This is a genomic window from Acinetobacter sp. 1125_18A (assembly GCF_052824985.1).
The window spans coordinates 1-57,671 of sequence record NZ_VTDG01000014.1 but is presented as its reverse complement, the minus strand read 5'-3'; the positions used below and the strand labels follow the sequence as shown (position 1 = coordinate 57,671).

Annotated in this window: 57 protein-coding genes and 2 pseudogenes (1 of these 59 running past the window's edge); 36 read left to right on the top strand and 23 right to left on the bottom strand. The window is 38.1% G+C overall.

Features of this window, described 5'->3' with window-relative positions; translation table 11 throughout:
- The 4 genes from FY049_RS18745 to FY049_RS18730 all read left to right on the top strand — a co-directional run.
- Positions 1 to 776 carry the 3' portion of an MFS transporter gene (locus tag FY049_RS18745; protein WP_151956329.1) on the top strand. The gene continues 445 nt to the left of window position 1, outside the view, so the window shows 776 of its 1,221 coding nt (coding positions 446–1,221); the start codon falls outside the window, past its left edge; its stop codon occupies positions 774 to 776.
- A gap of 267 nt (positions 777 to 1,043) precedes the next feature.
- Complete coding sequence (locus tag FY049_RS18740) at positions 1,044 to 3,449, top strand: YgiQ family radical SAM protein (protein WP_446084163.1); 2,406 nt, start codon at positions 1,044 to 1,046, stop codon at positions 3,447 to 3,449.
- 73 nt (positions 3,450 to 3,522) lie between these two features.
- The gene (locus tag FY049_RS18735; RefSeq protein ID WP_262782584.1) at positions 3,523 to 4,656 is read left to right on the top strand and encodes a hypothetical protein; all 1,134 of its coding nucleotides are present in this window, start codon (positions 3,523 to 3,525) and stop codon (positions 4,654 to 4,656) included.
- A gap of 415 nt (positions 4,657 to 5,071) precedes the next feature.
- Entirely contained in the window at positions 5,072 to 5,596 is a 525-nt protein-coding gene (locus FY049_RS18730) for a DUF2726 domain-containing protein (RefSeq protein WP_056518323.1), read from the top strand.
- Between the two features lie 58 nt (positions 5,597 to 5,654).
- Here FY049_RS18730 and FY049_RS18725 read toward each other — a convergent pair whose 3' ends face one another.
- The 7 genes from FY049_RS18725 to argS all read right to left on the bottom strand — a co-directional run bounded on the left by FY049_RS18725 (position 5,655) and on the right by argS (position 13,053).
- Positions 5,655 to 6,011, bottom strand: a complete 357-nt coding sequence (locus tag FY049_RS18725; protein ID WP_056518324.1) for a RidA family protein — start codon at positions 6,009 to 6,011, stop codon at positions 5,655 to 5,657.
- A 59-nt stretch (positions 6,012 to 6,070) separates the two neighbouring features.
- Complete coding sequence (locus tag FY049_RS18720; protein ID WP_151802230.1) at positions 6,071 to 6,295, bottom strand: hypothetical protein; 225 nt, start codon at positions 6,293 to 6,295, stop codon at positions 6,071 to 6,073.
- A 69-nt stretch (positions 6,296 to 6,364) separates the two neighbouring features.
- Positions 6,365 to 7,777 carry a cell envelope integrity protein CreD gene (gene creD, locus FY049_RS18715; RefSeq protein WP_419280582.1) on the bottom strand — a complete coding sequence of 471 codons (1,413 nt, stop codon included), beginning with the start codon at positions 7,775 to 7,777 and terminating at the stop codon, positions 6,365 to 6,367.
- Positions 7,778 to 7,890: 113 nt separating this feature from the next.
- Positions 7,891 to 9,354 (bottom strand): two-component system sensor histidine kinase CreC, encoded by a 1,464-nt coding sequence (gene creC, locus FY049_RS18710; protein WP_224964434.1) that lies wholly within the window; start codon positions 9,352 to 9,354, stop codon positions 7,891 to 7,893.
- Positions 9,355 to 9,357: 3 nt separating this feature from the next.
- Positions 9,358 to 10,077: a two-component system response regulator CreB gene (gene creB, locus FY049_RS18705; protein WP_446084162.1), complete on the bottom strand. Its 720-nt coding sequence runs from the start codon at positions 10,075 to 10,077 to the stop codon at positions 9,358 to 9,360.
- 446 nt (positions 10,078 to 10,523) lie between these two features.
- Complete coding sequence (locus FY049_RS18700) at positions 10,524 to 11,117, bottom strand: SPOR domain-containing protein (protein WP_004723450.1); 594 nt, start codon at positions 11,115 to 11,117, stop codon at positions 10,524 to 10,526.
- A 145-nt stretch (positions 11,118 to 11,262) separates the two neighbouring features.
- Complete coding sequence (gene argS / locus FY049_RS18695; protein ID WP_224964433.1) at positions 11,263 to 13,053, bottom strand: arginine--tRNA ligase; 1,791 nt, start codon at positions 13,051 to 13,053, stop codon at positions 11,263 to 11,265.
- 222 nt (positions 13,054 to 13,275) lie between these two features.
- Here argS and FY049_RS18690 point away from each other — a divergent pair, with 222 nt between their 5' ends.
- Positions 13,276 to 13,545 carry a DUF2798 domain-containing protein gene (locus tag FY049_RS18690; protein ID WP_056518333.1) on the top strand — a complete coding sequence of 90 codons (270 nt, stop codon included), beginning with the start codon at positions 13,276 to 13,278 and terminating at the stop codon, positions 13,543 to 13,545.
- A 5-nt stretch (positions 13,546 to 13,550) separates the two neighbouring features.
- Here the strand turns inward: FY049_RS18690 and FY049_RS18685 are convergent, their stop codons facing one another.
- Complete coding sequence (locus tag FY049_RS18685) at positions 13,551 to 14,147, bottom strand: hypothetical protein (RefSeq protein WP_446084161.1); 597 nt, start codon at positions 14,145 to 14,147, stop codon at positions 13,551 to 13,553.
- 324 nt (positions 14,148 to 14,471) lie between these two features.
- On the opposite strand from FY049_RS18685, the gene FY049_RS18680 reads away from it, so the two are divergent.
- The 6 genes from FY049_RS18680 (at position 14,472) to FY049_RS18655 (ending at position 24,259) form a co-directional block, all read left to right on the top strand.
- Positions 14,472 to 16,169 (top strand): NAD-dependent malic enzyme, encoded by a 1,698-nt coding sequence (locus tag FY049_RS18680; RefSeq protein ID WP_034614981.1) that lies wholly within the window; start codon positions 14,472 to 14,474, stop codon positions 16,167 to 16,169.
- Positions 16,170 to 16,418: 249 nt separating this feature from the next.
- A complete protein-coding gene (locus FY049_RS18675) occupies positions 16,419 to 17,147 on the top strand; it encodes an RND transporter (protein ID WP_446084160.1) in 729 nt (242 codons plus the stop codon).
- 169 nt (positions 17,148 to 17,316) lie between these two features.
- Positions 17,317 to 20,709, top strand: coding sequence for a type VI secretion system Vgr family protein (locus FY049_RS18670; RefSeq protein ID WP_446084159.1), 3,393 nt, complete (start codon positions 17,317 to 17,319; stop codon positions 20,707 to 20,709).
- Between the two features lie 55 nt (positions 20,710 to 20,764).
- Positions 20,765 to 21,247 (top strand): hypothetical protein, encoded by a 483-nt coding sequence (locus FY049_RS18665; protein WP_446084158.1) that lies wholly within the window; start codon positions 20,765 to 20,767, stop codon positions 21,245 to 21,247.
- Positions 21,248 to 21,249: 2 nt separating this feature from the next.
- Complete coding sequence (locus FY049_RS18660; RefSeq protein ID WP_446084157.1) at positions 21,250 to 23,733, top strand: cell envelope integrity protein TolA; 2,484 nt, start codon at positions 21,250 to 21,252, stop codon at positions 23,731 to 23,733.
- Position 23,734: 1 nt separating this feature from the next.
- Positions 23,735 to 24,259 carry a hypothetical protein gene (locus FY049_RS18655; RefSeq protein ID WP_446084156.1) on the top strand — a complete coding sequence of 175 codons (525 nt, stop codon included), beginning with the start codon at positions 23,735 to 23,737 and terminating at the stop codon, positions 24,257 to 24,259.
- A gap of 78 nt (positions 24,260 to 24,337) precedes the next feature.
- Here FY049_RS18655 and FY049_RS18650 read toward each other — a convergent pair whose 3' ends face one another.
- A complete protein-coding gene (locus FY049_RS18650; protein ID WP_446084155.1) occupies positions 24,338 to 25,258 on the bottom strand; it encodes a Dyp-type peroxidase in 921 nt (306 codons plus the stop codon).
- A 162-nt stretch (positions 25,259 to 25,420) separates the two neighbouring features.
- On the opposite strand from FY049_RS18650, the gene FY049_RS18645 reads away from it, so the two are divergent.
- Both FY049_RS18645 and FY049_RS18640 read left to right on the top strand, forming a co-directional pair.
- Entirely contained in the window at positions 25,421 to 26,041 is a 621-nt protein-coding gene (locus tag FY049_RS18645) for a LysE family transporter (protein WP_446084154.1), read from the top strand.
- A gap of 75 nt (positions 26,042 to 26,116) precedes the next feature.
- The gene (locus FY049_RS18640) at positions 26,117 to 26,737 is read left to right on the top strand and encodes a LysE family translocator (RefSeq protein WP_105714225.1); all 621 of its coding nucleotides are present in this window, start codon (positions 26,117 to 26,119) and stop codon (positions 26,735 to 26,737) included.
- A gap of 33 nt (positions 26,738 to 26,770) precedes the next feature.
- On the opposite strand, the gene znuB is transcribed toward FY049_RS18640, so the two are convergent.
- From znuB to FY049_RS18625, 3 genes are read right to left on the bottom strand one after another with little or no spacing between them, the layout of a single operon-like run.
- The gene (gene znuB / locus FY049_RS18635; protein ID WP_056518353.1) at positions 26,771 to 27,571 is read right to left on the bottom strand and encodes a zinc ABC transporter permease subunit ZnuB; all 801 of its coding nucleotides are present in this window, start codon (positions 27,569 to 27,571) and stop codon (positions 26,771 to 26,773) included.
- A gap of 3 nt (positions 27,572 to 27,574) precedes the next feature.
- Entirely contained in the window at positions 27,575 to 28,375 is an 801-nt protein-coding gene (znuC, locus tag FY049_RS18630; RefSeq protein ID WP_004723434.1) for a zinc ABC transporter ATP-binding protein ZnuC, read from the bottom strand.
- Positions 28,348 to 28,845, bottom strand: coding sequence for a transcriptional repressor (locus FY049_RS18625; protein WP_004723431.1), 498 nt, complete (start codon positions 28,843 to 28,845; stop codon positions 28,348 to 28,350). The genes znuC and FY049_RS18625 overlap by 28 nt, the downstream gene beginning before the upstream one ends.
- Before the next feature lie 138 nt (positions 28,846 to 28,983).
- On the opposite strand from FY049_RS18625, the gene FY049_RS18620 reads away from it, so the two are divergent.
- The 13 genes and pseudogenes from FY049_RS18620 to FY049_RS18560 all read left to right on the top strand — a co-directional run.
- Positions 28,984 to 29,826 carry a metal ABC transporter solute-binding protein, Zn/Mn family gene (locus tag FY049_RS18620; protein WP_056518357.1) on the top strand — a complete coding sequence of 281 codons (843 nt, stop codon included), beginning with the start codon at positions 28,984 to 28,986 and terminating at the stop codon, positions 29,824 to 29,826.
- 171 nt (positions 29,827 to 29,997) lie between these two features.
- Entirely contained in the window at positions 29,998 to 30,396 is a 399-nt protein-coding gene (locus FY049_RS18615) for an ATP synthase subunit I (protein ID WP_004723429.1), read from the top strand.
- Between the two features lie 103 nt (positions 30,397 to 30,499).
- A complete protein-coding gene (gene atpB / locus FY049_RS18610; protein WP_004723427.1) occupies positions 30,500 to 31,375 on the top strand; it encodes a F0F1 ATP synthase subunit A in 876 nt (291 codons plus the stop codon).
- Positions 31,376 to 31,458: 83 nt separating this feature from the next.
- Positions 31,459 to 31,704, top strand: a complete 246-nt coding sequence (atpE, locus tag FY049_RS18605; protein ID WP_000424060.1) for a F0F1 ATP synthase subunit C — start codon at positions 31,459 to 31,461, stop codon at positions 31,702 to 31,704.
- A gap of 39 nt (positions 31,705 to 31,743) precedes the next feature.
- Entirely contained in the window at positions 31,744 to 32,214 is a 471-nt protein-coding gene (locus FY049_RS18600; RefSeq protein WP_004723424.1) for a F0F1 ATP synthase subunit B, read from the top strand.
- 11 nt (positions 32,215 to 32,225) lie between these two features.
- Complete coding sequence (locus FY049_RS18595) at positions 32,226 to 32,762, top strand: F0F1 ATP synthase subunit delta (protein ID WP_004823704.1); 537 nt, start codon at positions 32,226 to 32,228, stop codon at positions 32,760 to 32,762.
- 60 nt (positions 32,763 to 32,822) lie between these two features.
- Positions 32,823 to 34,367, top strand: a complete 1,545-nt coding sequence (gene atpA, locus FY049_RS18590; RefSeq protein WP_004723422.1) for a F0F1 ATP synthase subunit alpha — start codon at positions 32,823 to 32,825, stop codon at positions 34,365 to 34,367.
- Positions 34,368 to 34,455: 88 nt separating this feature from the next.
- On the top strand, positions 34,456 to 35,325 hold the full coding sequence (gene atpG, locus FY049_RS18585) for a F0F1 ATP synthase subunit gamma (RefSeq protein ID WP_004723421.1): 870 nt from the start codon (positions 34,456 to 34,458) through the stop codon (positions 35,323 to 35,325).
- A 26-nt stretch (positions 35,326 to 35,351) separates the two neighbouring features.
- Positions 35,352 to 36,746, top strand: coding sequence for a F0F1 ATP synthase subunit beta (atpD, locus tag FY049_RS18580; RefSeq protein ID WP_004723420.1), 1,395 nt, complete (start codon positions 35,352 to 35,354; stop codon positions 36,744 to 36,746).
- A gap of 27 nt (positions 36,747 to 36,773) precedes the next feature.
- Positions 36,774 to 37,193 (top strand): F0F1 ATP synthase subunit epsilon, encoded by a 420-nt coding sequence (locus FY049_RS18575; protein WP_056518359.1) that lies wholly within the window; start codon positions 36,774 to 36,776, stop codon positions 37,191 to 37,193.
- A gap of 72 nt (positions 37,194 to 37,265) precedes the next feature.
- Positions 37,266 to 37,580, top strand: a pseudogene (locus tag FY049_RS18570) (ATP synthase beta subunit C-terminal domain-containing protein); the annotation flags it as partial.
- Between the two features lie 27 nt (positions 37,581 to 37,607).
- Positions 37,608 to 38,027 carry a F0F1 ATP synthase subunit epsilon gene (locus FY049_RS18565; RefSeq protein WP_056518359.1) on the top strand — a complete coding sequence of 140 codons (420 nt, stop codon included), beginning with the start codon at positions 37,608 to 37,610 and terminating at the stop codon, positions 38,025 to 38,027.
- A gap of 180 nt (positions 38,028 to 38,207) precedes the next feature.
- A pseudogene (locus FY049_RS18560) lies at positions 38,208 to 38,477 on the top strand (PIN-like domain-containing protein); the annotation flags it as partial.
- Positions 38,478 to 38,543: 66 nt separating this feature from the next.
- Here the strand turns inward: FY049_RS18560 and FY049_RS18555 are convergent.
- Entirely contained in the window at positions 38,544 to 39,131 is a 588-nt protein-coding gene (locus FY049_RS18555) for a DUF4291 domain-containing protein (RefSeq protein WP_327857877.1), read from the bottom strand.
- 224 nt (positions 39,132 to 39,355) lie between these two features.
- Here FY049_RS18555 and FY049_RS18550 point away from each other — a divergent pair, with 224 nt between their 5' ends.
- On the top strand, positions 39,356 to 39,655 hold the full coding sequence (locus FY049_RS18550; RefSeq protein ID WP_446084153.1) for a hypothetical protein: 300 nt from the start codon (positions 39,356 to 39,358) through the stop codon (positions 39,653 to 39,655).
- Between the two features lie 5 nt (positions 39,656 to 39,660).
- Here the strand turns inward: FY049_RS18550 and FY049_RS18545 are convergent, their stop codons facing one another.
- Positions 39,661 to 40,104: an ATP-binding protein gene (locus tag FY049_RS18545; RefSeq protein WP_056518365.1), complete on the bottom strand. Its 444-nt coding sequence runs from the start codon at positions 40,102 to 40,104 to the stop codon at positions 39,661 to 39,663.
- A 95-nt stretch (positions 40,105 to 40,199) separates the two neighbouring features.
- Between FY049_RS18545 and FY049_RS18540 the strand changes: the two genes are divergently transcribed.
- Complete coding sequence (locus FY049_RS18540; protein ID WP_224964421.1) at positions 40,200 to 40,664, top strand: hypothetical protein; 465 nt, start codon at positions 40,200 to 40,202, stop codon at positions 40,662 to 40,664.
- A gap of 21 nt (positions 40,665 to 40,685) precedes the next feature.
- On the opposite strand, the gene FY049_RS18535 is transcribed toward FY049_RS18540, so the two are convergent.
- The 5 genes from FY049_RS18535 to FY049_RS18515 all read right to left on the bottom strand — a co-directional run bounded on the left by FY049_RS18535 (position 40,686) and on the right by FY049_RS18515 (position 44,989).
- Positions 40,686 to 41,300, bottom strand: coding sequence for a hypothetical protein (locus FY049_RS18535; protein ID WP_224964420.1), 615 nt, complete (start codon positions 41,298 to 41,300; stop codon positions 40,686 to 40,688).
- A 278-nt stretch (positions 41,301 to 41,578) separates the two neighbouring features.
- Entirely contained in the window at positions 41,579 to 42,124 is a 546-nt protein-coding gene (locus FY049_RS18530; protein ID WP_004723411.1) for a glutathione peroxidase, read from the bottom strand.
- Between the two features lie 154 nt (positions 42,125 to 42,278).
- Positions 42,279 to 42,803 carry a hypothetical protein gene (locus tag FY049_RS18525; protein WP_004823717.1) on the bottom strand — a complete coding sequence of 175 codons (525 nt, stop codon included), beginning with the start codon at positions 42,801 to 42,803 and terminating at the stop codon, positions 42,279 to 42,281.
- A 188-nt stretch (positions 42,804 to 42,991) separates the two neighbouring features.
- A complete protein-coding gene (locus tag FY049_RS18520) occupies positions 42,992 to 43,738 on the bottom strand; it encodes a helix-turn-helix domain-containing protein (protein WP_224964419.1) in 747 nt (248 codons plus the stop codon).
- 12 nt (positions 43,739 to 43,750) lie between these two features.
- The gene (locus FY049_RS18515; RefSeq protein ID WP_227515188.1) at positions 43,751 to 44,989 is read right to left on the bottom strand and encodes an MFS transporter; all 1,239 of its coding nucleotides are present in this window, start codon (positions 44,987 to 44,989) and stop codon (positions 43,751 to 43,753) included.
- 149 nt (positions 44,990 to 45,138) lie between these two features.
- On the opposite strand from FY049_RS18515, the gene FY049_RS18510 reads away from it, so the two are divergent.
- Both FY049_RS18510 and FY049_RS18505 read left to right on the top strand, forming a co-directional pair.
- The gene (locus FY049_RS18510; protein ID WP_004723407.1) at positions 45,139 to 45,783 is read left to right on the top strand and encodes a TetR/AcrR family transcriptional regulator; all 645 of its coding nucleotides are present in this window, start codon (positions 45,139 to 45,141) and stop codon (positions 45,781 to 45,783) included.
- A gap of 141 nt (positions 45,784 to 45,924) precedes the next feature.
- Entirely contained in the window at positions 45,925 to 46,818 is an 894-nt protein-coding gene (locus tag FY049_RS18505; protein ID WP_004823721.1) for a DMT family transporter, read from the top strand.
- A gap of 634 nt (positions 46,819 to 47,452) precedes the next feature.
- Here the strand turns inward: FY049_RS18505 and FY049_RS18500 are convergent.
- The 3 genes from FY049_RS18500 to FY049_RS18490 are packed head-to-tail and all read right to left on the bottom strand — an operon-like array spanning position 47,453 to position 50,371.
- On the bottom strand, positions 47,453 to 48,022 hold the full coding sequence (locus tag FY049_RS18500) for an L-threonylcarbamoyladenylate synthase (protein ID WP_096735350.1): 570 nt from the start codon (positions 48,020 to 48,022) through the stop codon (positions 47,453 to 47,455).
- 46 nt (positions 48,023 to 48,068) lie between these two features.
- Positions 48,069 to 49,196: a DNA-processing protein DprA gene (dprA, locus tag FY049_RS18495; RefSeq protein WP_446084152.1), complete on the bottom strand. Its 1,128-nt coding sequence runs from the start codon at positions 49,194 to 49,196 to the stop codon at positions 48,069 to 48,071.
- Between the two features lie 23 nt (positions 49,197 to 49,219).
- Positions 49,220 to 50,371: a LysM peptidoglycan-binding domain-containing protein gene (locus FY049_RS18490; RefSeq protein WP_034618195.1), complete on the bottom strand. Its 1,152-nt coding sequence runs from the start codon at positions 50,369 to 50,371 to the stop codon at positions 49,220 to 49,222.
- Positions 50,372 to 50,494: 123 nt separating this feature from the next.
- Here FY049_RS18490 and def point away from each other — a divergent pair, with 123 nt between their 5' ends.
- From def to FY049_RS18465, 5 genes are all read left to right on the top strand, one after another.
- Positions 50,495 to 51,025 carry a peptide deformylase gene (gene def, locus FY049_RS18485; RefSeq protein ID WP_004723400.1) on the top strand — a complete coding sequence of 177 codons (531 nt, stop codon included), beginning with the start codon at positions 50,495 to 50,497 and terminating at the stop codon, positions 51,023 to 51,025.
- Between the two features lie 98 nt (positions 51,026 to 51,123).
- Entirely contained in the window at positions 51,124 to 51,591 is a 468-nt protein-coding gene (locus FY049_RS18480; RefSeq protein WP_224964417.1) for a DUF2946 family protein, read from the top strand.
- Between the two features lie 70 nt (positions 51,592 to 51,661).
- Entirely contained in the window at positions 51,662 to 53,734 is a 2,073-nt protein-coding gene (locus tag FY049_RS18475) for a TonB-dependent copper receptor (protein ID WP_446084151.1), read from the top strand.
- A 42-nt stretch (positions 53,735 to 53,776) separates the two neighbouring features.
- On the top strand, positions 53,777 to 54,025 hold the full coding sequence (locus tag FY049_RS18470) for a hypothetical protein (RefSeq protein WP_096735345.1): 249 nt from the start codon (positions 53,777 to 53,779) through the stop codon (positions 54,023 to 54,025).
- 93 nt (positions 54,026 to 54,118) lie between these two features.
- Positions 54,119 to 55,288 carry a hypothetical protein gene (locus FY049_RS18465; protein WP_335954294.1) on the top strand — a complete coding sequence of 390 codons (1,170 nt, stop codon included), beginning with the start codon at positions 54,119 to 54,121 and terminating at the stop codon, positions 55,286 to 55,288.
- A 26-nt stretch (positions 55,289 to 55,314) separates the two neighbouring features.
- Here the strand turns inward: FY049_RS18465 and FY049_RS18460 are convergent, their stop codons facing one another.
- Complete coding sequence (locus tag FY049_RS18460) at positions 55,315 to 56,523, bottom strand: oxygenase MpaB family protein (RefSeq protein WP_446084150.1); 1,209 nt, start codon at positions 56,521 to 56,523, stop codon at positions 55,315 to 55,317.
- Between the two features lie 86 nt (positions 56,524 to 56,609).
- Here FY049_RS18460 and FY049_RS18455 point away from each other — a divergent pair, with 86 nt between their 5' ends.
- Positions 56,610 to 57,224 carry a TetR/AcrR family transcriptional regulator gene (locus tag FY049_RS18455; protein WP_056518385.1) on the top strand — a complete coding sequence of 205 codons (615 nt, stop codon included), beginning with the start codon at positions 56,610 to 56,612 and terminating at the stop codon, positions 57,222 to 57,224.
- The last annotated feature ends 447 nt before the right edge of the window (positions 57,225 to 57,671 follow it).

Here is a 57,671-nt window from a genome sequence, read left to right as displayed (position 1 = left end):
ATATTTCAGGGACAGCAATAGGGGGAATGGGCGGGCGTTTGATTGCAGGGGTATTGCTGGATTATATCTCTTGGCAAACTGCGACGATGATTATTGGTCTACTTAATTTATTGATCGCGATTACATTTTACATAGCCTTACCTGCCTCTAAACACTTTAAATCTTATCCCATTCAATTCACACGTTTTATCGAATCCTTTAAAAAAAATCTTTCTGACCCAAAGCTGAGACTATTGTTTGTCGAAGGTTTTATTCTGATGGGATGCTTTGTGACCGTGTTTAATTACATGAGTTATCATCTGTTAGAAAAACCTTTTGAATTGTCACAAACATGGATTGGTTTAATCTCGATAGCCTATTTATCTGGCATTTATAGTTCGCCTCGTGCAGCCAGTTGGAGTCGTCAATTTGGACGAGGTAAAGTGCTGATTGTGATGTTCTCAAGCATGATTCTGGGGTTATGGATGATGCTGATTCCATCATTATGGGGGATTTTGATTGGCCTATTGATTTTTACTTTCTCATTTTTTGCCGCCCATTCCACATCAAGCAGTTGGGTATCAGTACAATCCTTACAATATCGTGCAGTCGGCTCTTCGCTTTATCTATTTTGTTATTATCTTGGTTCAAGTTTCTTGGGCAGCAGTAGTGGTTTAGTCTGGGAAAAATATGGATGGTTTGGCCTAACGGTTACGATGACTTGTGTACTTTGTATCGGGCTATTGGTGGCTTTAAAATTAAATCAAACACAGCATAAAGATCAGGTAAAAGTATGAGCAGCTGCATCTACATAGCGTTAAATAAGCTTTTCTATTCAATTTCTCTGCGCTTTTAAACAATGCATCCTGATGGGTAAATTTTCCTTTTATAACGGATGACGAATACATTTAACATCTTAAAAAGCTATCAATAACAGACTAAATAGAAGATCAAGAAGAAATGTTTACTTTTTAATCAAACAACATGAGTAAAATTCATGGTAAAATGATCAACTTTCATTTTAGATCTCTCCCGATCGCCAACTGCCAATCGAGAAACTCATCATGTCGACCGCTTATACTGCTCAGACAGCGCCTACTGCGTTGTTTGATTATGACAAATATTGGGCATCGTGCTTTGAACCAGCACCATTTTTGCCAATGTCACGTGAGGAGATGGATCAACTCGGTTGGGATAGTTGTGACTTTATCCTAGTATGTGGTGACGCTTATATCGATCATCCATCGTTCTGTTCAGGAATTATTGGCCGAACGCTTGAAGCACAGGGTTTCCGTGTAGGGATTATTGCACAACCAGATTGGACTTCTGCTGAAGCATTTAAAGTGCTAGGTAAACCGAATATTGCATGGGGTGTGACCGCGGGTAATATGGATTCTATGATCAACCGCTATACGGCTGACCGTAAAATCCGTTCTGATGATGCATATTCACCAGATAATCTACCCAATAAACGTCCTGACCGTGCTGCAACTGTATATTGTCAGCGTTGCCGTGAAGCATTTCCTGATGTACCCGTATTATTGGGCGGTATCGAAGCATCATTACGCCGTATTGCACATTATGATTACTGGTCAGACAAAGTTCGTCGTTCAGTGCTGATGGATTCAAAAGCGGATTTATTGATGTATGGCAATGGTGAACGGTCTGTTGTTGAAGTCATGCATCGTCTTGCCAAAGGCGAAAAAATTCATGAAATCACCGATGTTCGTGGTACTGCATTCATCGTCAATAAAATTAATCGTGTTTCTAAAGCCAAGTTTGTTGAAATTGCATCGAATGATGTTGATGCGATTGGTCGTGTTGACCCAATCATCAATCCATATGTAATGACTGAAGATTTAGATGGTTGTGAAATTGAACAAGGCAAAGGAAATTCTTTAACCCAATATCAAAATTTCCAAAAAGAATTGGTGGCAAATCCTGTTGTTCGTGAAGGTGATCAACTGGATGAGAATACCCAGATTGTACGTTTACTGCCAACATCCAAAGCGATTAAACATAAATTACCGCCGCGTGAATTGGCTGTGATTCGTTTGCCTGCTTTTGAAGAAGTGGCAACGGATCCTGTACTTTATGCACATACCAACCGCATCTTGCATCTTGAAACCAATCCGGGGAATGCTCGTGCATTGGTACAAAAGCATGGTGAACGTGATGTATGGTTAAATGCACCACCGATTCCATTGACCACCGAAGAAATGGATTATGTGTTTGACTTGCCTTATGCGCGTCTACCACATCCAGCTTATGGTGAAGCGCGTTTCCCTGCATTTGATATGATCAAATTCTCTGTAAATATCATGCGTGGTTGTTTTGGTGGTTGTACATTCTGTTCGATTACCGAACATGAAGGTCGTATTATTCAAAACCGTTCAGAAGAATCAATTTTACGTGAAGTAGAAAAAATTCGTGATACAGCCCCAGGTTTTACAGGCATCATTTCAGATTTAGGTGGTCCAACTGCAAACATGTATCGCTTGCAGTGTAAAGATCCTGAGATTGAAAAGAACTGTCGTAAACCTTCTTGTGTGTATCCAGGTGTATGTCAAAATTTACATACCGACCATGCACCACTTACTCAACTTTATCGCAAAGCACGTTCATTAAAAGGCATCAAAAAGATTCTGATTGGTTCAGGCTTACGTTATGACCTTGCGGTATTGAACCCTGAATATGTCAAAGAACTGGTTCAACACCATGTTGGCGGTTATTTAAAAATTGCACCAGAACATACCGAGAAAGGTCCATTATCGAAGATGATGAAACCGGGAATCGGGACCTATGATCGCTTTAAACAGATGTTTGATCGTTTTAGTAAGGAAGCGGGTAAAGAACAGTATTTAATCCCGTACTTTATCGCTGCGCATCCGGGAACGACTGATTATGACATGATGAATCTTGCGATCTGGCTTAAGAAAAATGGCTTCCGTGCCGATCAGGTGCAAACCTTTTATCCATCACCAATGGCGACCGCGACCACGATGTATCACACGGGGAAAAACCCGTTGGCCAAAGTGGCTCGTTATACCGAAAGTGTGGATATTGTAAAAGGTGAAAAGCGTCGTCGTTTACACAAAGCCTTCTTGCGTTACCATGATCCAAACAACTGGCCATTACTACGTGATGCATTATGTGAAATGGGCCGGGTAGATTTGATTGGTAACTCTAAGCATCATCTGATTCCAACATATCAACCGCAAGGAACTGAAGGGCAATACCAATCTGCGCGTAAGAAAAATTCGACTGTTGACGGTGATTCGCAAAAGCGTACTGGGGATAGCCGTAATTCAAAGGCGAAAACTCAATCGCGCCCTTCCAATACCAAAAAGCGTCCTGAACGTGGTCAAATATTGACACAACATACAGGTTTACCGCCGCGCGAAACAGGTGATAAAAAACCATTTTCTGGAAATGGCAAAGCAAAGTCTAAGCCAAAAAGTAGAGCTTAGGTTCTATTTGATGTGGTAAGAAAGGATGCGTAAGTATCCTTTTTTATTGATTTAAATTTAGACAAAAGATATAGTGAAGATTCCTTTCAAGGACGTTTATGTCCTTAATTTTTTAAAAATGTTCAAAAATAAGATTACTCGTCAATTCACTCAAATTGAAGTTGATAAATTAACAAATAATTGTTACCCACTTTCACCACAGATGAATTCTGGAGATATTTTTCAGTGGCGTATGCGTGAAGATTTTTCACCTTATCAAATCAGATGTCACTTGCAAGAAATGGGCTATACAATCAAACAGCCAATTTGGACATTTTTATTGAGAATGGGGCAATCAGTTACTGAGTTACCTGATGGAACGAAAGTAAGTATTGCTGGTGAATATGAAGATTATTATGATCCCGATTTCAAGATTTATAACGATGTCATGATTCAAAAAATGAATGGAGAAATACAATTATGGCATTATCCTATTGAACAATTTCCCCCTACAGATTTTCATACAGCATATTATGATCAAGTAACTCACTCTATCTTCCTTATTGGAAATTTAGGTTATCCAGAAAATAGAAAAGAAGATAGTACACAAGTTTTAAGATTGAATCTAAATACATTAGAGATAGAAAAATTAGAGTGTTTTGGAAACATTCCATCTTGGTTACATCATCATGAAATGAAGGTGATAAATCAACATGAGCTTGAATTCAGTAACGGCCATGTGATTAAAAATAAAAAGTATTTAAGAAATCTATATACATGGCGGCTAAATATTCGAACTTTAGAATGGTCTCTTCCTAAACAAACGATATTTGATCACTGGACATTAAAATCTGAACATTATTATGGCTTTCCATTCTTTGAATGCCATCAACTCTTATGGGATGAGGAAAACATTACAGCGGAAGAGTTTGAGCAAAGTAAACAGAAAATAATAAATCATTTAGGTTATTTACCTAATTATAAAGCCTATAGATGGCTTTATATTCCTTTAGATGATGCAATAATTACACAAGATGAGCATGAGTATAGTAAGTATATTTCAAATTTGTACGGGTATACCCTTTTGTATTTTGAAAATGATGACCTAATGCAAGCCGTATTTCCAGATCACATTCCGTATGACTTCCAAAAATTTCTATTAAATGATTTAGTCTATCGCTTAAAGCAAATCACAGGGCATGATGTCATTGTAGAAAAAGTTGTTTAATAAAATACAAGGATGCCTAAGCATCCTTTCTTAAATCAGCAATTGAATAATAAAAATACGCAACTGTGGATAAGTCTTTGTAAACTGTTGAAAACTTTAGTGTACTAAAAACACACAATTCTCGAATATCCTTGTCCTACAATAGTACTCAAGATTCATTAAATTCAGTTGTATTCGCATTCAATACGCGATATATATGAGGTGTAATTCAATTCATTTGGTTGAAATACTAAGTGAATAAAACAAATAATAGTTCAATAAATAAGTTAAAAATGTGATTTATTTGATTATTTTGAAAAAGCAAATATGAGAATGCGTCTGGCATATTACAAAATTGAACTGATTAAAAATAGTATCTTTGATACACAAGAACTGGTCGTAGACCAAATTATAATAAAGAATTAGGAAATGAAAAATGGACATGATAATCGTTGCGAGTTTGATATTACTTGCTGTCGTGATTGCCGCTGCTTATAAAGGATTGAAAAATAAGCAACAAGCAGATAGTGCTTTACGAAGAAGAGCAGTATTTAACTCACATGAACAAATTACGTTTACGCGTTTAAAAGAAATTTTACCTGAAGCCAATATCTTGGCTCATGTATCTTTTGATGCCTTATTAACGACAAAATATTTACATACACGTCGTAAGTATCAGCAAATGTTTGCAGACTTTGTTGTGCTGGACAAAGATTATAAAGTTTTAGCTGTGATTGCTTTAGATGATATCAATGCGATTAAGCGTTCGAATCAAAATACCTATGAAGATGCTTTGTTACAGTCGGCAGGTTATCGCGTGATTCGCTATATGGGAATTCCAGAATATCAGGATTTGCGAGAAGATTTTTTAACAGAATTTTCAGAAATGAGCCATTCGCAAACGTTGGAGGAACATGTACTGGGGAAGTTTGATCTGTACTCAAATCGCGCATATAGCTAAGCAAAAAATGCATGTTTAAACATGCATTTTTTAGTTCATTCAAAATTTAGTATTGAGCTTATTCTGGTTTGACCGCAACAACCGTCATTTCAACTAAAACATCAGGTCGATAAAGCTTTGCTTCTACACAAGTTCTCGGCAGAGCTTGCATATCTGAACACCATGCATCCCAGATTTCGTTCATTCCTGCATAATCATTTTCGATGTCTTTTAAAAAAATCATCACAGACATAATGTGCTTTTTATCTGTGCCCGCATCTGCAAGAAAACGATCAATGATATCTAAGGTCTGTTGAGTTTGCCCTTTGATATCCAAACTTAAATCCGTAGCCAATTGACCCGCCAAGTGAACTAAATTTCCCGAAATTGCAATTTCAGAAAAGCGTTTTTCTACGTGCAAACGTTGTACAGTCATGATCATTCTCAAAGTTTGTTTATGTTTTAAATTTTACGTCATCATTTACAATCTGCAAATTAACTTTGTTGCTTGTTGGTGAATCTATCTATACGAATGAGAATTTTATACTTAAAAATAATCAAACAGTTATATTCTGGGCAAATAATGAAACTGCCTAAATTTAAAAATTGAATCTGCGCACCCCGCAACTGATTTAAACAAAATGCAATTGAACATTGCAGAGGACAAAGTTGTTGCAACTGCTTAAAGTGTTGTTGCTCCTGTAGTATGGAAATATTCATTGAAATACCTATTATTTAGAATTTATTTTTAAAACAGTGAATCGCTTTGAGCTATTCACTGTGCCGTTATCAAGCTTGAGGCGGCGTATAGGATTTAAGTTTTTGCTCAGGCTTATTGTTGATTTGATACCAGTCGATATGCCGTGTAATAAACATCACCACAGCAAGTAAAACAAATGAAATGATAGAGCCAATTAGGAAGGTTTTGCCTGAAGATTGCAATAGCATATACATCACGGCATAAAGTGAACTCAGGATGATACTGAATAGGCCAGCGGCTTTAAAACCTTTCATCACATAGTATAAGTACCAACTCATGAGCCCGACACAGGCAATTCCAGCAACGAAATAAGCCCATGCAAAGGCATAGTATTCACTGATTGAAAGTAGTAAAACAAAGAACACCACTTGAGCCATCGCCACCAAAGAATATTGAATGGGGTGAATCCGTAAGCTTTTAAGCACTTCGAAGAGAAAGAAACAAGCAAAGGTGATGATGATAATCACGATACCGTATTTAATCGCACGATCTGTTTGTGTATAGACATTGACTGATTCTAGGAATTCTGTTGATAAACCAATACTTTGACTAGGTTCACCCATATAAGCCGGCTCTTGTGCAAAATAGCCATTACTAAACTGGCGAATACACTCATTGTTGTCGCAATCAATCAATTTACTGATGTTTTGATGACCTAGAGCAATATTTTTCCATTGTGCGGTGAATTGTTGCGGTGTACTGGTTTTTGCAAAGGGTAAGTTTTGTCCTGAATATTTGGTATCCGCCCAATTGCCTTTGGCCTGATAAGTGACACTACGACTGGTTGGGATCAGGGTGAATTTTCCCAGACCCGTAATATTGGCGGTTAAATCAAAAGTGAAACCATTTTGAATGGCATTGATTAATTCAGGATATTTTTTTGCAGAAACATACATAAAGTCAAAACCAGAACTGTTACTGCCTTGAGCACTCATTTCAAAAGCATAAGTTTTGTTGAGCATGTTTAAGCTCGGTTGGGTATCCAAACCGCGAGGATCATGTACAGGGAAGATAATTTCAGCTCGGTCCCATTGGTAATCTTTCTTTTCAAGTGTTGGTTTTTGGAATACGCCTTTGGCCATGAGATTGGCGGTGTAGCTAATTGCTCGATAGATGGTGCGTTTATAAGTGTTGTCCGAAACATTAAAGTTGGATGACCATTGCGTGCTGTCAGCACTGATATATAGCCATTGTTCCTCAGTACACAAGTAGGCCACCTTCTTTTCATCGAGGCAGTTTTTTTGCTCATTGTAGGGCACACGGATATACGGTGAAATCACGGTTTGAGGGCTAATATTGTTTTGTGCAATTTCTTTCAGAAATGCCCGTTGATAATCTTGTCGTTCTGAGACCAGACTGGTAATAAAGAGTAAGCCTATCCCAAATAAGGCAACTAAAATTGCGATTGCAATAATTTTGAATGTAATAAAGTTGGATCGCATCACTGTTTTCCTTCGCCGTTGTTTGTTGTCAGTGTTGAGTGTGCGAAACAGCAATGTGCTTTGTTTGAGGCGTATAGGTTTTTTATATGAATTTTAAGTGAAGTTTGGTCGCGCTAAGGCAATTGAATTTTTACCAATACACCCTTTTGGTGGGGTTGTAAGATGGTGATTTCATTTCCTTGAATATTGCCAATGTGAATCTGTCCATGGTGTTGTTCAATGACTTGTTTAACAATGCTCAGTCCAATACCAGAACTGCGTTGTTGGCTAATCGGACGAGGCAAGGAAAAATAAGTATCAAACACTTGCGTGAGTGCATAATCTGGAATCCATTCGCCCTCATTAAAAACCTGTAATTCTATCTGCTGGTGTGTTTGACGATGAAGCCGAATCAGGATTTTTGCTGAATCTGTGGAAAAATCCAGCGCATTATCTAAAATATTGGCAAGGGTTTGTTGAATCCAAAATCGATCTGCACGAAGCATACAATTGGCTTCAATATCCAGTAAACACTGGATTTTTTTGGCTTGAATTTGACTGGCATGCTGGTCTAAAGTCTGTTGAATCAGTTCAGATAAATTGAAATCTTGCATTTCAATTTGATGTTTAGATTTTTCCAGACGGGTCAATAAGAGCATTCGATCAATCAGGCTACGCAAGCGCTGGCTTTGTTCATGAATATGCGTGGCAAATTGTTGTTGATCATTTAGTGGTAAATCTTCTTTGAGTAGTTCTGCACTGGCTTGAATTGCGGTAAGCGGACTTTTGAGTTCATGGGTCAGTGTATTGACATAGTGTTCCACATAAGCACGATCTTCGAGTTTTTCTCGCATATTTTCAACTGCTTGAGCAACTTGATTGAGTTCTTTTGCCGAATGAAAATAGGGGGTTTGATTGACAGGTGCAAGTGCCTGCGCGTATTTACGGACACGGTCAATACTGTGTTTTAGCCAATAGGCCACCAAACTGGCAAGAAACAGACTGAGTAATGTAATCCAAGCGGCTTGTCGGATCAGCTGATTTTCAGCACGCTGAATATAAGGTTGTACTGAAATATTGGGCTTTCCAATACTGACAACGCCAATCAATTGCTGTTGTTGACCAACTTGATAATAGATTGGCGCTGCAATAAACATAGTGCTGCTATTGCTGTCCTTTTCATAACTGCGTGTAGAGCGAACGCCGTATTTTCCCTTTAAGGTCAGGTAAACATCATTCCATCGTGAGTAATCTTGTCCTGTAGCGATACCTTGTGAGTCATAAATGACGATACCTTTGTTGTCGGTAATATAGATTTGTTGATTGATTTCATTTTTATTATGTTTCCAGATCGTGGCATTGAGTTTTCGATTCAGCGCTTTTTGAATTTTTTCATCAAACTGAATGGTACTGACTTTATTTTCATAGACATCTTCAGCCACTAACATCGCGATAATATTGGCATTTTCCGCAAGAGTATCTTCTACGACCTGTCGTACATTGGGCTTTACTTGTTGATTGAAGGTATAAGACATAAACCATAAACCCAGCAAGATGATCAATCCAAAGAAGAACCAAATACGAATAAAAATGGACATGGTTTATCCTTGCCTTTTTAAACTATAGCCAAAGCCTCGGTGGGTTTCGATCGGGTCTTGCTCAGGAGAGATCTGCTTGAGTTTATTGCGAATACTTTTGATATGGGTATCGACTGTTCTTTCTAAACTATGCTCAGGGTGCTCCCATACATGATCCATCAATTGTTGACGGCTAAACACCTGTTCAGGGCGTTGAATCAATAATTTAAGTAAGCGATATTCATAGCGAGTCAGCTGCAGTATTGTGCCTAAGTAATGAATTTGCAAAGCCTCATCATTGCATTGCCAAACTTTAGCTGGCGTTGTAGAAAGCTGTGTATTTGTCTGTGAGGTGTGCTGTAACTGATTTTGTATCTCCATTCTGCGCCAAATGGCTTTAATCCGAGACACAATTTCACGCGAACTAAATGGCTTGGTACAGTAGTCATCTGCGCCAATTTCTAAACCCACAATACGATCTATTTCATCATCTCTTGCGGTTAAAAATAGCAAGGGTGTGTGATTAAAGAGACGAATTTTTTTGCAGACATCAAAACCATTTAAATCAGGTAATCCAACATCTAAAATAATAAAATCAAATGGTTTTTGTTGAATAAAATCAATGGCTTGCAGGCCTGAATTGGCCCAAGTCACTTGCCAGTCTTCTCGTTCAAGTGCGTAACGTAACGGCATAAGAATAGCAGCATCATCTTCTACACATAAAATCTGTTTTTTATTATTCATTGCATTTAAAAACTCATAATCTCAATAGGAGTGTACTCAAATTGAAATACTTAGGCGAATGAATTTTCAGTGAAGTTTAGATGAACTGTTTTATTGTTTGAAATTGGCTGAATGCTTGTTGGGGTGGGCTTTTACCCATGTGAATTTCTGAGCGCCCTGTAATCTTCGGATTTGATCGTCACGCCAATCACAGGACAGCAAATCAAAAGTATTGGTGACTTTTGATATCTCGGCAACGACATGGGTAATGTATTGCGGAAAATAGATTACTCTAATTTTGATCAATTTGGGTAAATTTTTATCGAATTATATTTCTTTTGAGTAAAAAATATTCAATTTGTCCACATATCTAAGCAAGATTAAAAAAACGATTTTGAAGAAGAAAACAGGATGCCAAAGCATCCTGTTTTAACGATTGATTAATCAGGTCATGCCTGAAAATTGGATCAGCGTTTAACCACGATAGAGTCAATACCGCTATGTTGTAAGGTTTGTTGGGCAATCACTGCTGCATTTTGTGATTCATAAGGGCCTGAAATCACACGATACCAAGTTTTCCCCGCTTCTGTGCTTTGAACCACATCGGCAGATAAACCATTTAAGATAATTTCAGCACGACGTGCATCGGCAGCATCAGGATCATCATAACTACGAACTTGAAGGATATATTCAGGTTGAACAGGTGTTGTACGTTCAGCATTTACACCGACATCCACATTTTCAGATTGAGAGGGCGCTTCAACAATTACAGGTTGTTGTTGATTTCTGCTTTCAGGAACAGCTTGTTCAGGAATAGGGGTAACCTGTTGTTGGGGTAACAGATCATAAAAACGATAGTCTTTGTTGGTATCTTCTTGATAATGCTCAGACGTGATTTCGTTTTTGGGTTGGACGGGCGCCCACGGTTTCCAGAGCATCAGTGCGACACCAAAACTTAACACGATTAAAATGACGACAAGCATCCCTAACCATTTAGGAATCAATGGTTGTTTAGGTTTGGTTGGCCTTTCTGAAACACCGCGTTGCGTTTTTCCAAACACGTGGAACCCTCTTATTATGTATTGCTTAGATCGTGTTCAAGCATAGTTTTGCTTGAACACGATGTAAAGTAATGATTTATTACACACTTCAATGCTTACGTTGAGCCAGACCTTGGTCTTGGGAACATGTAAAGCAATTCTTGACTTACATACTTTCAGGTGCAGAGACACCCAATAATTCAAGACCATTATGTAAGACTTGTTTGATATTTGCTGAAAGCAATAAACGGGCTTGAGTCAATTCTGCATCATCACCCAATACTTTATTCTCGTTGTACCAACCATGGAATAAAGCAGCAAGTTCTTTCAAATAATTACCAACTTGATGTGGTTCATAATTATTTGCAGCGCGAATAAGCACTTCAGGATAAGCCGCGAGTTTCGCTAAAATTTCAGTTTCAGCATCAAGTTCTAATTTTGCAGCAAATTGACGTGCATTTTCAGTATCAAATTGAATGTTTGTTGTTGCTGCTTTTTCTAACATACGGCAAATACGAGCATGTGCATATTGAATATAATACACAGCATTGTCTTTGCTTTGAGATACTGCTAAATCTAAATCGAAATCAATGTGCTGTTCAGATTTACGCATTACATAATAAAAACGTGCTGCATCATTGCCGACTTCTTTACGAAGATCGCGTAATGTCACGAATTGACCTGAACGAGATGACATTTGTACCATCTCACCACCACGCCATAAGCTGACGAACTGTACTAAAAGTACCGTCAATTTAGATGAGTCATAGCCCATCGCATCAATTGCAGCTTTAACACGTGCAATATAGCCATGGTGGTCTGAACCCCAAATATCAACAAGGTCAGTAAAGCCACGTTGTAATTTATTTAAATGATAGGCAATGTCAGAGGCAAAGTACGTGGTTTGTCCATTACGACGTTTGACTACACGGTCTTTTTCATCACCAAATTCAGTTGATTTAAACCAAATGTTGCCATCTTTTTCATAAAGAAAACCACGTTGATCTAATGTTTGTAAGGCTTCATCAATTTTTTCAGCCAAAGATGCTTCACTAAACCAGTGATTAAATGTTACGCCAAACTCACCAAGGTCATCTTTAATGTCATCTAAAATGGCATGTAAAGCTGCTTGATGGAATACACGATAACCTTCACCCACTAAAGCTTGTGCGTTGTGAATTAAGCCATCAATGTGCTTTTCTTTATCGCCTGAAACAACCACTTTATTGCCATCGGCATCAAGCTCTTCAGCATATTGCACATCTTCAGGAACATCTTTGTAAACATCAGCCACACTACGTACATATGCATCAGCATGTTTGTCGATGATACCTTGGGCGATTTCTTTAACGTAATCACCTTGATAAGCATTTTTAGGAAAAACTAAAGTTTGGCCGCTTAATTCTAAATAACGTAAATAAGTTGATGTGGCGAGGATGTCCATTTGACGGCCAGCATCATTGACATAATATTCACGTTCAACTTTGGCACCTGTTGCTTCAAGTAAGTTTGCAACAGTCATACCATATGCAGCACCACGACCATGACCTACATGCAGGCTAGAGGTTGGGTTGGCAGAAACGAATTCAACCTGAATTTTCTTGGCTGCATTTGCTTGGGTTTTACCAAATTGTTCTTTTTGTGCTTGGATTTGATCCAACACAGTAAAGCGCTGATCGGCATTTAAAAAGAAGTTGATAAAACCAGGACCCGCAATTTCAGCTTTTGCAATATCGACCACTTCGGGTAAATTTGCCAAAATTTTCTCTGCAAGATCACGTGGTTTCATACCAGCAACTTTAGCGCCCATCATGGCAATGTTTGATGCGAAATCACCGTGGCTTCGGTCTTTAGTTCGCGTTAAAACACTCGTGTTTTTCCAGTCAGATGGAAGAGTCCCTTCAGCTTGTAGGGATTGCACTGCATGATCAAGAGCTGCTTGTATGGCCGTATTCATAATCTATAGAGAAATAAATGTCGCAGAAAAACGCTAAATATAGCAAATTTTGCGCCTTTTAGGTGAATGCATTTGTATAGAATAAAACTTATTCGATAAGAAAAATGGCAGTATGCTCGATTTCACTCTTTATAAATGTGGTTAAGGTTACGTGGAAGGATTAATTGTTTCAGGTTCATTAAAAGAATAAAATGTGTCCTGTTGGTAAATTTAGAGCGATATATGTCAAATACTCCTCCCACAATTATTGGCAATATCCCAAAACTCCCTGCAAAATTTGCAGCATGGATTATGCCGTTGTTCTTATCTTGTTTAATGAGTGGCATGGTGTCATTGATTAATATGTTGATCAATGTGGGATTGATTAGCGGATTCTGGATCAAGTGGCTTGCTGCATGGATGGTATCATGGGCTGTGGCATATCCTGTGGTTTTGATTGTTTTACCCTTAGTACGACGTTTAACCGCCGTATTTGTGGATATGCCTAAATAATGGATCTACTCTTTACATGTGACAGGCTTGCTGAGTAACTCAGCATGGCCATTTGTAAAGGTATAAAGTTTGGAATTGTTAAAGATTTTAATCACTTTGGCTTTACTCAGTGCCGTTTTAAATGTCGGCATTTTTTTCGCATTGACTAAGTCAAATGGATTGCCATAGTTGTTATTGTCGATTAAGAATTGAACCTGACCGGTTTGCGCATCATGTGCTTTAAGCAGCTCTTTACCATCTTTATCTTCAATCGTAAAACCAGACTTCTGCGAAGGAATCTTACAATTCAAACGCAAATATAGGACGTTTCCATCACTGGATTTGTTTTGTAAGGTGTAAATACCTTGAAGATCATTTTCAATATAGACCCATTGTCCAGTGGGCATATTGATCTTCATTTGTTCTAGTTTTTCGAGGGTGGCTTTACTGACATCAACCACGCCTTGTTGATCAACTTCTGGGATTTTGGCTTCGCCTAAGCCCACCATGCTTTTGACTTTTTCAGTGGTTTTAGAAACACCAGAAGAGACCTTTTTTGCAGTTTGGCAGCCAGTACATGCAATGACTGTGCTAAGAAGGAGTAGAGAGATCTTTGTGTTCATTGTTATTGGTTTAGCTTCATCGTATTTTAAACAAAATAAATCTAATCAGAAAAAAAATCAATCATTGGTCAAAATTGTGCATAAATATGCAGTTTTAATGGCGGGATTATGGCTCATTATTTTAGGGCAAAATATGAAATTAGATAAAAACCAGAATTTGATCAGTAAAACTGAGAATAATTTATCATTCTGTAAAATACTTTGAATATCATTATCACGTATCTAAATACCCATTTAGTCAAAAATAGGCTTAAGCTTGTATCAGACCAAAGTCGTAGCTTAGCAAAAGATAGAAGCAGGCAGTCTGCTTCAATGAGAATGGAAATGCCAACGGAAACCCTGAAAAAATATCCTCTATATATTCATTATGCAGGTAATGCCTTATTAGAGCTGCCTTTATTAAATAAAGGTTCAGCCTTCACAGAAGAAGAACGAACTCAATTTAACTTACACGGTTTAATTCCTCATGTGATCGAAAGTATCGAGGAACAAAGTCAACGTTCATACCAACAGTTCTGTTCTTTCAGTGAAGCGATCAATAAGCATATTTATTTACGAAATATTCAAGACACCAATGAAACGCTTTTTTACCACCTGATTGAAAACCACTTAAGTGAGATGATGCCGATTATCTATACACCGACAGTGGGTGAAGCATGTCAGCGTTTCTCCGATATTTATCGCCGTCATCGTGGAGTATTTCTTTCCTATCCTGACCGTAAATACATTGATGAAATCATTCACAACGTAAACCGTAAAAATGTCAAAGTGATTGTGATCACAGATGGTGAGCGTATTCTTGGTTTAGGCGACCAAGGTATTGGCGGTATGGGCATTCCAATTGGAAAACTGTCTCTTTACACTGCATGTGGTGGTATTAGTCCAGCCTATACATTGCCGATTACCATAGATGTGGGAACCAATAATCAACAATTATTGAATGACCCGATTTATATGGGATGGTCGCAACCTCGTGTCAGTGGGGATGAATATTATGAATTTGTCGATGAAGTGATTGCAGCGGTTAAACGTCGTTGGCCAAAAGCATTGATTCAATTCGAAGATTTTGCGCAAAAAAATGCCATGCCTTTACTTGAAAAATACCGTGATAAGATTTGTTGTTTTAATGACGATATTCAAGGAACAGCGGCAGTTTGTGTCGGTACTTTAATTGCTGCGAGTAGAGCCGCAGGTAAACAGCTCAAAGACCAGAAAATTACCTTCTTAGGGGCTGGTTCAGCAGGTTGTGGTATTGCAGAACAAATTATTGCACAGATGGTTGCTGAAGGCCTGACGGATGCTGAAGCGCGTGCCAAAGTATTTATGGTGGATCGTTTTGGTTTAATCACTGAAAATCAGCCAAACTTATTAGATTTCCAACGTAAACTTGCGCAGAAACCTGAAGATGTTGCACATTGGGGCAATGCTGAGGAAATCATTTCACTGCTTGATGTTGTGAAAAATGCCAAACCAACCGTATTGATTGGGGTATCGGGTCAACCTGGTTTATTTACAGAAGAAATCATTAAAACGATGGCTGAAAACTGTGAATATCCGATTGTATTGCCTTTATCCAACCCGACTTCACGAGTTGAAGCCGTGCCTGCTGATATTATTCAATGGACAGATGGTAAAGCATTGATTGCGACAGGCAGCCCGTTTACCCCTGTGAATTATCATGGTGAAACCTATCAGATTTCACAGTGCAATAACTCTTATATTTTCCCTGGTATTGGTTTGGGTGTAGTAGCAGTTCAAGCAACCCGTGTTACAGACAATATGCTGATGGCTTCAAGTTCAGCTTTGGCTGATTGTTCACCGAAGTTGCAAGATATCCACGCAGACCTATTGCCTGATTTAAATGAATTACAGCAAGTGTCTAAAATTATCGCGTTTAAAGTTGCCAAAGCCGCTATTCAAGATGGTGTAGCACCGATGATCAGTGATGAGCAATTGCTAGAAAGTATTGAACAGAACTTCTGGAAACCAGAATATCGTGATTATAAACGTGTACCGTTCTAGAAATTTTTGGATGTTGTAAAGAAGGGGCTATACGCCCCTTTTTTATTTAAGATAAAATGATACAAGAGAATTTAATTTTGACGTAATTTTAAATAAATAATATTCAGAGTGGTTTTACTATGCTCTTAATAAGGATTTAAGAATTATTGTTGATGGAAAGTTCACACTATTTACTTTTAATAAAATCTTCAGTACTGAGATACTAAGTTGAATGTAATTTGGAATTAAGAAATTTAAAGTGATTAAACTATGTATTTAAGAAGAATATTTTTACTATTAATATTATTAGTACCCACTGTTTTATTAGCAAATAGTGTCGTTCTTTATGATGACTCTAGTCGTCACCTTTATCAAGATTATAAGAGTATTAGTATATTAGGGCAGTCAATAAAGATAGATAAAGACTATACGATCCTAACAGAAGAAAATACTTCAAGTGAGGGGGATAAAGGTCAAAAATCGTATAGTATTATTTTGAAAAAAGGTGATGAGTTATATCGTTTAGATGGAAATAAACTATCAGAGCTAAATCGATATATTATTTCACCTTATTTTTCTGATCGAAATTTTATAGGCTTTGTACAATATACAGAAAATATCTTAAGAGGTGATTTTTATGTCTTAAAGAAATTTTATATTTTTAATAAGGTAACAAAAGAAGTTGCTATAGTAAGGCTAAATTATACGAGCATCTCTAATAATACTAATGGTGAATATGATTATAAATTATTGGATCAAAACTATATAAAAAGAATTATTAGAGATGATTCTTTAAATTTGTATACGGTTGAGTCTATATATGAACAGAATAATCCTGCTATTTGGGGTGTTTCATCAAAAGGATTTAAATCAGGGCATCAAGTGAGCAATAGTTTTAAATTTAAGTTATTAAAAAACAACAAGATAGAGTGTGAGAATTTGAAGAATTCTATTTTAGATTGCACTGAAGGTTTTATGCAAATGCAATACCTAAAATAAATGAAAAAATCACTGGTAGCTTTTAAAATTTAATTTTAACCTTATATTCTACATAATTAAGTAATATTTTTTATTGTACTTGTGGAATAAAATTTAACAATTTATGGGTGTCTTTTTCTAAGTTTTTAATTAAAATGACGATACTTGTAATTAAATATCAATAACTAAAATGCTGAAAAATATTACGACCTTACTTGAAAGCTTTGGCTTGGGACTACAAACACGAGCGATCCACGTTCAATTCTCAAATCAAGCCTTAAACAGCAGTGTATTCTTGCAATGCATTCAGGGGCAACAACAGATTAATCAAGGCTTAAAGGCAGAATTACTCTGCCTTTCAACCAATGCGCATATTGCTTTAAAACAGTTTATCGGGTGTCAGGTTGCAGTTGATCAAGTCACCGATTTTGGTGAATTGTACCGAACCACTGGAATTATAACAGGGGCAAGCCAAGGGCAGAGTGATGGGGCGTTAAGCGTTTATAAATTAACGCTTGAAGATGCAACCAGTCTTTGGCATAAGCGTCGTAATAGCCGTGTTTTTATGAACAAAAGTGTTCTGGAAATATCGGAAATCTTATTTAAAGAGTGGCAAGCGAAAAGTGCCTTATTTTCTGCCAGTTTAAGTCTGGACAGTAGTGGTTTAAAAAAACAATACGATATCCGTCCTTTTGTAATGCAAGCCAATGAAACGGATTATGAGTTTTTAACTCGCTTGTGGCGCAGTGAAGGTATTAACTGGTTAGTTGATGAATCTGTACGAATTGTGCCTATTTCGGCAACGCAGATTCAGGCACAGAAATTACGTCTCATTGATGACAATACGCAATATGAGGCAATGCCTAGACGAAGTATTCGTTTCCATCGCAGTCATGCAACAGAACGCTTTGACACGATCACCAGCCTCATTGCCCAGCGCTCAATTCAATCAACAGCAATACAAGTACAACGTTGGCAAGCGGATAACCTTTTACAAGATCAGGGCGATAGCCAGTTAAGTAATCACCAACATAGTGATCAACAAGACAATGAAACTTTAAGTTTAGAGCAGGCTTGGACAATTAGCCCAGCTTGGACCAGTGATCTCAATGGCGAAGACCAAACCACAGTTTCCAGTTCAGCCCAAGTTGATAAATTAAATACCCAACTAACACAATACCAAGAATTACAGTCCAAATATTTTACCGCAACCAGTTCAGTGCGTGATGCGCAAGTTGGCTATTGGTTTGAATTAAGAGAACACCCTGAAATTGATCAACATGATGGTTCGGATCGTGAGTTCTTAATCTTAGGTAAGACTTTTTACAATCAAAATAACTTACCCAAAGAGTTACAAGATCAGTTATCCAAGCTGCTTAATTTAAATTACTGGAATCATTTAATTAAAGACCAGCGTCAAGCCAATGAGTTGTCCTTGGTGCGCCGTAGAATTCCGATCGTTCCTGAGTATAACCCTTTAGCACATAGACCTTCTGCATTTCCACAACGTGCCAAAGTGGTTGGCCCGCAAGGCGAAACGATTTATGTCGATCAATGGGGGCGGATTAAAGTTCGTTTCCTCTTCACCCGTACCGATGACAATAGTCATGATGGTGGTGCAGGCTCCAATGACAATGATACAGACTCAGCTTGGGTTGATGTATTGACCTCTTGGGCCGGAGAAGGTTATGGCACAAGATTCCACCCACGAATTGGTGAAATCGTAGTTATTGATTTCTTTGATGGCAATGTCGACCGTCCATTTGTGATGGGACGTTTACATGAAGCAGAACGTCATCAAACCATGTTTGATATCAAAGGCCAGTTGCCTGATACCAAAAAATTAAGCGGTATTCGCTCATCGGAAGTGGGTGGATCAGGTTTTAACCAGCTACGATTTGATGACACCACAGGCCAAATCAGCACACAGCTACAAAGTAGTCATGCAGCGACACAACTTAATCTCGGGAACTTAAGTCACCCGAAAGATAAGGAAACCAGCAATGGGCGTGGCGAAGGTTTTGAGTTAAGAACCGATGCTTATGGTGCCATGCGTGCAGGCAAAGGCATGCTTATCACGACGTATGCCCAAGAAAATGCGATTGCAGACCACTTAGAAGCAGCACAAGCGCAGTCCTTGTTAAATCAAGGTGCAGAAAGTATGAAAGTGCTGAGTGAAATAGCAGTCAAACAACAAACGGATGCCTTGAATGTTGTCAATCGTTTGCCGAAACTGATTAATTCTTTAGAACTAAAAGGTGCAAATCAGGCTTTACAGGCAACCGTGGGTTTATTTAAAAATGCTGTGGGTAGTGATCCAATTTCAGCACTGAAAAACAGTGGTGATTTTATTGAGGACATCCAGAAATTTGGTAAAGATACCAAGAATATTGTAGATGAATTTAAAGACTTTTTTAATGATTCCAAAGAGTCGATTGAGAACTTAAAGAGTTTTATTGAAAATATTGAAGAACATGGTTCGGATGTTTTAAAAGGAAAATTAACCAGTTTAAAGGACAAGTTTGATTCAGAACCGTTATCCGCTTTAAAAGACGTGGGTAAGGTAATTGCCAATGTTGAAATTAAGGATTTTGATTTAACCAGTGTTTGTGGAACTTTTAATAAAGGCAGTAAATTGGATGTGAATCCGATGCAGGCTTTAGGCTCCTTACAGGGCTTTATGGAGAGTTATACAAAAGACTTAGAAAATAGTGGTGATAGTGCCAAACAAGAGCAAGGTAAGATCTTTCGTCAGGCATTGATGTTACTGGCTTCACCCAATGGGATTGCACTGACAACCCCAGAAGACATTGTCTTACAAGCTTCACAAGATATTGCTGAAAGTGCGCAAGGCTCAATTAATTTGAGTGCACAGAAGAATATTGTCGGTCATGCACAAGATAAGATCAGCTTGTTTGCAGCACAGAAAGGTTTAAGTGCATTTGCTGCAAAGGGTCCGATCAAAGTTCAGGCGCAGGATGACTTGATTGAAATCATTGCGAAGAAAGTGATTAAACTGATCGCGACTGAAGATAAGATTGAGCTGACCAGTTCTAAAGAAATTGACTTAAAAGCAGGTGGGACTCAGCTTGTGGTTAATGGTAGTGGTGTCTTTATTAAAACTGGTGGAAAGTTTGAAGTGAAATCGGGGCAACAGTTGTTTACCAGTGGGGCAACTGTAAATGCGCAGTTACCTAAAATGCCTGAGAGTGGAATATTTAGTCGACGTTTTGATTTTAAAGATTTGATTTCTTCCGAGCTTTTAAAAGAAGGGTTTAAATATAAAGTTATTAATCACGCTAAAAAAACAGAATACGTTGGTTTCTTAGATGAGAACGCTCGAACTGAAAGAATATTTAGTGAAAATCCTGATGAAGTTGAAGTAATGCTATTAGGTTTAAACAATGATGATACAGATAAATTGCTACTGATTGAAGAAAAGATTATTGATGGGCCAGGTTCAGAAGAGGCGTGTTGTGGAGGTGATGATGAACATAGTCATAGCCACAGTCATGATGCTGAAGAGTGCAATGAAGACAGTGATTTAAAAACAGATTTTGAAAGTTTTGGGTGTAAGGGTTGATTTAATAATGAAGATAGTAAAGATAATGATAGGTTCATATATTCTGCTTAATAGCATGAATTTATATGCTGAAAGTGCTAAAGAGTGTATGAAGTACTGGCAAGAGCCTACTGCATCTATCAAGGTTTTAGGTGAGGTTGAGTGTGAGAATATTTGGGATTTCGGCAAAAACAATGCCACTAAAAACCGCTTACAACTATTGGATCAATTAAGTTTAAAGCCTAAAAATAGTCAGTGGATGTCAACTGGAAACTGCTCTAAAGTATCATACAATAAAAAAAATTATTATATTTATCAAGCTTATTATAAACAAGATAAGGATGATATATGGATTGCATATAATGATAAAAGTGCATTCTCCTATTTTAGAAAAGTGATATCTCCTTTAAGAGACGGAGAAACTGCAGGAGTAAGTTTAAAATGTGCAAAAACTGGGGCGTATGAAGAAGCAAAAACTGTTTTAAACAGTTATTTGAAAAATAATACATCAGTGAGTATGAGTACTTATAAATCGGATGATTGGTATAAAGAGGATTGATTGTGAGAAAAACAATTAGCTTTAAAGAAGGAAATAAAACTTTTGATACTAATTTAGCCGGTTTTATCGAGGCTGTTAGTTTTTTGGAATCTTCATCAAACCTTTTGTTGCCTTTAAACCATCCGATAAATATAAAGGCTGCTGGTATTGTGAATGGCCCTGGTTTTTTGGGGTTGTTTCAATGGGGAGAAGAAGGGCTATATGATTTAGGGTATTATTTAGGAGACAAAGGAATATCTTACGCAGATATCAAAGGTGTTGATAAAAAATCAACTATATATAAAAATTGGAAAAATCAATTTTCTTCGAATAATTGGGTTGGTAAATGGTCAGGGAAAAGAAATATAAATTCAAAATCTGATTTTTTAAAGAATCCTCAAGCCCAATATGAAATAATTAAAGAATGGATTAAATATTTATGTAATCAACTTAGAAATAATAATTTTAATGAGCATTTTGGTAGAACTATTCAAGGTGTAGAAATTACAGAATCTGGTGCAATCGCTGGCATGCACCTTGTTGGAATAGGTGGATTAGGTGCATTTTTAGAAATTCCAAAGTTTAAGGGACAAAAACAAATTGACGGGAACAAAACGCATATTAAGAGATATATTGAAGACTTCGGGAGTTTTGATTTAGAACAATGCTGTAATAGAAAAATTTATGTCAGTTTAACAGATAAGAATAAAAATATATTAGCAAATAAAGAGGTTACTATTGTTTCCAATTACACAGGAAAAGGTTTTTCTGGTGAAACAAAGGTTAAGCTTAAGAGTGATGAAAATGGTAACTTACCTGTTATTGTTAGGCATCCAAATACGGAAATAAAAATCATCGCTGATGGAAAAGAATCAAATAGTATTATTCAAAAAGCCAATGAGAAGCAAAAAGCTATTTTAAGTGATTTTAACATTACAAACCATCCAGCAACTCTAGAGAAAGATAATACGCCTCAACCAAGACCGCAAGTTAATAAAACACCTCAAGACATAAGAAACGAACAGGCGCAATCTTCTAATGCCTCAGAAACTGAATCAACGATAGCATCAAAAGATGTTAACTTTAGTATTCAAATTGTAGAAGGTGATTCAGGTAAACCAATTTCAAATATGAATTTTTTTCTTACTTATAAAGGTAATATTAAAAAACATACAGCTGATGGTGGTGGTGTAAAGCAAGGAGTTGTAGCCGAGGAAGGGCAAGATATTGAAGTCTCTGTAGAAGGGAGTGGGCAAAAACAGGTAATACATCATTTTAGGGTTAGTGGTGAATTAAAGAATAAAACTGTTAAAGTAAATCTTCCTGTATACGCTTTTAATATTTTAGTGATGCAAGATGGCAAGCCTGTTCCAAATACACTATTTAGTATTTTTTATAGAGGAAGAGAAATTCCTAAAAGAACCAATAACCAAGGAATAATTAATGTTCGAATGTTAACAGGCTTCGTTTTTGGTTTTGGTATAAAAGGAAAAAGCTTGGTCTTAAGTAGGGTCGAAAAAGCAAGCCCAACAACAACTTTCACTGTTAATGGGAATGCTGTTCAGGCATCAAAATTATATGAAATTGCTGATGCAAAACAAAAGCAAGCTGAAGATTTGAAAAATAAGCAAAAACAGAAAGAAATTCAGGAAAATAAGGCTAAGCAAGAAGCAGAGAAAGCAAAGACTGAGGCTAGTCAAAAGATCCAAGCCAAACAAAACAATACTTATACTGAAAATGGAGGAAAACCATTAACGACTGTAAGTGATCAAGCTGCTACTACAAGTGATACTACGAATTATGTAATTTATTCGAATGGAACAATTGATCGTACAAACAAGGCTGCTTCAGGTTATGCTGCCTATTATTATGTAGTGAATAATCAGCCTGTTTTAATTGGAAAAAGTAAAATTTATAAAGCAGATAGATGGTCGAAAAAAGGAAAAAAAGGTTCTGGGACAAGTTATTTAGTGAACATTAGGGAGATTTTTGGTGATACTGCTTCTAAACCTAATAATACATGGGAAAAGAAAATAGGAAATTTAAATATTTCAATTCGTAATGACTCTCAAGAGCAGCATAGATTTTGGTTATCAACAGAAGCATTTGCTGCATATATTGGAGCAGTTTGTAACTTTGGAGAAAAAGTTCGGTTTAGTGGATTTAGTGATAAAAATGGTTCACCTGGAAAAAGTAGTTCTCATTTGAATGGGGAAGTCGGTGATATTGGTTACATCAGAGTGGATAGAAATAATGCAGTAGGTGTTAACTTTGAAATGGCGCAATATGATCATGATGCATCATTACGGTTTGTTAATATTTTGATATCATTTGGTTGGGGCAAGACAAAAAACATGTTGAGTGAATATTATCCTAATCATTTGGTTAATAAGTATAAGCTTAATAAAGGATATATATTACCAAGATGTTCTGAATGGACTAATCCAAGGCATAATAACCATCTCCATTTACAAGGCTTAGCCGTCACATTTAATAAGGATGAATAATATGAGGTTTGTTTGTATTGTTTTATTGGCTTTTTTAAGCTCTTGTAGTCATGTTAATAAAAGCCAAGATGTGAAGAATTTTTTGGATTTTAATTCGTTAAATTTCCAAGGTAAAGCTTATTCAATTGGTAGTGCATATTCTGAGACTGATTTTTCTTCAAATAAATTTTTAAAAAATACTTTAGGAAGCTGTTTAACTTTTTTTAATCCAGATGATGCTGTTTCATATGTTTTTCATGATGGAAAGCTGGTTAGCATATTAGTCAAATATGATAATAAAAGTATCTATACAACAAAAAATATTAGTAATGGAATGAAGGCTGATAATATAGTGAGCAATTTTAAAGACTTTGAAATAAAAAAAGTAAATAGTGAAGGATCGGGTGATTCTCAACAAGATTTTACGTATACAATTTTTGATAAAGACCAGAAAAATCATATTTTGATTTTTGATGTAATAAATGGCGAAATACAAGGGATTCATTTAGAACGGAAAGGATTTAATATGTCTGATTGTGATGAGTAATCATGAGTAGCTAGATTTAAATTCGCTTGCAAACTTCGTTTGCAAGCGAATTTAAGGTAGTGATTTAAAATAGAAAAATCACTCTTCCAAAATCTCTTCCAACACTTCTTCATTCGGTGCAAAGAAATAAGCACCATCCATAGGTGTTACAAAGTGCAGTAAACGGTCATGAATCCCATCGCCTTGAGTACCAAACATATTGACTAGCATACGATCAATACGGGTTAAGTCTTTGGTATAGGCAATAAAAAATAGACCTTGCTCGCCTTGACCATCGCCATAAGGAAGAGAGTGGCGTAGGATTTCTAATTCTTCGCCTTCATTATCTTCAATGACAACACGAGCAATATGGGCATTTTTAGGTTTGTGTTCATCGTCCATCTCTATACTTTCTAATTTAGAACGACCAATCACATTTTCCTGTGCATCAACTTTTAAACGTTTCCACTTTTCAAGCTCGTGTACATAACGTTGTGCAAAAATAAAAGAACCATCTTCAAAAATACCTGAATCTTCACCTAATAACGCAGTCTCCGCACGATCATCAGGGAATTGAGGATTTTCAGTACCATCAATAAAACCAGTCAAGTCACGACCGTCGAGATAACGGAAGCACACCCGTTCATCCAGAACCTCAACTTGATTTTGGATACCATCAAAAAAGGATTGGCTAAGCGCAAAGCAAATATCTGTACGTGCAGACGCAATATGAATGAGTACATCAGCAGGAACCACTGGCATCTTAAATGCGCCTTGAATCGGTTCTAACTGCTTAAACCCTTCAGGAGTTGTATGATAAAGTTTTGCCCAAAGTTCAGGACCAAAAGCAATAGATGTTTTAATTTCAGCATCAGGATGTTGAGTGATTAGGCGATCACGTGTACTTAACAACGCATTGAGTTGTTCTTTTAAACCATCAATAGACAGATTTTTTAAATTTAAAACAATGAAACGAGCATGATTAGAAGGTAAAGGTAGAATTACAGATTGGGCTGTCATATGGTGATGGCTCCTCAATTTTTATTTATCAATCCTCTTATTGTGCATGATCAAGCAACAGCTGAATAGTAAAGTCTTATACTTTTTACCAATTAAATTAATCGAAATGTATTGTTTTAAAACCGCTATAATAGCGTGTTAAAAGTTTTCTATCCTTTTGTTATGTCGTATCAAGTCTGGTTTGCCTATATGTTGGCGTGCTGGGTGATCAGTATTTCACCTGGTGCGGGTGCGATCGCGTCTATGTCGAGCGGTCTAAATTATGGTTTTCGCCGTGGTTATTGGAATGCAATCGGTTTACAACTGGCATTGTTGGTTCAAATTGCGATTGTCGCAGCAGGGGTTGGGGTGTTGTTTGCAACCACACCGCTGGCGTTTTTCGTGGTGAAATGGTTTGGGATTTTATATTTATTGTATTTAGCCTACATACAATGGACAACGAAAACACAGTCGATAGATATCCCAACTGAGCAACCGACAAAATCTATTCCCAAGCTGATCTTATATGGCTTTATTGTCAATATCAGTAATCCAAAAGCCATCGTCTTTTTACTTGCTGTTTTGCCACAGTTTCTAGACTTGTCTAAACCACAATGGATTCAGTATTTGATTATGGCAGCGACCATGATCACCATTGATTTGATTGTCATGGCTGGTTATACGGGATTGGCAGCCAAAGTGTTAAGACTATTAAAATCACCAAAACAACAAAAATATATGAACCGTACCTTTGCTGTATTGTTTAGTTGTGCTGCTGGCTTATTAAGCCTGGTTCACCAATAACAACATAGGCGATTAACTGAGTCATATAATATTAGAGATTTGACCCTATAAATAAGCCATTGTTTCGAGGTTACTTTGAATTATTTAGAATTTTATCTGTATGCCATTAGTGTGATTATCATGATTGCAACGCCTGGTCCAGTCATGATCTTGGTTGCAAGTGCAGGTTTAAAAGGTGGCTACCGACAGTCTTTACTGACCATTATTGGGACAAATTTGGCTTCTTTGGTACTTATCACAGCCTCTATTTTAATTTTAAAAGGTATGTTTAGTGTCAATGAAACCCTTTTCTTGATTATTAAAGTTTTAGGATGTCTTTATATTGCCTATCTAGGTTATGGAATTCTAAAAGAAGTGTTATCCCAACAGGAGCATCAACTCAATACGATGTTGTCGCCTGTGGATGGTGGTCTCAGCAAAGGCTTTTTAGTGGGTATCTCAAATCCTAAAGATATCATTTTCTTTTCATCATTTTTTCCGCAGTTTATTCATATTCATGCTGATATAAATACCAGTCTGGTTATCTTAGTCGTGACATGGATTATTTTAGATTTTCTCACGTTATCTTTGGTCTATCTGTCGTTTAATAAGCTTTCTAAAAGTCAAATTTATCCAAAAATATTAGGGCTTTGCGGGTTAATTCTGATTGTCATTGCTGTATATGGGTTATATGTTTCGTTAAAAAGCATAGTTTAAATATTGAGTGCGGCTAAAGATGGAATTGATCCATCAAGCCATCTTTCTTACTTTCATTACACAGAAAATCACAGCAAACAGCAAAGACATGGTTAATACGATGCTTAGCCCTGTAGAGATGTTCAGGGCTGCACTTGACCATAACCCCACAGTCACACCAATTTGAGCAATCACAAACGCGCCAATCACCATTTGTTTCGGTGAATGAGAAATAAGACGCGAAGCCAGTGCAGGAATAACCAATAACGCACCCATCAATAACGAACCAACGGCACGTAAAGCGAGTACGGTGAATAAAGCCAATAACAACATAAAAATTAAGCGCTGCCATTTGGCGTTTACGCCTTCACTTACTGCAATATCTGGATCAATCGCAATTTGAATTTGTGCTTGCCAGTAACGGTAGAGGACAGCTAAAGCAACAATAATCACAGTTGCAAAAATCGGTAGGTCTGACCACTCAATTGTTAATAAATCGCCAAATAAATAACTTAATAATTCAGGACGTAATGCAGGTAAATGTTGAATTAACAGTAGACCAGAACAAAGTAAGGTCGCAGCACATAATGCAAGTAAGGCATCATTGGGTAAACGCGGGTCATGTAAAACCCAAAGTACAGCCACCAAGAGGATCGCAGTAAAGGTAACACCGACCCAAAGCGGTAAAGTTAAAACAGCAGCTAACGCAACACCAAGCAAGGTACCATGAGCCATCGTGTCAGCAAAAAAAGACATTCTGCGCCAAAGCATCAAACAACCTAGCGGAGCTGTTAGAAACACTAAAAGTGTTCCCATAATCCATGCAGGTAACAGTAATTCTAACCATTCCATCATGGTTTAAGCTTCCGGTTCTGGGTGAATGTGTGGATGTGGGCCATGTTCACAAGTTTTGGCAGAGTCACCATGTGCACAATGGTCATGATGGTGTTGGTAAAAAGCGTGGTATTTTCCAAAAGTATCACCAAACAAAGCTTGATACTCTGGATGCTGCTGAATACTGTCAGGTAAACCACTACAGCAAATGTGCTTATTTAAACAGACAACTCGCTGAGTGCCTTGCATTACCCATTGTAAATCATGAGACACAATTAAAATGGCGCAACCATAGCGTTGTGGCAGACTACGCACATATTCATACAGTTCAGCTTCAGATTGGATATCTAAACCTTGCATAGGTTCATCTAAAACTAAAATATCGGGTTGGCGTAATAAAGCACGCGCCAACAAAACCCGCTGACGCTCACCACCTGAAAGTTGTTGTACTTTGGCATACTCTAATTTGGCAATACCAGTATCTCGAATGATTTCAGCTTTAATCGCCTTATCACATTTCTCAAGATCAAGCAGATCTTTAACTCTTAAAGGCAGACTATGAGAGGGATTAAATTTTTGTGGTACATACGCCAGTTTAATTTTTTTTGAGCTGATAATTTTGCCCGCATTGGGTTTTAAAATACCCAATAATACTTTGATCAGGGTTGATTTGCCTGCGCCATTGGGACCAATAAGCGTGACAATTTCTTTTTCTTGTAATGAAAAATCTATATTTTTTAGAATGTCACGATCATCAATTCGGACATTAATTTGTTGCAGTTGAACGAGAGGGGAGTTTACGCTTTGTTCGAGCACTGCTGACATATTCCTGAAATCTCAATAATACTGTGATGTGCATTGAAGTGATCTGACGCGGCTAAGTGGTTTAATTCTTGAATTAAACCTTTTGCTGAAGCTTCTTTCACTGTATGACATTCAGTGCAAATTAAAAATGCGGCTTGATGTCCTTCACGTGGGTGACAACAAGGGATATAAGCATTAATAGAGGTTAAACGATGAATAAAACCTTTTTCTAAGAGAAAATCTAAGGTTCTATACACGGTAGGCGGTGCAGCTGGACGTTCTGCAGCACCTTTCATCTTGGCTAAAAGATCATAAGCACCTACAGGACCTGAGGCATTCAAAATTAATTCAAGTACTTCTTTACGCAAAGGGGTAAGGCGGGCACCTGAGGTTGCACAAAGGCTTTCTGCTTCTGATAAACGAGCTTCTACATTGAGATGATCGTGTACACCATGCAAAGTATCATGCTGCTCGTGTGAACATAAGCTCATATCAGACCTCAAAACTTGTTATTTGAATGGAAGAGAATCGCAAATATTAACATGAAGCTCTATCAACTTACGAATGGCGTAGGTATTTTTTAACTTCTGTTATACTATAACATAAATTTTTTTTGGTAATACACTCCCATGAATCGCATTATCGCCTTTTGCTTATGTGCATTATTTATTAGTGTCACTTGGGCTCAAGCGCCTTTAGTGGTATCAACTCATCCTATTTATTTGATTGCAAAAGAAATAACTGAAGGCATAGAAGAGCCTGTTTTGCTTTTGGGAAATCAAACGGGGCATGATGTGCAACTTACACCAGATAATCGCAAAACGATTATGGACGCTTCATTGGTGATTTGGCTGGGAAAAGAACATGAAGCGCCTTTGGAAAAGGTTTTAGGCGAGAATGCGAAAGCGATTTCAATACTCAATTCAGGTATTATTCAAGCACTTCCTTTAAGAAGTCCAAAAGGTGTTGCACTGAAAGATACGATTGATACACATGTGTGGTTAGATCCAAATAATGCTGTACGTATCGGTTTCTTTATTGCAGCCTTACGTTCACAACAACATCCAGAAAATAAAGCAGCATATTGGAATAATGCGAAGAAGTTTGCCAGTGAAATGCTGCGCGTTTCACAGAAAAGTATCAGTGCTGGTAGCGCACGTCCATACTGGGCTTATCATGATGCTTACCAATATTTAGAACGTTCATTAAACTTAAAATTTGCAGGTGCGATGACAGATGATCCGCATGTTGCGCCGACTGTGACTCAAATCAAGTTTTTAAATGACACGAGACCTTACAAAAAAATGTGCTTGCTAGCAGAAGGCAGCGCAAGTCCAAGTCAGTACCGAAAATTGGGTGAAATTTCATTTCAAGCGGTAGACGAAACTTTGGCTAAACAACAAGATTTTGTGGTTGCATGGCAGACTTTGGCTCAACAAACACAAGCTTGCGTACTTAATGCACGGAAATGATGCAAAAATTAATCAACAATTGTTCATATGCAAAGCAACCTGTATATCGAAAAAAACACGACTAAGGTCGGGAAAAGATTGCATGTTCAGGGGTGTAACTCTATAATGCCTGCGATTAAAAACGATCATCAGCTAAACTTGTCAAGCATTTATGCTGTGAGTGGATAAAAAATGAGCCAAACTAGTCGCTTGATTGACCGACGATTAGCAAAAGCTTTGGTCTATTTGCAAGCGTTTATGATTCCTGTTTCAGCCTTGGTAGCGTGGGTCTTGAAAGACTCGACTGCGGCTCTGAGTGCAGCGTTAGGTGCACTGATATGTTGGCTTGCCAGTTGTTATTTTTCTTGGCAGTCGTTTCGAGCAGCAGGGGCGCGTGCTTCAAAACAGGTTCTTTCGAACATGTATAGAGGCTTAATGGGCAAATTTGCAATTGTGATCGTTGGTTTCATTTTAATTTTATGCAATGTCAAACCGTTATCTCCGGTGGCATTGTTTTGTGGTTTTATTCTCGTTCAAGCGATGTCGTGGATTGCACCTTTTTGGGTAGCACGACAACAAAAACGAGTATAAGCGCAGCAGAAATTGAAAATTTTTTTGGGGATTAACGAGATATCATGCAGCACGCGATATTCGTTAACTCTATTTATTATTTGACATTGACCAGGTGTGATTTATGGCTGCTGAAGAACATGCCCTGACTTCGACCGAGTATATCAAGCATCACTTGACCAATATGACCTATGGCAAAATGCCAGATGGTACTTGGAAATTGGCTGAAAGTGGTGCAGAAGCTCAACAGATGGGGTTCACTGCTATCCACTTGGATTCAATGGGTTGGTCAATTGGCCTTGGTGTGATTTTCTGTTTGATATTCTGGTGCGTAGCGAAAGCTGCAAACTCTGGTGTTCCTACCAAGTTCCAGTCTGCAATCGAAATGATTATCGAGTTTGTTGACTCAAGTGTTCGTGATACGTTTCATGGTAAATCACGTTTAATTGCACCTTTAGCCTTGACCATTTTCGTGTGGATTTTCCTCATGAATGCGATGGACTTAATTCCTGTTGACTGGATTCCGTATACAGCTCAATTGATTGGTGCAAACGTATTTGGTATGGACCCTCACCACGTTTACTTCAAGGTTGTTCCATCTACAGACCCTAACATTACCCTTGGTATGTCTTTGTCTGTATTTGCGTTGATCTTGTTCTATAGTATTCGTGAAAAAGGCATCGGCGGTTTCGTTGGTGAATTGGCACTTAACCCATTTAATCCAAGTAACCCAGTTGCAAAAGCGTTATTGATTCCAGTGAACTTAATTCTAGAATTAGTAACATTCCTTGCACGTCCAATTTCATTGGCACTCCGATTATTCGGTAACATGTATGCGGGTGAGTTAATCTTCATTCTTATCGCGTTGTTACCTTTCTGGATCCAGTGGGCGTTGTCTGTGCCTTGGGCTATCTTCCACATTCTTGTTATTACATTGCAAGCCTTCATTTTCATGATGCTAACAATCGTATACTTGAGCATGGCAAGCGAAAAACATTAATGGTATTGCCTAACTGTCATCCGGTGGTTAGGTATAATTTTTTTACTTTAATTTGGTATAAACCTAACCTCTGAGGAATTATCATGGAACTCACTTTAGGTCTAGTTGCAATTGCATCTGCTATCTTGATCGCTTTTGGTGCTTTAGGTACTGCGATTGGTTTTGGTCTTTTAGGCGGCCGTTTCCTTGAAGCTGTTGCTCGTCAACCAGAATTGGCTCCACAACTTCAAACTCGTATGTTCTTAATCGCAGGTCTTCTTGATGCTGTGCCTATGATCGGTGTTGGTATTGGCTTGTTCTTCATCTTCGCTAATCCATTTGTAGGTTAATCAGCTTAATTCCGAAATTCACTATTTGAGGAATTTGCAATGAATATCAACCTCACATTGTTTGGCCAAGCGATTGCATTTGCGATATTTGTCGCATTCTGCATGAAGTTTGTATGGCCACCACTAATCAATGCGATTAGTGAGCGTCAGCGTAAAATCGCTGATGGCTTAAATGCTGCAGAGAAAGCGAAAGCTGATCTTGCTGATGCACAAGCACAAGTTAAGCAAGAAATTGATGCGGCGAAAGCACAAGCGGCTCAATTGATCGAACAAGCGAACCGTCGTGCGGCACAATTGGTCGAAGAAGCGCGTACTCAAGCATCTGCTGAAGGTGAGCGTATTCGTCAACAAGCGAAAGATGCTGTTGACCAAGACATCAATTCTGCTCGTGAAGAATTACGTCAACAAGTTGCTGCTCTTGCAGTTGCTGGTGCAGAGAAAATTCTGAACCAACAAGTTGACGCAGAAGCTCATAATGCCATGCTGAATCAGCTGGCTGCTAAACTTTAAGAGAGGCGAATATGGCTGAATTCTTGACGTTGGCACGCCCATACGCTAAAGCAGCATTTGCTTATGCATCTGAGCAAAATGCAACTGACGCTTGGTCAAATGCATTACAACTGCTCAGTGCTGCGGTGCAAGATGAAGCATTCTCCGCTTATTTAAATCGCCCTGAGTTGACACCTGCAGAGCAGGTTGATCTTTTTGCGAAAGTTTTAGGTAATGAACAAACTGCGGCTGTGTCAAACTTTTTGACACTTCTTGCAGACAATGGCCGTTTAGCATTGTTACCTGAAATTGACACAGAATTTGAGCAACTCAAATCGCAAAATAACAACACTGTAGATGTTGTGATTGAATCCGCTTTTCCATTGGATTCAGTACAAGAACAGAAGTTGGCTCATGCGTTAGAAAAACGTTTGAACAGCGCTGTGAAAGTTACAGTTGAAGTAAATCCAGCATTGATTGCTGGTGTTGTTATTCGTGCAGGCGACCAAGTGATAGATGATTCTGCGCTTAGCAAGCTTGAAAAAATGCGGACTCGTCTTCTAGCGTAATTGTTAAAAATAACTACGTCTAAAGAAGACTGAACTTTAAAAAGATTGAGGTATAGCGCAATGCAACAACTGAATCCATCCGAGATCAGTGCGCTCATTAAACAGCGTATCGGCGATCTGGACACCAGCGCGACCGCTAAGAACGAAGGGACCATTGTTATGGTTTCCGACGGTATTGTGCGTATTCACGGCCTTGCTGATGCAATGTACGGTGAAATGATCGAATTCGACGGCGGCTTATTTGGTATGGCACTGAACCTAGAACAGGATTCAGTGGGTGCCGTTGTCTTAGGTAACTACTTAAGCCTTCAAGAAGGTCAAAAAGCTCGTTGCACAGGTCGTGTATTAGAAGTTCCGGTTGGTCCAGAACTTTTAGGCCGTGTAGTAGATGCTTTGGGTAACCCGATTGATGGTAAAGGCCCTATTGATGCAAAACTTACTGATGCTGTTGAAAAAGTAGCACCAGGTGTAATTTGGCGTCAATCAGTGGATCAACCTGTACAAACTGGTTATAAATCAGTAGATACAATGATCCCTGTTGGTCGTGGTCAGCGTGAGTTGATCATCGGTGACCGTCAAACTGGTAAAACAGCAATGGCGATCGATGCGATCATTGCTCAAAAACAATCAGGCATTAAGTGTGTATACGTTGCGATTGGTCAAAAACAATCAACAATTGCAAACGTAGTACGTAAGCTTGAAGAAACTGGCGCTATGGCGTACACAACTGTTGTAGCAGCTGCTGCAGCTGATCCTGCAGCAATGCAGTATCTTGCTCCATATGCTGGTTGTACAATGGGCGAGTACTTCCGTGACCGCGGTGAAGACGCACTTATCATTTATGATGACTTGTCTAAACAAGCTGTTGCTTACCGTCAAATTTCATTGCTTCTTCGTCGTCCACCAGGTCGTGAAGCTTATCCAGGTGACGTGTTCTATCTTCATTCACGTCTACTTGAACGTGCTTCTCGTGTATCTGCTGACTATGTTGAGAAATTCACTAATGGTGAAGTTAAAGGCCAAACTGGTTCATTAACTGCATTACCAATTATTGAAACTCAAGCGGGTGACGTATCTGCATTCGTACCGACAAACGTAATTTCGATTACTGATGGTCAGATCTTCTTAGAAACATCATTATTCAACGCAGGTATTCGTCCTGCTGTGAACGCGGGTATCTCTGTATCGCGTGTTGGTGGTTCTGCTCAAACGAAGATCATCAAAAAATTGTCTGGTGGTATCCGTACTGCTTTGGCGCAATACCGTGAATTGGCAGCATTTGCTCAGTTTGCTTCTGACCTTGATGAAGCAACTCGTAAGCAACTTGAACATGGTCAACGTGTAACTGAATTAATGAAGCAAAAACAATATGCTCCATATTCAATTGCTGACCAAGCTGTTTCAATTTATGCATCTAACGAAGGCTATATGGCTGACGTTGAAGTGAAGAAAATCGTAGACTTTGATACTGCGTTAATCTCTTACTTCCGTTCAGAACATGCTGCGTTAATGCAAAACATCGATGAAACTGGTAACTACGACAAAGACATCGAAGCTGCAATCAAAGCAGGTATTGAAAGCTTTAAAGCGACTCAAACTTACTAATTTCAATGTATGTTGTTGTTAGTTATGGTTTGGTTCACGGATCAACCTTCGGAAGCTCGAAAGGGCTTTCGAATACTAGGTTAAGCGTATGGCAAATTTAAAAGAAATTCGCGCCAAAGTAGCTAGTATCAAGAGCACGCAAAAGATTACTCGCGCGATGCAAATGGTAGCAGCTTCTAAGATGCGTCGTGCGCAAGAGCGCATGGCTCAGGGCCGTCCGTATGCCGAAAATATGCACCGTGTAATTGCTCATTTGGTCCAAGCGAATCCTGAATACAAACATCGCTATATGGTTGAACGCCCTGTAAAACGCGTTGGCTATATCATTGTTTCTTCAGATCGTGGTCTTGCTGGTGGTTTGAACATTAACTTGTTCAAAAAAGTGGTAAAACACGTACAACAGCAACAAGAGCAGTCAATTGAAGTTCAATTTGCTTTAATTGGTCAAAAAGCGGTTTCGTTTTTTAAAAACTACGGCGGTAAAGTACTTGGCGCAACTACGCAAGTAGGTGATGCTCCAAGTCTTGAACAGTTAACTGGTTCTGTACAGGTGATGTTAGATGCATTTGATAAAGGCGAGTTAGATCGTATTTATCTTGTGTCAAACGGCTTTGTCAATGCCATGACTCAAAACCAAAAAATCGAACAACTTGTTCCATTAGCTGCGGCTGATACGGACGAGGATCTTAACCGCCAATATGGTTGGGATTATCTATATGAACCAGAAGCTGAAGAGCTTTTAAATGGTTTATTGGTTCGTTACATTGAGTCTATGGTTTATCAAGGTGTGATTGAAAACATCGCATGTGAGCAGTCTGCTCGTATGGTTGCAATGAAAGCTGCAACTGACAACGCAGGTGATCTTATCAAGAGCCTACAACTCATTTATAACAAGCTGCGTCAAGCCGCGATTACTCAGGAAATTTCTGAGATCGTTGGTGGTGCCGCTGCCGTTTAACATTATTTTGAATTGAGGAGACAGCAATGAGTAGCGGTCGTATCATTCAGATCATCGGCGCGGTTATCGACGTCGAGTTTGAACGCAATAGCGTTCCTAAGATCTATGACGCTCTCCAAGTTGACGGTACTGAAACTACTTTAGAAGTTCAGCAACAACTTGGTGATGGTGTAGTTCGTACCATCGCAATGGGATCTACAGAAGGTCTTAAACGTGGTCTAAACGTATCTAATACTGGTGCACCTATTTCTGTGCCTGTAGGTACTGCATGTTTAGGTCGTATCATGGACGTTCTTGGTCGCCCAATCGACGAAGCTGGTCCAGTTGCGACTGAAGCGCGTTTGCCGATTCACCGTCAAGCACCTTCTTATGCTGAACAAGCTGCTTCTACTGACCTTTTAGAAACTGGTATTAAAGTCATTGACTTACTTTGCCCGTTTGCTAAAGGTGGTAAAGTTGGTTTATTCGGTGGTGCCGGTGTTGGTAAAACTGTAAACATGATGGAATTGATCAACAACATCGCGAAAGCTCACTCAGGTTTATCTGTGTTTGCTGGTGTTGGTGAGCGTACTCGTGAAGGTAATGACTTCTACCACGAGATGAAAGATTCTAACGTTCTTGACAAAGTAGCAATGGTCTACGGTCAGATGAATGAGCCACCAGGTAACCGTTTACGCGTAGCGTTAACTGGTTTGACCATGGCTGAATACTTCCGTGATGAGAAAGATGAAAACGGTAAAGGCCGTGACGTATTGTTGTTCGTTGACAACATTTACCGTTACACATTGGCTGGTACTGAAGTATCTGCTCTTTTAGGTCGTATGCCATCTGCAGTAGGTTACCAACCAACGCTTGCAGAAGAGATGGGTGTTCTTCAAGAACGTATTACATCGACTAAGTCTGGTTCGATTACATCTATCCAAGCGGTATATGTACCTGCCGATGACTTAACAGATCCATCGCCTGCAACTACATTTGCTCACTTAGATGCAACTGTAGTATTGAGCCGTGACATCGCATCTTCTGGTATTTACCCAGCGATCGATCCACTTGACTCTACTTCACGTCAGTTAGATCCACTTGTTGTTGGTGCTGAGCATTATGAAATTGCACGTTCTGTACAGAACGTATTGCAACGTTATAAAGAGCTTAAAGACATCATCGCAATCTTGGGTATGGACGAGTTAGCAGAAGAAGATAAGTTGATTGTTTACCGTGCGCGTAAAATCCAACGTTTCTTCTCTCAACCGTTCCACGTAGCTGAAGTGTTTACTGGTGCTCCTGGTAAACTTGTACCACTTAAAGAAACAATTCGTGGCTTTAAAGGTCTTCTAGCTGGTGAATACGATCACATCCCAGAACAAGCGTTCTATATGGTTGGTGGTATTGACGAAGTGATCGCTAAAGCCGAGAAGCTTTAATTAGCAACTCTAATTTAGGAGATTCACATGTCGACTATGCAATGTGATGTTGTAAGTGTTAATGAGTCTTTGTACTCAGGCACTGTGACAATGCTTATCGCAAAAGGTGCTGGCGGTGAATTGGGTATCATGCCTGGTCACGCTCCGTTAGTCACCTTACTCAAGCCGGGCGCAATTCGTGTTCTGCTTGAAAACGGTACAGAAGAGTTAATCTATGTATCTGGTGGTGTTCTAGAAGTTCAACCGCATGTTGTTACTGTACTTGCAGATACTGCAGTTCGTGCTGACAACTTAGATGAAGCTGCAATTCTTGAAGCACGTAAAAATGCTGAACAATTGCTTGCAAATCAAAAAAGCGATTTGGACTCTGCTGCTGCTTTGGCTGCTCTTGCAGAAACTGCTGCTCAGTTGGAAACCATCCGCAAAATCAAAAACCGCGCGCTATAACACGCAGTTTGAGATTGAAAAACCACCTGCGAGGGTGGTTTTTTTATGGTTAAAAATATATATTTACTAAATATTGCACGTTCTGTACAGAACGTATTGCAACGTTATAAAGAGCTTAAAGACATCATCGCAATCTTGGGTATGGACGAGTTAGCAGAAGAAGATAAGTTGATTGTTTACCGTGCGCGTAAAATCCAACGTTTCTTCTCTCAACCGTTCCACGTAGCTGAAGTGTTTACTGGTGCTCCTGGTAAACTTGTACCACTTAAAGAAACAATTCGTGGCTTTAAAGGTCTTCTAGCTGGTGAATACGATCACATCCCAGAACAAGCGTTCTATATGGTTGGTGGTATTGACGAAGTGATCGCTAAAGCCGAGAAGCTTTAATTAGCAACTCTAATTTAGGAGATTCACATGTCGACTATGCAATGTGATGTTGTAAGTGTTAATGAGTCTTTGTACTCAGGCACTGTGACAATGCTTATCGCAAAAGGTGCTGGCGGTGAATTGGGTATCATGCCTGGTCACGCTCCGTTAGTCACCTTACTCAAGCCGGGCGCAATTCGTGTTCTGCTTGAAAACGGTACAGAAGAGTTAATCTATGTATCTGGTGGTGTTCTAGAAGTTCAACCGCATGTTGTTACTGTACTTGCAGATACTGCAGTTCGTGCTGACAACTTAGATGAAGCTGCAATTCTTGAAGCACGTAAAAATGCTGAACAATTGCTTGCAAATCAAAAAAGCGATTTGGACTCTGCTGCTGCTTTGGCTGCTCTTGCAGAAACTGCTGCTCAGTTGGAAACCATCCGCAAAATCAAAAACCGCGCGCTATAACACGCAGTTTGAGATTGAAAAACCACCTGCGAGGGTGGTTTTTTTATGGTTAAAAATATATATTTACTAAATAAAATTATTTAGCGCAGTAATTTGTAAATGTTTAATTGTTACGAGATAGAAAGTGTAGAGAATATTAAATCTATACTTTAAGCAGAGAACACTTTTTTCGTATTTGATACGAATGTATTACTTAATCTATATTCTTATCAATCAGAAACATTAGAGAAGATTTTTTCTTCTATTGAACATGTAAAAGATAGAGCCTTCATTCCATTTCAAGTACGACTAGAATTTGAGAATAGAAGACTAAATGTTATTTCAAATAATTTAAATAAATATAATAAACTAAAAAGTATTTTAAATGATGGAAAGGATTCGATATATAAAAGTATAGCTGATCAACAAGTATATAAAGATCAAATTAAATTTACCCAGTCAAAGGATTAATAGATCGAAAAATTCATTAAAGTTAATAATGTACGAAGTATTAGATACAAAGTATATGCATTGTTATTAAAGTTCATCCACTTTTTTACTAATATTTGGAAGATACAGAGTTTCTTTAGGTAACAAAGCCGTTGCTTCATCCAATTTTCCATCAAAAACCAACTGATGTACATGTTGCGCTTCTTGGGTTATGTCTGTGATATTGACAATCCAATCCTGAATATAGTGTTGAACGGCTTCACCTGTTAACCCAATTTGAATTGCACGATAGTCCAAAGGTTCTAAGTATAGATTTCTTTCAGGATCCCATTGAATTCGTACTGGATGTTGATCTTTAAAATGTTGCCAAGTTTCATTGTCCATGTGTTCAGCTTTATGGCTTGTACAACTATGTTCTAAAGCCCAATCGAAACCTTGTTTAGATATATCAATCGCAAGTATGCTTTTCTGTCCTTCATCTTTATAGCCCCATCCACAGCGATACATCATCCATAAATAAGATGGTTTAATCCAAGTCATACGGCTTTCTTTAAAAAATGGATTATTTAAGAAACCATGTTTTACCGCATGTTGTGCAAGGGTAGGATTGTATGCTTGATAAACGCGTATGGTATTTTCGCCTTGAAATGCACGTATTTGTTTAAAATTATTCATTTTTCTCCAATATAAATTGTGTTTTATAAATTGCTTTTTTAGCAAGATGCTTAAGTTCTTTTGTTGCCTCTTGAATTATTCTATGTGAAATTTTATTAATTGGCAATATGACACTTTAAAATTTATTATAAAGCTAAGTGATTTGATACATTTTTTGCTAAAGTCGAATTTTCAATTCATTGCTAAGTTTATATGTTAAAACATTGTATTTAGAATAAATCACTATGCGCCTCATCGACCAACAACCGCACTTTTGGGAACTCTACCAAGATGATTCCAATTATTATCTCAGTATTGCCGTAGATATGAGTTCTGTTGTTTCATGTTGGGATATTTATTTAACCGAAGTAGAAATTCAGGCGTATCACAACAAAGGGCGAATTGCGATTGAGGAACTCACCAATTTAATTGTGGCTGAAACCTATCGTGGAGATTTTTCCAATTTAGCAGCTCGTAAGGTACCTAAAGAAATACAACAACAGATGCAAACCGCATTTAAAACATGGCGGTTGGCTCAACATTAAATTTTTTATTCAGTTATGACCGTAATTGAAAAGTCATTATTTTCTATCATGTTTACTTTAAACAGCGCATCAAAACCTTCTGAACGATTCGGGACTTCTAATTTATAAAAGGTGGCTTTAACGCCTTTTTCAGCAATATTGGCTTTACCCTCACGTTGTGCATTACGCTGTAAAGTGCTGTCTAGATCCGTTTCAAAATAATATGAAATGACCTCGAAGCCAGCAGTTTTGGCAAGTTGAATATAACGGGCTCGATCGGCTTTGCTCATGTTGGTGTTATCTATCACGATTTTGGTTTTAGAGGCTATAGCTGCTTCAAACAGTATCTTTTCACGATGGCGTGTTTTTAGCATATCGAGATTGATACGTAGATGTGTATGGTAAAAATACTGTTGATAAAAAGTAGATTTACCCGAAGCTTGTACGCCTGTGAATAAAATCAGTTGCATGAAACACTACAAAAATAGGGTTAATCTGCTATTAAATCATGTTCATGAACTTTGCTACAATCCATTCATTGTTGTAGAAAACCAATAAACTTAAAATGAAAAAATTAGTTCAATGTCGGTATTTATTTTCAATACTTCTACTGAGTGCTGTTTCAGCATGTCAAAGTCAATTTGTCACTACACCAAATGCACCCACTGAAGCAAGTTTGGTGGCAAATTCAGTGGGAAATGGTTTAGAAACAGAATTAGATATCGATTATGTTGTCGCATTTAAAAATTTGAAAATGGCCTATGGGCAATGTGTTGCCTTTACTGGCGAAAAAGATTTTGTCTTTACCGACAATCGACTAGAACGAGATTTAGAAATGGGAACCTTGTTTACCCGTACAGAGGGTGGGGCGTATTTATCAAAAACCTTGGTGGAATCCATTGGAAAGAATAAAACCCGTTTAACGCTATTTTTACCCACAAGTTATAAGTCTGCTCAAGCTCGTTTTAAGTTAGATGCTAAACGCGCGCTAGGACAAGATCCATCATGTAATGTCGCAAAGCCAAGATAAGGCTGATCTGTTCAAATCTAATTAACTCTGTTCAGTGGCTTGCTCTGTATTTGATCCAGGAATCATCATGCCTGCCAGTTTAAGCATATCTAGTTGGATGGTATTCATTTGTTGTTCGATTTTCTTAAAATCAACTTTTGAAATGTCTAAATCACCGTTTAACAGTGCTGAGTTAAGCACTTGCTTATTGGCTTGTAGCACTTGTTGGCGGATACCATCAATCTCTTGGCTTTTTAAATCTAATGAAATCAATGCTGTGTTAAAGCCTTGTAGTTCACGAGTCAATGTTTTGACAGATTGTTGTAGCTCAGCTTGATTTTGTGATTGTATCGCTTGTTGTAAATTAGATTGGCTTTGCTGTAATTTTTCAACATAGTCACCAGTTTTCAGTTGTACGTTGGCAACATCACGTGCGATATAAAACATATTGCCTTGTTTTAAATTCTCAGTACTTTTTGCTGTTGATTGATTATTATTATTTGAGTCGGATGTATTCTCACTCATTTGCGCAGTTTCAATCGCTTGAGCGTCATCTTGTTGACGTGATTGTTCAGCTGCTTGATTACAGCCTAGCAGTAACATGCCAGAAATAAAAATAACAAAAGGCAAAACTGCACCTTGTAAAAGCTTTTTCATCGTTGTCCAAAAGAAATTTAATCGGTTATGAATTCACTATAATTTGCAAAAGTGTAGAGATTGAGGATTGTTGCAAAGGGCATACAGTCTGTAACTTTAGAGATTCATTTCTACTCAAGCAAAAGCAAAAAAGAATGCATTTTTAGACTCTATTGAAGATGGTTGAAATTTTAAATTGTGAATAAAGCTAGAGGGATTTTGATCGAAAATATAAAATTTTCGATCAAAACTGCAAAATATAAAAATTTATTGAAAGCATAGTGCTTTTAATGCTCAATCTATTTTGCTAATTCAGCTTCAATCGCAGATGTAATTCGTGGATCATCAGCAGTGATATCTGGTGCAAAACGTGCCACGATTTCACCATTTTTACCGATTAAGAATTTTTCAAAGTTCCAAAGGACTTCAGGTTTTGGGTTTGGGGTTAGGCCATAATCGACTAAGTCTTTCCACCAAGGGCCTTCACCGATACGCTCAGGGATTGCATGAATTAAGCTGTCATAAAGTGGATGCTTATCATCACCTGCAACTGAAATTTTAGCAAAAAGTGGGAAGTCGACATTGTAAGTTAAAGAACAAAATTGCTCTATTTCATCATTTGTTCCAGGCTCTTGCGCAAGAAAGTTATTTGCAGGAAAGCCGAGGATTTCTAAACCTTGATCTTTCTTTTCAGTATATAGTTTTTCTAAACCTTCATATTGTGGAGTAAGGCCACATTTAGATGCAACGTTAACGATTAAAAGAACTTTACCTTGATATTGATTCAAAGTCGTCGCTTCACCTTTGATGGTATTGACTGGGATGTCATAAACGGAATTGCTCATAGGGGTATCCTTAAAAATCAAAAGACAGTGATTAGAAATATGTCTAATGTTTTAGCGATATTCCAAGATTTCAGCAAGTTACATTTGTATATAAGTGTAATAAAAAAAGCAGATCATAGGATCTGCTTTTAAAAACTGCATCAAATTTAATCGATTATGGTGCAGCGTTTGCTTTGGCTTGAAGTGCTTGCATTTCAGTTAACAGGCTTTGTTGTAACTCAGTACCTTTCTTTTGTAGTTCCATGATTTTTTGTGGATCTGGTGAAGTCGCTAAACCAGCTTCAGACATTTCAACGCCTAGGTTATTTGACTCTTTCATTTTGTCACGTACAGACGCAACTTCAGTACTTTTAAGTGCTAAACCATCAAGATCTTTGTTGAAACCATCCACATAAGTTTTCATTTTATCGACAACACCTTTCAGTGCATCTTTATCACCCTTTTGTGCAGCTTGCATCACTTCTGTTTGGAAGTTCAATGCTTCTTTAGCTTTCGCTGTAGACATTGTTTGAAGTGCAGTTAAATCGCTTTTGATATCAGCAGTATTATTGGTACTTAAAGAAACCGCAGCTGCAGCAGGTTTGCTCTCAGTTCCTGAAGCTGAATCAGCTGGTTTTTTATCACATGCAGTTAAAGCAAACGCTGAAGCACATAGTGTAGCTAGTAGTAATTTTTTCATTTATTCGAACCCTTCATTATTTAAAATTCTTATGAATTTGACGGTAATATATACAAATTCAAAAAGTTATATGCTTAATCTAGAGCATAAGATGCAAAATGCACAATTTTAAGGCAATTTTCTATAGTATTTTTGTATATAAACTTATCAATAAAGTGGAATTAGGCTGCTTGAAAAATACTCTAATCTTAAAGATTTCGCATTTGTGCTGGGGTTTGATGAGTGTAACGCTTAAAAAACTCAATGAAGCTGGATGTGTGTTGATAGCCGAGGTCTAAGCTAATTTTTTTAATTGAGACGCCTTGTTGGATCAATGAGATTGCATAAATAATCTTGGCGCGATTACGCCATTCAGACAGCGAAAGTTTAAGGTGCTCTTGGCTAAGTCTAAGTGCATGCCGTTCAGTAATCTGAAAAGTATCGAGAATTTCCTGAAGGCTTTTGGAAAAGCGTGTTGTATCCGACAAATGCTCAAGAATAGGCTTGAGTGTAGGATGGTTGGTTTGCGGTAAATAATGCTCATAACACACACTATTTTGGATTTGATCGACCAACAGTTCTAATAAGTGTTGATAATAGGGGGATGATGGAATCCCTTGTTTCTGCTGCTCTAAAACTTCTTCAATGGTATGACGTAAAAAGGGGCGAATACTTAAAGTCTTTGTGCTTTGGGATAAGCTTTGACAAAGCTGAGGATGAATACGGATACAGATGTAATGCGTCAGTTGATCATCCACAGCTGTACAACAATGTTCGGTTTGCGGCGGAATCCACAAACCATAACTTGGTGGAGACAGATAGGTTTCTTCTGCGACATTGAGTTCTAAAGTCCCATTTAAACTCAAATTAAAATCACCCCATAAATTTGAATGGGGTGTCACCACATCATGCTTTTGATAGAAAAATTCTTCTACAGAAATCAGCGCTGAATACATAGTTGAAAAGACTTAACTCTCACATTGGATGGCCGTGTTTTCAGCTTTGGGGTTATTTAATCCACGACTCAGCGTGAAGATTGAAATAAAGGCCAAAAGGATAAAACTCAGTACACTATACAATAAAATGTTGGCATTAAAATGGTCAACAACATAGCCACCGATTAATGCACCTGTTGCAATCATAACTTGGAAGAAACCAACAAATAACGGCATACCTTTTTCTACAGCTTGAGGGGCGTGTAAAAACATCCAAATATTGGCAGTGGTTGGAAATGCACCAAATGCAAAACCCCAAAGCGCTGTAAGAATAAATGCGCCTGATGGATGAATGGCAAATAGAGGAAAGCCAAAGAATACAACTGCAAAACAGATGGCAACGAATGCAAAGGTATAACGCACATTCAAATTACCGCTATAACCAGCAAAAGCATTACCAAAGATACCTGCGATACCAAATAATAACAGTAGAGAACTGATGGTAGCGCTGTCAAAGCCTGCTGAATTTTTAAAGAACGGGGTCAGATAGCTATATGATGAAAAATGAGCTAAACCAATCAACAAAATAATAATCAAACCTTGTCTGGCTTTACTGATTCTTAACAATGCAGGTAAGTCTTTAAAATGAATGGCGGATTCAGGTTTTAAGCTCGGGATAAATTTAATTCCCAACAGTAAAACAACGAAGCCGATGGCGGAGGTAATTCCAAATGAGGTTCGCCAGCCGTATGCATCACTTAACCATGTCCCAATCGGTACACCAAGAACAGTGGCTAAAGTCACACCAGCCATGACAGTTGCTGTTGCTTTCGCAATAGGTAAATGGCTTGGTGCTAAACGACCACTTAAGGCAATTGCAGTTGCCCAGAATCCACCAATCGCAAATCCAAGAATGAAACGGCTCAGCAATAAAATTTCAAAAGTTGATGCAATTGCAGTGATGGCATTGGCAAACACCATCGTTGCAGACAGGGCTAGGAGTAAGTAACGTCGATCTAAATTTTTGACTAGAACGGGAAGGAGTGGTGCTGCTATGGCGGCCATGATCCCTGGGAGAGTGATCATCAAACCCGCTGTACCAACAGATACATGCAAATCACTGGAAATGTCGTTGAGGACACCAATTGGGAGAAACTCACTGGTGACCAAAGCAAAAGCAGTAATTGCAACGGTTAATAGCGCCAACCAGCTCCCTTGGCTACTGGGGGGAATCTCAGAGGACTGTGGTTCTGAAACTTCTGATTGCATCATATTCATGAAGATATATTCCTGCTGTAAAGCGAAAGCATATGGAGGTATTTTTTAATTCATTAACGATCGTTATAAAAATAAAATATTTGATTAATTTTGTGTTGTCAATTAATTTAATAATGTTCGTTATAAAAATATATGTGAAAGTTATGGCTGATTCTGAAAAACATGCTTTAGTCGCTGAAAAACAAGCACCTAAGCGTGGGCGTGGTCGTCCTAAATGTTTTGATGAACAACAAGCGCTACAAAAAGCCATGTTGTTGTTCTGGGAATATGGCTATGAATCCACATCGATGAGCGATTTAACCAAAGCCTTAAATCTTACTGCACCCAGTATATATAGTAGTTTTGGAGATAAATCACAGTTGTTTCATGCCTGTTTGGAATACTACTTAAAGCATGAGGCATGTCCTTTGGAGGTTATTTTTCAACAAGCCAAAACAGCAAAAATCGCCATTGAAATTTATTTGTATGAAAACCTTAAAAAACTGGTTCAACAAAATAAACCGACGGGTTGTATGTTGGTTACCGCAACCATGAATTGTTCACAAGAACATGCACCGATTCAGCATGATCTTTTGTTGAAAAGACAACAAGTCAAAGAAAATATCTACCAACGTTTGCAACAGGGTGTCAAAGAAGGTGACTTAAACCCACACGCCAATATTCAAGCAATGACAGATTATTATTCAACGGTGATCCAAGGTTTAACCATGCAAGCCCGTGATGGGGTTGGTGCTGAACAGTTACAAAGTGTGGTGACTTTGGCAATCAAAACTTGGGAATTATTTTAAGTTTAAAATATATAAAATAGCATTTGTCTGAAAAGCCCTATAGATGTCTGAAATGCCATATTTAAATTTATTCCGACTTCATCGATAATCATTTCCAGATCCTATTCGACAGTCAAAATTATGTATAGCAATTCAAAACTCATGTGGTGGGCAATCAGTTTACCGATCATTGCAGTATTGATTTGGTCAATGAATATTGCAGTTACACGTTATGTTTCGGATTATATTTCGCCTGTCAGTATTAGCTTTTATCGCTGGTTAGTGGCATTTATTATTTTGACTCCATTTATGTTGCCCCAAGTGTGGAAGCAACGTCATTTGGTTAAACAACATTTTATGCAATTTGTGGTGCTGAGTGCTTTTGGTATGTTCTTGTATCAAGGCTTGGCCTATAGCGCAGCGCATTACACCACAGCAACCAATATGGGCATTATCAACGCCTTTATTCCAGTATTTACCATTTTTGTTTCGATTCTTATTTTACGTGAAATTCCCAATCGTTTCGCTGTTGTCGGCAGTATCTTGTCTTTTCTCGGTTTACTGTATGTGATTGGCCGAGGGGATTTTAGCAACTTGACTCAATTGGCAGGGCACTCTGGTGATTTGATCATGGTCTTGGCTGTGTTCTTTTATGCCTTTTATGGGGTTTTTCTAAAAAAATGGCAATTGAAAGTTCCATTACTGCTGAGTCTCTATGTGCAAATTGCGTTGACCTTGGTCTACCATTTACCATTTGTGCTTTATTATGGCATTGATGCGATTAACCAAGGCAATGTCGCCAGCGTTTTATATGCGGGTATATTACCTTCTCTTGTTGCGCCTTTATTGTGGATGATGGCTGTACAATATCTTGGTCCAAATCGAACCAGCATTTTTATGAATTTAATGCCAGTATTTACTGCAATCATTGCCTACTTCTGGTTGCATGAGGCTTGGACGATGTCGCATACGATCGGTGGTATTGTCATTTTAGTGGGAATTGCATTGGCACAAAAAAAGTCACTTAGTGTCAAAAAAAGTACATTATTGAGTTAAAATTTAAAGTGTTTTGAGTGAAAATTGTTCATTTAAATCTTTATTTTTAACGCTTTTTAAGTGTTAAATCTGAGCAAAATTTGTTTTTTAATTAGTGATTTAACTGTTGAAAATTCAAATAGTAAAACAAATTTAAATACTTAGTTTTATTATTGAAATCCAAGTTATTTGCAATTCACTCAAATGAACAGATATTGCTCAGAAGAATATATTTGTATTCAAAAAAAATTTATAGGATAATATTTTCATCGTAGCGAATTAAGAATTTCTTAATTAAATTGTTCTACACTGAATTTTTCATACCCTCTGGATGTGTTTAACGCATCCTTTTTTATACTCAGCCAACCCTATATGTGGCTGAGTTTTTTTTTGCCTTTTTATTGGCAATATTGAGGGTTTGTTGACAATTCGTCTACGCCTTGCGCTGCAAACAAAGCAATGCTTTGTTCTTGCTCAGGGTTGTGGCTAAAATTATCTCAGCCTACGTTATGAAACTCGAAAATAGTCTCGCTATTCTCTTCGTTTCCTGCTTTACGACGTATACGTCTCATGCTCAATTTTAACCTACAACGCAAGCCATTTATGAAATTCCAACAGGCCCTGAACCCATGTTTGAATGAATATTTTAACGTGTTTAAGCCCGAATCACTTGTGCTGTAGATGCGTCAATGATTTTGCTTGGTTCGCGACTTAAACCAAGATCGCCGTTTAAATAATTCAATTCCGAACCAAAATATTGACTGGCTTGTTGTAAAGATCTTGCTGGTTCTAAACCTGCCGAATTTGCACTGGTCGATACAATAAAGCCATTAAAGGCATTACATAAGGCAATGCACAAAGGGTGATTGGTTACACGAACCGCAACCTGAGCATGCTGGCCTTTAATCCATTGTGGAATTTTATCATCAGCTGGAAGTAGCCAAGTTGTTGCCCGTTCTGTTCTAGAGCGTTGCGTCCATGATTGAATGATTTGTTCACGAATAATAGGGTCAATTTCTGTTAATAGATGCTCAACTTGTGAGAGCTGTCCTGCCAATAAAATTACGCCTTTCTCTATAGGGCGTTGTTTAAGCCTTAAAATTTCTAAAAAAGCCTGTTCATTGAACGGATCACAGCCTAAACCCCATACTGCCTCTGTTGGATAAGCCAAGACTTTACCTTGTTGAAGAATTTGTGCAGCTTCAGCAACTGAGGTTGTAATCATCTATGTTTACCTTGCCATTTCGTGGAATAAGCCACTATTGTGAACCTTAATAACTGACTCGGCAACGTAAGTACAGCCCAGATTGTTGAATACAGTGACCCAAAAGTTCTAATTCCATAAGATCGCTTGTGAGTTGTGCAATGTCTAAATTTGCGTTTTGAGCAAGCGTATCTAAGTCTTGCCCAATCCAATCCAGCAATTGATACAGCTTAAATAAATGCTCGGGAATTTCTGGCATTGGGGATAGTGATTCAGACTGTTGTGCACAATGCCATTGGGTGGGAAGTGCTAAATCTTCAACAATCTGTTCAGGATGATCAACCAGAATGGCCCCTTCACGAATGAGCTGATGACATCCTTGATGATGCTCTCCATAAATATGCCCTGGAATTGCAAAAATCACTTTACCTTGTTCTGCGGCAGCTTGCGCCGTAATCAGTGAACCACTACCCAGTTGTGCTTCTGCGACAACAACACCTAAGCTCAAACCACTCACGATCCGATTTCGATAGGGAAAATTGCGCTGAATAGGCTGAGTTTCTGGCAGGTATTCAGTCAAAATCGTTCCTGAATGCTGCAAAATTTGTTCTTGTAACTGTCTATTTTGACTAGGATAAACCAGATCTAAGCCTGTACCGATCACCGCAATGGTTCGATGGTGTTTTAGTCCACCCATATGTGCAGCGGCATCAATTCCCAGTGCTAGGCCACTGGTAATAAAAAAGCCCTTTTCACTCAAATAGTAAGCAAAATCATAAGCCACTTGTTTGCCATGCGGACTTGGCTTTCGGCTACCCACGATGGCGATTTGCGGTTGACTTAGATTCTGAAATGCACCTTTACCAAATAGAATTGGTGGATGATCAGGATAAGGTAGCAGTTGTTGAGGATAATGAGGGTCGGTATCTAAAACAATAAAATCTGTATGTTTTTGAATTTTATCGAAGCAAACTTGAAATTTGGATTGCCCAAGCGCAGTGAAAAATTCACTGGCTCTTTCAAGATGGTTTTTATGAATTTTGGCTTCAGACCAGCGGTTTAAATTTTCAGCTTGCAGCGCTTTTGCGATAGAACCAAAATGTGTTTCTAATTTACGAAAAGCGCTGAGCGAATGTTGAACCAAATACCAAAGTCTGATGGCATCATATTGGTCATTGGATATTTGCTTCAACATATTTAAATCACATCATGAAAAACTTAGTTATCTGCAATTGCAGGTGGTTTAATTTCAGCACCCATTTTAATTGGTAAATTACTTTCCAAAATATAGGCATAGCTGAGGTGATCAAAACTCTTAAAGATCATCAGTGTACCAATTTTTTGACTTGGTAATTTCACAGACTCTTTAGTTTTTGGGTCACGGACTGTTTCACCTTGTTGGTAAATACTAAAGACTTGCCCAGGTTTAGCACCTTGTAAGCTACCACGGTCAATGGTGACTACACTATATTGCGCTGCTGTACCAATTGAACCTTGTACACGAACCACTTTACCGCCATTGCTGACTTCATTGGTGGTGGTTGGATAGAACAAACTCGGCAATTCAGCATCATAGCTTGGTAGGACATAGTCGCCCTTACGCACTTCAGCATTATAACTTTTGGTTAACTCAAGGGTGGTGACATCATTTTCACCAGCCGCCGCAGTTGCAGAAGCAACCTCAGTTAATTCCATGCCTGCATTAAACTTTTTGCCTTCAGCATTGAGGAAAGTATAAGGTTTTCCTTCACGATAAATCCCATAACGTTGACCCACGACTAAGCCATTTCCACGCGCATAAACGGTTTGTCCTGCACCCGTAATCACACGATTATCAGCAGCGCCGATGGTATAAGGGATGTTCTGTAAAGATTCAGGATTGACCACAATACTGTGTTCTAACCATGGTTGAATATCTGATAATGGAATTACTGAAATCGCATTATTTAAGGATTCAACGCGTATTTGAGGGCGTAAAGATGTTCCACCTTGATGACGACGGATAATTCCATCACAACCATCACCTTCATCTACACCAATCAATGGGCGACCATCTAAAGTACACAACAATAATTTATCGCCTGGATAAATCCAATGTGGATTTTTAACATGCTTATTGCTTGCCCAGATTTCAGGCCAGCGCCAAGGCTTGCTTAAAAATTTCCCCGCAATATCCCATAAAGTATCACCACGTTTCACCACATAGACATTGGGTGCACTGGATTTAAGTGCAGGTGGATTGGTATTTGGACTTGCGTGTGTGATTTCCATGTAAGTGAATCCTGCACTTAAACATAGTGTCACAGCAAGTAATTGTTTCTTGAACCCCTTGGCATGAAAGTTCGTTATGCCAGTTAAAACCTTTTTCATTATCATAATTCCTAAAATTATGTCTCTATATGCGTTATAATACGCATATTACACACATTTTTTTAATGAAGCATATTCTTCATTTAGTTTTAAGATCAATGGCATAGCAACAGAGGGTACAGTATGGCCTTATTACCTATTTTAAGTTTTCCTGATCCCCGTTTACGCACCATTGCAAAACCTGTCGATGTGGTAACTGATGAAATTCGCCAGTTAGCAGCAGACATGTTTGAAACCATGTATGAAGCGCCAGGTATTGGTCTGGCTGCTACACAGGTCGATCAGCATATTCAGCTTATCGTAATGGATCTGTCTGAAGACAAAGACCAACCTATGGTGTTCATTAACCCCAAAATAACACCGCTTACAGAAGAAACCTTATCTTATGAGGAAGGCTGTCTTTCTGTTCCTCAAATATACGATAAAGTTGAGCGTCCGTCACGAGTTAAAATTGAAGCAATTAACCTTGAAGGTCAAGCTTTTGAAGTCGAAGCGGATGATCTATTGGCGGTATGTATTCAACATGAAATGGATCACTTAAACGGTAAATTATTTGTGGATTACTTATCCCCTTTAAAGCGTCAACGTGCGCGTGAAAAAGTGGAAAAAGTGGTTCGTCAGCGTGAAAAGCAAAAAGTTCCAGCAAAACGTTGATCTGAGTAAGTTGAATTTTAAAATTTTCCTGCAATACAAAGCCCAATTTTGTTTGGGCTTTGTTATACTCTGGCTCGAAAAATGTTGAGACGAACGTTTTGTTGAGAATAGGTTTACTGCTCGGTTTTACCGCAGTTTTTTTACAGATTGCTGTATTTTTACAGCCTTTGCTACCGAAGCAATATCAAATTGCGCCGGTCTGTGAAACTATTACTCAAGCTTTAGTACAAAGTCATTTCTACGAAAAGCATCAACATAGCACCCATCATCAACATCAATCTGCATCTTCTGCACATGAAGCTGCCAGTCATGACCATCTATTGGCCCATACTGAACATGCAGCGCCAGAGCAACCAAGTTCACATCACCATGATGCGGGTCACCAGTGCCAATACTGTACAGTCTATGGCAATTTGGTTTTACCTCCTGAACTTGAAATCAAAGAAATATTAGATCGTATCCAAGTGCGACTGGTTGCATTTCAAAAAGCATTTCGACATGTCTATTTTGTATTGCAACGTTTGTTTCTACTTCCCCAAGGGCGAGCCCCGCCACTTTTCGCATAAATCAAAAACTTAATTTTTAGGGTCTTCATTGACTCCAGCCTTGTTTAATTTATGATTTAAGAGAAAGAAAATGGCTCAACCTCAATTCTTTTTACAGCCTTTAGCGGCTGCGGTTTGTGTTGCTTGTTATTCTACAGCGGCATTTGCACACGATCAGGAACATGCATCTCAACTTGCTCCAATCGTGGTTACAGCACAGTTAAATAATGATGCCAATGGTTTGATTATTCATGCTGATCCAAAACAGCCGATTCAACCTGTACCTGCTACAGATGGTGCTGATTATTTGCAAAGTATTGCAGGCTTTAATTCAATTAAAAGCGGTGGAACCAATGGAGATGTCACATTCCGCGGCATGTTTGGTTCACGGATTAAAATTTTAACAGATGGTACCGAAAATTTAGGTGCATGCCCAGCACGCATGGATGCACCTACGTCGTATATTCAACCTGAAAGTTTTGACCGTATTTCGGTGGTAAAAGGACCTCAGACGGTCCAATATGCCAATACTGGTTCAGCAGCCACGGTGATTTTTGAACGTCAAAAACCAACCTTAACAGATGATAAAAATTATCAAGGTCAAGCCAGTGTTTTAGTCGGTTCTTTTGGACGTTTGGATCACAACATTGAAGCTGCTGTCGGTGACAGTAAAAAATATATGCGTATCAATGCCAATCGTTCTGAGTCAAACAGCTATGAGGATGGTGATGGTAATAAAGTGCCTTCTTCTTGGGAGCGCTGGAATACTGATTTAGCCTTAGGCTGGACACCCGATGAAGATACATGGGTTGAACTGACAGGGGGTAAAGCTGATGGTGAGGCTGAATATGCAGGCCGAACCATGGATGGTTCTCAATTTGCACGTGAAAGCCTAGGCTTACGTGTTGAAAAGAAGAATTTAAGCCCTGTGATTAAAAAGCTCGAAGGGCAAGTGAACTATAGTTATAACGACCATATTATGGATAACTTTAGTTTGCGTACACCACCAATGACACATGATATGAATACACATCAAATGGTGTCGAATCCAATGGCAATGCAGGTGACACGCCGTACTTTAAATAGCCGTTTAGCCATGACCAGTGAATGGGATAAGCTCAGTTTAATTACTGGGGTGGATTCTCAGCTGAACAAACATGGCGGCAGTATGTCATCACCTACCATGCCATCCATGAATGTTGCATTTAGAGAGGATATGCGCTTCCAATCTTATGGTGCTTTCGGAGAAATGACCTATCAATTCAGTGATGCTTATAAATTGGTGACAGGTGCACGAATTGATCAAGTTAAAATTGATGCCTTAAAACTGAATGATCAACGTAAAGAAACTTTGCCAAGTGCATTTATTCGTTTAGAAAATCAATCTCCTGAACATAATGCCAAATCTTATATTGGTTTAGGTTATGTGGAACGTGTTCCAGATTATTGGGAGCTATTTAGTACCGCACATGGTAATACTGGTATGTCTAAGCCGACGTTTAATGATCTAAACACTGAAAAAACTTTACAGTTGGATCTCGGTTATCAATACCAACATGATGCATTGAGTGTATGGACATCAGCATATGCAGGGTTGATTAATGACTTTATTTTATTGAGTTATCATAATCATCCAAAAGCTGGAATGGGTGGGCATGATCACGGTTCTTCATTCAGTGCTGGGGCAAAAAATGTCGATGCAACTATCGCGGGTGCTGAAGCAGGGATTGGTTATCAATTTACTGATGCGATCCAAGCGGATGTAAGTGCAATGTATGCATGGGGCGAAAATACCGATACACATAAACCATTGCCACAAATTGCGCCTTTAGAAGGTCGTTTGAATTTACGTTATGTTCAAGATAAATATTCTTTAGGTTTATTATGGCGTGCAGTGGCGAAACAAGATCGTATTAGCTTAAATCAAGGTAATATTGTGGGTTATGACACTGGTGAAAGTAAAAGCTTTACCACCTTGGCATTGAATGCGTCATATAACATTCAAAAAGATCTAAATCTTGCTGTTGGTGTCGACAATGTCTTAGATAAAACCTATACCGAGCATTTAAACAAATTGGGTGTAGGTGCAGATGGTCAAGTCGGTACTCAACAATTTAATAATACAGGGCGTAATTATTGGGCTCGTATTAGCATGAAATTTTAATTGATTTAAAACTGATTTTTTACAGAAATATGAGGATGTTCTATGAGTAATGACAGTAATAAGTTGTCACCTGAAAAATCGTTTTGGGGATGGAAGTTGCTGATTATCGCAATTATTTTAAGCTGTATTTTTATGGGAATCTTCTATTTGGCGATTACCAACGAGCCTGACTATATGCCAAGCCAAAAACAGAATGCAGCTCAGCAACATGATATGTCTAAGATGAGTCATGAAAGTATGCCAAACATGGATCATTCGGCTTCTGCACCAGTGCATGGTCATAATGAATAAGTGAATAGCTCGTGAAATGTAAAAGGAAGCCTTAGGGCTTCCTTTTACATTGAGAATATTTAAAATAGGGCCAAACAGTATAGATAATTAAAAATGAATGAAAAACTAGAGGCTTATCTTAATATTTTTCAACAATATGGTGAAGTTTCCATTGCAAATGATGACTGGATAACTGAATTTGAACAAGCATTTAGAGCACAACTAAAAACTGAAGGGATTGATGAAATTCGAATTTATCAGGCCATTGTACAACCTGATCGAAAATTAATTTGCAGGTTATTTCACCAACCAAGTATGAAAGTTCTTCAGGAATATCCTGCAAGAACGGTATTTCTTCGTTGGTTACCTTTGCTATGTATCGTGTTTTGTTATTTTTTAATCATCTCTCTCATTGCTTTAAGCGTAGACAAAATGCTGACAACTGCATTTCTGCTATTTTTACCTTTTAGTCTGGGTGCGATCATTGAATATGTGAAATCTTTAAAATCCCCAAATTCTTTAAAACAAACATTCTTTCAGCAAATTTATATTGTATTAGGGATCATTGTTGTTGGTGCAGTGATTTTAAGAGAGGGTGTTATTTGTCTTATCATGGCAGCACCTATATTTTTGCTCTGTACGACTTTAGGTGCAACTAGTATGCATTTTTTGTGTAGACGTTTATGGAAGCCCTATAATAAAGTTTATTCCATTGGACTTTTACCTTTGTTGGGGTTGTTCTTATTACCAGATCTATCCCAATATCATAATGGTGTTACGCGCCAAGAAATTATTGTCAATGCACCTATTCATGATGTTTTTGCGTCAATTAACAATATCCAACAGATTCAACCAAATGAAATAAAATATAGTCCAATTTTTACAATGGGCTTTCCAAAACCAATTTCTGGAATGACGGAACAAACTGATGATGGTTTGATTCGTCAAATTTATTGGCAACGTGGTATTCATTTTCAAGAGAAAATTATTCAGTCTCATGCACCTACACAGTTGGCTTGGACATATATTTTTACACCAGAATCATTTCCAAAAGGGTCTTTAGATGATCATTTGAAAATGGGGGGTGCATATTTTAATTTGTTGACAACAGACTATCAATTGGACGCCGTTAATCCACAGCAAACGAAAATGGTGTTAACCATTGATTATCGTTTATCAACAGAAGTGAATTGGTATGCGGACTTGTGGACACGCTATGTACTTAATGAATTTAGTGATGTTGTTCTCAATATCTATAAACGCCGTTTAGAAAAACAAAGTTAAGGCATAAGCCTTAACTTTTCCTTTGTTTACTGATGCATACTCGCTAATTGTTTCCCGGCATTTTGATAAAGTTCGAGTGCATATTCTTGTTCTGCACGACCATTCTGTTGTAAATATTGATCCAGTTTGTCGATATGCTTAGCACTACGGTAGAGCAGGGTATTTTTTGCAATTAAATAAAGCGGATACCAAGCCAAAGTACGTGGCTTGAGTCCTAGGTTTTTCATTTTACGTTGCCCAATAAAAAACTGGGTAATATCCAAGTGATTTTGATAGGCTTTTTTCTGCAAAAAAGAATTAAAGTGTTTGTAATGTCGTTCAAAAGGCTCTTTGGATAAGCTGATGGCTAAAGCTTTGCTACTTTCATCGGCTTTAGGATGGGCATCATTCATCCATTGCAGTAGTTTCCATGCGTCAGACTCTTTATTAACTAGCCATTTTTCATCTACTCCCATTAGCCAGCCCGTATATTTCCAAAAATGCATGATGGCTTCTGATTCGGTTTTGCTTGGAAAAATACCAATGGCTCTGACACCGAGAAGTAACACCGCACTAAATGCGATATTGGTCATGGCTTGATCATATTGATTGATCGGCGCTCCCCAAATATCGTTATCCCAGTCTTTGGATTTATTGAGTTGATGTCGTACCAACGAATGAATAAAACGCACATAAATGGTGGAAGTAAAACCATTGTTAAAACGAGAGAAACTATCTTGTTGATTGACATCAAGCCACCATTTGTGGGTTTCAGCTAAGCGTTTTCCAGCGTATTTATGTAAAGCACCTGTCATAATTAACGGTTGATTAAAACCAGGGTATTGATAACCCGTCATTAAAGCCACATCGCGTAAAATAAAAGTACCATTTGTCCCTAAACGATGGGTAAATTTGATCGCAGTTTCAATTTTAGCTGGATCAAGCCAAGTAGGCGCTTGTTCAACCATTTTAAAAAAATCAGTTAATTCAGGGATTTCATTGGGAAGTTTATCCAAACCTTGATACAAGGCTGTTTCAAAAAGCTTTCTATTTTGTCTAGGATTGGTCATCACCCAATCCATAACTTTATCCATCGCGATATCACCAGTCTGTAAGGCTCGATTGAGTGAAAGATATTCGTCATAACTCGGTTGTAACTGCTGGTCTGTAAAATAATAAAAAAGCTTAGACTTCATATTTGTTCGTGCCATGGTCTCAAATGAGGCAAGGCGTTGTGGCTTAATTAATGTTTGCATTTTGAGCGCGACCTGATTATTGTTTAGTCAAACTCTAATATGAATAATTATTCGCATTCAATTCGCATTTTGGAGTGAACCGCAAGATGAGAAAACAACCACAACAACAACGTGCTCGGAATGTCGTAGATAGTATCTTGGAAGCAACTCAATTATGTGTTGCTGAATATGGCTTAATCAACGTCACCACACCCAAAATTTCAGAAAAATCAGGAGTCAGTGTTGGTTCTATCTATCAGTATTTTGGAAATAAAGAAGAAATTATTCAGGAGCTTTTAAGTCGTAAAAGTGAGCAGCTGGGGCTTGCGTTGAAACAGATTGCGATTAGCCAAGAAGAATTGAGCTTAGAAGAAATCATTCCACTTAGTCTTCAATTCGGTTTTGACATGATGAAAGCCGATGGTGGCTTTTTTATTGAAGTGCTTAAACATTGGCATGGCTATAACAATTCAGAAGCAGCAAAAGTGTTAGAAAAGCATTTCTATGAAGTGGGATTGTATGTATTTAGCCGTTTTTTTAATCATTGGAGTTTTGAAGTACTTAAAAATAAATCCTTTGTGATTATCAATAGTACGCTTTTTACCATGATGCGTTATGTCAGTCATAATAATTTTCTAATTTCAGAACAGCAGCTAAAAAAAGAATTAACTTTGATGATCTTGGCTTATCTAGAGCAAGGCGCCAGCCCTAATCCGCTTTAAGATAGTCTTTAATGGTGGTAGGGATCCATAGATTGTACTCGACTTATATAGACATACATCCAAATACAAATAAAGCTTGGTTTTATCAAACCCGATTTTATAGAGTTGGTTCTATAGAGTGAGTTTTATCGCGTTGGTTTTAGCGAGTCTAAGTATTGTTTGAGTTGGGACAAGATATTGATTTCTTTCTCAGGAATAGTTTGATGCTTCTATTCAATGATAAAAGTGATCTATCTCCTTATATAGATTTTAATCGCCGTATCTCTATTAAATTGCATTTATAACAATGCTAAGGGTATACAAGAGGCCGTTTTAGTTGTTTTAGTGAATATATGATGGGGTATTGGTTTTTTATTGCTGTGTTTTTATGCAAAAAAGCAGATTTTTAAAGAAAAAGTGCTGTTTTAGAAGAATAAATAAACAAGTGATAGATAAAATGAAAAATAA

Excerpts from the sequence above, each read along its gene's own strand:
- FY049_RS18740 (WP_446084163.1), top strand. The coding sequence starts at position 1,044 with ATGTCGACCGCTTATACTGCTCAGACAGCGCCTACTGCGTTGTTTGAT.
- FY049_RS18730 (WP_056518323.1), top strand. The coding sequence starts at position 5,072 with ATGGACATGATAATCGTTGCGAGTTTGATATTACTTGCTGTCGTGATT.
- FY049_RS18725 (WP_056518324.1), bottom strand. The coding sequence starts at position 6,011 with ATGACTGTACAACGTTTGCACGTAGAAAAACGCTTTTCTGAAATTGCA.
- FY049_RS18720 (WP_151802230.1), bottom strand. The coding sequence starts at position 6,295 with ATGAATATTTCCATACTACAGGAGCAACAACACTTTAAGCAGTTGCAA.
- creD (WP_419280582.1), bottom strand. The coding sequence starts at position 7,777 with ATGCGATCCAACTTTATTACATTCAAAATTATTGCAATCGCAATTTTA.
- creC (WP_224964434.1), bottom strand. The coding sequence starts at position 9,354 with ATGTCCATTTTTATTCGTATTTGGTTCTTCTTTGGATTGATCATCTTG.
- creB (WP_446084162.1), bottom strand. The coding sequence starts at position 10,077 with ATGAATAATAAAAAACAGATTTTATGTGTAGAAGATGATGCTGCTATT.
- argS (WP_224964433.1), bottom strand. The coding sequence starts at position 13,053 with ATGAATACGGCCATACAAGCAGCTCTTGATCATGCAGTGCAATCCCTA.
- FY049_RS18690 (WP_056518333.1), top strand. The coding sequence starts at position 13,276 with ATGTCAAATACTCCTCCCACAATTATTGGCAATATCCCAAAACTCCCT.
- FY049_RS18685 (WP_446084161.1), bottom strand. The coding sequence starts at position 14,147 with ATGAACACAAAGATCTCTCTACTCCTTCTTAGCACAGTCATTGCATGT.
- FY049_RS18680 (WP_034614981.1), top strand. The coding sequence starts at position 14,472 with ATGCCAACGGAAACCCTGAAAAAATATCCTCTATATATTCATTATGCA.
- FY049_RS18675 (WP_446084160.1), top strand. The coding sequence starts at position 16,419 with ATGTATTTAAGAAGAATATTTTTACTATTAATATTATTAGTACCCACT.
- FY049_RS18670 (WP_446084159.1), top strand. The coding sequence starts at position 17,317 with ATGCTGAAAAATATTACGACCTTACTTGAAAGCTTTGGCTTGGGACTA.
- FY049_RS18665 (WP_446084158.1), top strand. The coding sequence starts at position 20,765 with ATGAATTTATATGCTGAAAGTGCTAAAGAGTGTATGAAGTACTGGCAA.
- FY049_RS18655 (WP_446084156.1), top strand. The coding sequence starts at position 23,735 with ATGAGGTTTGTTTGTATTGTTTTATTGGCTTTTTTAAGCTCTTGTAGT.
- FY049_RS18650 (WP_446084155.1), bottom strand. The coding sequence starts at position 25,258 with ATGACAGCCCAATCTGTAATTCTACCTTTACCTTCTAATCATGCTCGT.
- FY049_RS18645 (WP_446084154.1), top strand. The coding sequence starts at position 25,421 with ATGTCGTATCAAGTCTGGTTTGCCTATATGTTGGCGTGCTGGGTGATC.
- znuB (WP_056518353.1), bottom strand. The coding sequence starts at position 27,571 with ATGATGGAATGGTTAGAATTACTGTTACCTGCATGGATTATGGGAACA.
- znuC (WP_004723434.1), bottom strand. The coding sequence starts at position 28,375 with ATGTCAGCAGTGCTCGAACAAAGCGTAAACTCCCCTCTCGTTCAACTG.
- FY049_RS18625 (WP_004723431.1), bottom strand. The coding sequence starts at position 28,845 with ATGAGCTTATGTTCACACGAGCAGCATGATACTTTGCATGGTGTACAC.
- FY049_RS18620 (WP_056518357.1), top strand. The coding sequence starts at position 28,984 with ATGAATCGCATTATCGCCTTTTGCTTATGTGCATTATTTATTAGTGTC.
- FY049_RS18615 (WP_004723429.1), top strand. The coding sequence starts at position 29,998 with ATGAGCCAAACTAGTCGCTTGATTGACCGACGATTAGCAAAAGCTTTG.
- atpB (WP_004723427.1), top strand. The coding sequence starts at position 30,500 with ATGGCTGCTGAAGAACATGCCCTGACTTCGACCGAGTATATCAAGCAT.
- atpE (WP_000424060.1), top strand. The coding sequence starts at position 31,459 with ATGGAACTCACTTTAGGTCTAGTTGCAATTGCATCTGCTATCTTGATC.
- FY049_RS18600 (WP_004723424.1), top strand. The coding sequence starts at position 31,744 with ATGAATATCAACCTCACATTGTTTGGCCAAGCGATTGCATTTGCGATA.
- FY049_RS18595 (WP_004823704.1), top strand. The coding sequence starts at position 32,226 with ATGGCTGAATTCTTGACGTTGGCACGCCCATACGCTAAAGCAGCATTT.
- atpA (WP_004723422.1), top strand. The coding sequence starts at position 32,823 with ATGCAACAACTGAATCCATCCGAGATCAGTGCGCTCATTAAACAGCGT.
- atpG (WP_004723421.1), top strand. The coding sequence starts at position 34,456 with ATGGCAAATTTAAAAGAAATTCGCGCCAAAGTAGCTAGTATCAAGAGC.
- atpD (WP_004723420.1), top strand. The coding sequence starts at position 35,352 with ATGAGTAGCGGTCGTATCATTCAGATCATCGGCGCGGTTATCGACGTC.
- FY049_RS18575 (WP_056518359.1), top strand. The coding sequence starts at position 36,774 with ATGTCGACTATGCAATGTGATGTTGTAAGTGTTAATGAGTCTTTGTAC.
- FY049_RS18565 (WP_056518359.1), top strand. The coding sequence starts at position 37,608 with ATGTCGACTATGCAATGTGATGTTGTAAGTGTTAATGAGTCTTTGTAC.
- FY049_RS18555 (WP_327857877.1), bottom strand. The coding sequence starts at position 39,131 with ATGAATAATTTTAAACAAATACGTGCATTTCAAGGCGAAAATACCATA.
- FY049_RS18550 (WP_446084153.1), top strand. The coding sequence starts at position 39,356 with ATGCGCCTCATCGACCAACAACCGCACTTTTGGGAACTCTACCAAGAT.
- FY049_RS18545 (WP_056518365.1), bottom strand. The coding sequence starts at position 40,104 with ATGCAACTGATTTTATTCACAGGCGTACAAGCTTCGGGTAAATCTACT.
- FY049_RS18540 (WP_224964421.1), top strand. The coding sequence starts at position 40,200 with ATGAAAAAATTAGTTCAATGTCGGTATTTATTTTCAATACTTCTACTG.
- FY049_RS18535 (WP_224964420.1), bottom strand. The coding sequence starts at position 41,300 with ATGAAAAAGCTTTTACAAGGTGCAGTTTTGCCTTTTGTTATTTTTATT.
- FY049_RS18530 (WP_004723411.1), bottom strand. The coding sequence starts at position 42,124 with ATGAGCAATTCCGTTTATGACATCCCAGTCAATACCATCAAAGGTGAA.
- FY049_RS18525 (WP_004823717.1), bottom strand. The coding sequence starts at position 42,803 with ATGAAAAAATTACTACTAGCTACACTATGTGCTTCAGCGTTTGCTTTA.
- FY049_RS18520 (WP_224964419.1), bottom strand. The coding sequence starts at position 43,738 with ATGTATTCAGCGCTGATTTCTGTAGAAGAATTTTTCTATCAAAAGCAT.
- FY049_RS18515 (WP_227515188.1), bottom strand. The coding sequence starts at position 44,989 with ATGATGCAATCAGAAGTTTCAGAACCACAGTCCTCTGAGATTCCCCCC.
- FY049_RS18510 (WP_004723407.1), top strand. The coding sequence starts at position 45,139 with ATGGCTGATTCTGAAAAACATGCTTTAGTCGCTGAAAAACAAGCACCT.
- FY049_RS18505 (WP_004823721.1), top strand. The coding sequence starts at position 45,925 with ATGTGGTGGGCAATCAGTTTACCGATCATTGCAGTATTGATTTGGTCA.
- FY049_RS18500 (WP_096735350.1), bottom strand. The coding sequence starts at position 48,022 with ATGATTACAACCTCAGTTGCTGAAGCTGCACAAATTCTTCAACAAGGT.
- dprA (WP_446084152.1), bottom strand. The coding sequence starts at position 49,196 with ATGTTGAAGCAAATATCCAATGACCAATATGATGCCATCAGACTTTGG.
- FY049_RS18490 (WP_034618195.1), bottom strand. The coding sequence starts at position 50,371 with ATGAAAAAGGTTTTAACTGGCATAACGAACTTTCATGCCAAGGGGTTC.
- def (WP_004723400.1), top strand. The coding sequence starts at position 50,495 with ATGGCCTTATTACCTATTTTAAGTTTTCCTGATCCCCGTTTACGCACC.
- FY049_RS18475 (WP_446084151.1), top strand. The coding sequence starts at position 51,662 with ATGGCTCAACCTCAATTCTTTTTACAGCCTTTAGCGGCTGCGGTTTGT.
- FY049_RS18470 (WP_096735345.1), top strand. The coding sequence starts at position 53,777 with ATGAGTAATGACAGTAATAAGTTGTCACCTGAAAAATCGTTTTGGGGA.
- FY049_RS18465 (WP_335954294.1), top strand. The coding sequence starts at position 54,119 with ATGAATGAAAAACTAGAGGCTTATCTTAATATTTTTCAACAATATGGT.
- FY049_RS18460 (WP_446084150.1), bottom strand. The coding sequence starts at position 56,523 with ATGCAAACATTAATTAAGCCACAACGCCTTGCCTCATTTGAGACCATG.
- FY049_RS18455 (WP_056518385.1), top strand. The coding sequence starts at position 56,610 with ATGAGAAAACAACCACAACAACAACGTGCTCGGAATGTCGTAGATAGT.